Origin of the sequence: Rhizobium sp. Root491 (assembly GCF_001427205.1) — a bacterium.
Lineage (GTDB): Bacteria > Pseudomonadota > Alphaproteobacteria > Rhizobiales > Rhizobiaceae > Agrobacterium > Agrobacterium tumefaciens.
The window spans coordinates 1,125,209-1,180,589 of the sequence record NZ_LMFF01000001.1 but is presented as its reverse complement, the minus strand read 5'-3'; the positions used below and the strand labels follow the sequence as shown (position 1 = coordinate 1,180,589).

Below are 55,381 nucleotides of genomic sequence, written 5' to 3'. Positions count from 1 at the left end.
AGATATTGTGCTGGGCAAGAAACTCATTGAGCAACTCGTTGCCGCCCGCCTGATTGAACCATGCATTCGTCTGGCGTGCATTGAGACCGAAGGGAACCGAGGTCCCGAGCGCGAAGGTCGGGTCCTTGCCGACATAGTAGTATGAGCAGGTATGCGCCATTTCGACGGTTCCGGCCGTCACCGCATCCGCTGCCTGCAGCGCCGGCACGATTTCACCACCGGCGAAATGCTGGATGACGAAGTTGCCGCCGGATGCTTCCTTGACATGATCGGCGACGATCTGGCCGGCACCGAATAGAATGTCGAGGCCCTTGGTGAATGACGACGTCATGCGCCAGGTGATTTTGGGGTTTTCCTGCGCAATGGCCGGAGCGGCCAGCACGGTTGCGGTAACACCGGCACCAACAGCGCCCGCCTTGCGAATAAATGATCTGCGATCCATGTCGATAAGCCCTGATATGTCTGCATATTACAGGCGAACCGTACGGTACGCCTCCCAGTGGCTACTAAACATTTATCCTCGCGGCCATCAAGGGGAATATTTGAACTTGCCGGGCCTGCTATCATCGCCCGGATGGAGCTATGGATGCATGCGTTTTAACGCCGGATCATCCATTGCAGGATTATAAAACAGCGAAAGCGTCAGGCTTTTTGCGATACGTTCCGCAGTTTCCATGAACCAGCTATGGGCTTGTGGGCTCGGCGCGATATCGTCAAGGGTGGCCGAAAAAAGCGCCAGCCACTGCGGGAACAGTTCCGCCGACATGCCTTTTACGCCAAGATGCGCCTGCACCGGCTTGCCGCCGTAGCCGCCATCCTTGAAGGCGACGGCGGCCCAGAACTGTTTCATCCTGGCCATATGCTCCGGCCAGCGCCCGGAAAGCCGCGCATCGAAGACAGGGCCCAGCGTGGGATGTTCTAGAACGCGGCCGTAAAATGTCTCGACCAGCAGGTCGACGAAACCGGCGTCGATGCCGATAGCCGCCATGGCCTTTTCCGCCCTGTTCTGAATTTCCGCGTTGTGGGCGGCCTTTGCCGCGGTCTGGTCCTGCATTGTGCTTCCTTTGCGGCAGAACCTACGTGGCTCTTCGACACTCCGCAATGCGACCCTTTGGCATATTAGAATAATTCTAAAAGGCTTGATTGTGATGTGATCAGGATGTATTTAGAATTATTCTAAAGAGGTTCCAGCCATGTTCCGCAGTCTTTTTTCCCTGTCCAAACGCCCGTTCTCCTCGCTTGGCGAACAGGAAATCCTCGCACTTGCTATCTCGTCCGAAGAAGACGATTCCCGCATCTACCGCTCCTATGCCGATCATCTGCGCGCGCAATATCCGCAATCCGCAAAAATCTTCGATGATATGGCCGAGGTGGAGCAGCAGCATCGAAACGTGCTGATCGACATGCACCGCAGGCGATTTGGGGAAACGATCCCCCTGATCCGCCGTGAGCATGTGCGTGGCTTTTACGAGCGCACGCCGGACTGGCTGGTGAAGAACCTGTCGCTCGACAAAATTCGTGCGCAGGCGGAATTGATGGAGGCCCAGGCGATCCGTTTTTACGATGAGGCTGTCAAGCGCACCAGCGATGCCTCGACCCGCAAGCTGCTCGGCGATCTGGCCGAGGCGGAGCGTGGTCACGAAGACATCGCGCAGATGCTGGAAGAGAAACATCTCGACGAAAACGGCAAGACAGAAGAGGCGGAAACCGCAAAGCGGCAATTTCTTCTGACCTTCGTGCAGCCGGGTCTTGCGGGACTGATGGATGGTTCCGTATCGACGCTGGCGCCGATCTTCGCAGCCGCCTTCGCCACGCAGGATACGTGGCAAACCTTCCTGATCGGCCTTTCGGCCTCCGTTGGCGCGGGTATTTCCATGGGCTTCACCGAGGCGGCCCATGATGATGGCAAGCTTTCCGGTCGTGGCTCTCCGGTAAAGCGCGGTCTCGCCTCAGGCATCATGACGGCCGTTGGTGGCCTTGGCCATGCGCTGCCCTATCTCATTCCGCATTTCTGGACAGCAACGGCCATCGCCGCGGTCGTCGTCTTCGTGGAACTCTGGGCCATCGCCTTTATTCAGAACCGCTTCATGGAAACGCCGTTCCTGCGGGCAGTGTTTCAGGTAGTGCTCGGCGGTTCGCTGGTGCTGGCCGCCGGTATCATCATCGGCAACGCCTAGTGAATAAGAAAGCCCGCAGCGTTTGCTGCGGGCTTTCTGCATTGAACCTATAATATCTGTCGATCAGCGCAATGCGCCGACCAGAACGTCGCGCCCATCCTCGATGGAAACCCAGCGGCCCGAATTGAAGGACGCCTGCCGCTTCAGATAAGTGTAGTTCGTGTCGGTCCAGAGCTTCACGTCGTCGGTGAGATTGTCGAGAATGTAATCGCCATCGGTGGTGCGGAGCGTCAGCACGGCGTGACCCTCGCCATCAGGCTTGCGCACGACAGTAATCAGCAGGTCAGCAACGGAAAACCCACGCTCGATCAGCTTCTTGCGCTTCAGCAGCACGAAGTCCTCACAATCGCCAGCGGTCGTGGGATATTCCCAGACTTCTTCCTTGCCGTAGATTTCCATGTCGGTCATGGCGACGATCGAGGTGTTGACGGATGTGTTGATCTCGCGAACCACACCCCAGCCATACTCGGTGACGCGTGGTGGCGGCGTCAGCTTGCTTCGAATGTTGCACTCGCTCGCGTATTTCTGACAGAACTCATAATGGCCGATCGGCTGGGATGTGATCCCGCCCGTCACCATGGAAGGGCTTCCCTTGGTTTCCGCCACGGCGGAGGCAGCAGTCAATAGCCCGGCGGCAACTGCAAACAGCAGCGCACGCGCCAGCGGTGCGTTCATCATGAAACCCGTCCCTTAATTCTTAATGAAAAGTTAAGAGGGTTGGGGGGCAGGAGTCAATCACTAGCCATCGGCGGCGCGCAAGACTCGTTAAATATGGTTAAGATCGTTGCGCAAATGCCTATGTTGCAAGGGCTTTGACGGCAGCCAGCATCCTGTCGATATCCTGCGGCCGGGACAGCCGGTGGTCGCCATCCCGGATCAGCGTCAAGACGACGTCGTCGGCAGGAAGATGTTCGAGGAGCTTCAGCGCATGCTGATAGGGAACATCGGGATCGCGCATTCCCTGCAGGATGTGAACCGGGCAGCCCGTGGTAATGATGCCGGTGAGGACGCGGTTCTGCTGCCCGTCTTCCATCAGCGCGCGCGTAAAGATGTTCGGCTCGGGGCTGTATTCCGAATGTTCCTCGAAATAACCCTTGTCTTCAAGCGACCGTTTTTCCGCATCCGTGAGGCTCGGCTCTATCAGGTCCGCCGTGAAATCGGGGGCTGGCGCAATGAGGACCAGACCAGCGACGGACGGCGTGCCGCCAGCCTTGCGCAGTTCCTCGACCATGCGCAGCGCGATCCATCCACCCATCGACGAACCGATAAGGACGACGCGCGATGGCGCCTTTTCGCGCACGACGGCAAGTGCCTCTTCCAGCCATCTTGAAATCGTGCCCTTTTTGAAGTCACCGCCGGAAGCGCCGTGCCCGGAATAATCGAGCCGCAGGCACGCAATGCCGTTTTCCGCCGCAAAGCGGTCGAGTTCCACCGCCTTGGTTCCCGTCATGTCGGAACGGTAACCGCCGAGCCAGACGAGCGTGGATGCATCTTCTCGTGAAGTTGCCGGGCGATGAAGGACGGCGATGTCGCGGGCGTCGTCGCCCATGCCTACACGCAGGAATTCAGCGGCTTGTTCTGTCATGTATATGCAATTCTCCTGAATTTCGCGCAACAAAGGCGGCGTATTTGCAAAAACCGTGACAACAGGTGATCTTTTCGGGCAGATATGCTATTGACTTCGCCACGGCAATAACGACATTTCCGCCGCTTGTACCAAACAAGCTGTTTTTTGCCGATGTGATCCAGAAACAGATCAGGAGAATACGACCATTCGCAGACCTTTCAAAGCCGATGCCCCCGTCAAGGAGGGCCCGCGCTCCAACCGGGAAATCCGGGTTCCCAGAGTTCAGCTTATTGATGAAGAGGGCCAGAACCTCGGTAGCATGCCGACGGACCAGGCTTTGAAAATGGCGGAGGATGCCGGTCTCGATCTCGTTGAGATTTCGCCGAACGCTGAACCGCCGGTATGCAAGATCCTCGATCTCGGCAAGCTTAAATACTCGACCCAGAAAAAAGCCGCTGAAGCGCGCAAGAAACAGAAGATCGTCGAGGTCAAGGAAATCAAGATGCGCCCCAACATCGACACGCATGACTATGACGTGAAGATGAAGGCGATGAACCGTTTCTTTGACGAAGGTGACAAGGTGAAGGTGACGCTGAAGTTCCGCGGCCGCGAAATGGCCCACCAGGAACTCGGCATGAAGCTTCTCCTCCAGGTGAAGGAAGATACCCAGGCGATTGCCAAGGTTGAAGCCGAGCCGAAGCTGGAAGGCCGTCAGATGATGATGGTTCTCGCGCCGAAATAACTCTTTCGCGCACGCCGCCCGGGCGGCATGAAGCACCACCGCAAGGGGAAGTTTGTATTCCCCGTTGCGCTTTTAACCGACTGCGGTTATAAGCGCGCGTCCGAACGGTCCGGCAGGGCATGCCGAGGCCGTTCCTGAATAGCTTGAAATAGGCCTCGTCTGCCTGTTTCGATACAAAAACACGGAGTAGCAAAATGCCCAAGATGAAGACGAAGTCCGCTGCAAAAAAGCGGTTCAAGATCACTGCCACCGGCAAGGTTGTTGCAGCCGCCGCCGGTAAGCGCCACGGCATGATCAAGCGTACCAACAAGTTCATTCGCGACGCGCGTGGAACCATGGTTCTCGCCGAAGCTGACGGCAAAAAAGTCGTCAAGAACTACCTGCCGAACGGTCTCTGAGACTTTTCCGCACTTTTGGACACTTTAAGGAGATCATGACATGGCACGCGTAAAACGTGGCGTAACTTCCCGCGCCAAGCACACCAAGACACTCAAGGCAGCCAAGGGCTTCTACGGCCGCCGCAAGAACACCATCCGCGCAGCAAAGGCTGCTGTGGATCGTTCCAAGCAGTACGCTTACCGCGACCGCAAGGTCAACAAGCGCAACTTCCGCGCTCTGTGGATCCAGCGTATCAACGCTGCTGTTCGCGAATTCGGCCTGACCTACGGCCGCTTCATCGACGGCCTGAACAAGGCTGGCATCGAAGTTGACCGCAAGGTTCTGTCCGACATGGCTATCCATGAGCCGGCAGCATTCGGCGTGCTCGTCGAGACCGCGAAGAAGGCTCTTGAGTACCTCAAGGAAGCTGGTACGACCAACGAGTTTGAAACCGCTGTAAAGTAATTACGGCGCGGACAATCTGTTGTTCATTTGAAACCCGCGCCGGTCCTCCGGCGCGGGTTTTTCGTTTTCAGTTTCTGATACAGCTCTATCGGCGTTTTTTAATTTAGAAATTTAGAAGAGTTGGAGTATTCACGCCGTTTGAAGCGAAATCCTTGGTGGACGGAAATGCTGGTCAATAAAATTGAGGTTGTGGAAGCAGAAGGCTTTCGCGTTCATCTCGACGATGACGACATCGCAACCCTGATGCGCGTCCTCCTGAAAAGTGACCGGCGCATTCAAAAGGTCGAGCTCTCGCAATTGACGGTGTGGATCAAACGGCAGGGCACGGAACGTGTGACCTGGTGGATGAAAATGCAGAAGCTGCTGTCAAAACTTCTGCCTTATGCTTTTCTTCGCCCTTCTGAACCGCTGGACGGCGCCGGCCTCATGCAGCGAGAGCTGGAAACGTTGCAGCAGTTCCAGCAAGGCGGTTTCCCGGTTCCGCCGCTGATCTACTCGTCGCGCACAGCAATGGTGTTGGGAGATGTCGGTCCGACGCTCATGGAGCGGATGGATGCGTTAAAGGCGTCCGATCCGGTGCAACATGACGCCTTGCTTGTGAAATCCGCAGAAGCGCTTGGCGAGCTGCATGCGGCGAGCCTCTGCCACGGCCGCCCGCATGTGCGTGACTTCTTTTTAAAAGACGACCGTATCGGTTTCATGGATTTCGAGGAGCGCCCGCAGGAGGTCATGCCGCTGGAGACGGCGCAGGCGCGCGATATCTGGCTGCTGTTTTTGCAGGTCGCGACCCGCGCCTGCGATGCGCCGAAAACCTGCGACGCCGCCTTTGCCCGCTGGCGTGAAAACGCCCCGCCGCGGGCGCTTGAAGAATTGTGCCGTCTGATCGGCATTCTGGGGCGATTTTTACCGCTTGCCCGGTTGATCGGGCGCGTGCGGATGGGTAGTGATCTGCGACGCTTTATCATGGCGACCGACTATCTGATGAATGCTGTGAACCCCGAAGCCGCTGTTAAAAATACCGGCAAGGCAGGAAAAGATGACTGAACTTGATACCTTGAAATCGCAACTGATGTCGGAGATCGCCGCCGCCGCCGATGAGCCGGCCATCGAAGCCGTGCGCGTCTCCGCGCTTGGCAAGAAGGGCTCGGTTTCGGAGCTTCTGAAGACGCTGGGGTCGATGACGCCGGAAGAGCGCCAGACCCGGGGCGCTGCCATCAACCAGCTCAAGACTGAAATCACCGACCTGATTGGTGAACGCAAGAGTGGCCTGAAAGATGCCGCGATTGCCGCCCGCCTGAAGGCGGAAACACTTGATGTCAGCCTGCCGGTCCGCCAGTCTCCGACCGAGCGCGGCCGCATTCATCCGATCAGCCAGATCGTCGATGAAATCACCGCGATCTTTGCGGATATGGGCTTCTCGATCGCCGAAGGTCCGGATATCGAAACGGACTATTACAACTTCACGGCGCTGAATTTCCCCGAAGGCCATCCGGCCCGCGAAATGCATGACACCTTCTTCTTCCAGCCGGATGAAAACGGCGAGCGCAAGGTGCTGCGCACGCACACCTCGCCGGTGCAGATCCGCACCATGGAAAGCCAGAAGCCGCCGATCCGCATCGTCATTCCGGGCAAGACCTATCGTCAGGATTCCGATGCCACCCATTCGCCGATGTTCCATCAGGTCGAAGGTCTGGTGATCGACAAGAAGGCCCATGTTGGCAATCTGCGCTGGGTACTTGAAGAGTTCTGCAAGACCTTCTTTGAGGTGGATAGCGTTGTCATGCGCTTCCGCCCGTCGTTCTTCCCCTTCACGGAGCCGAGCTTCGAGGTGGATATTCAGTGCGACCGCTCCGGCCCGATCGTCAAGTTCGGCGAAGGCAACGACTGGATGGAAATCCTTGGCTGCGGCATGGTGCACCCGAATGTGCTGCGCGCCGGCGGTCTGGACCCGGATGAATATCAGGGCTTTGCCTGGGGCATGGGCCTCGACCGCATCGCCATGCTGAAATACGGCATGCCGGACCTGCGTGATTTCTTCAACGCCGATGTCCGCTGGATGAACCACTACGGCTTCCGCCCGCTCGACATACCGACGCTGTTCGGCGGTTTGAGCGTTTAATCCGGTTAGCCAAGGAGCAAAGACATGAAATTCACTCTTTCCTGGCTGAAAGAGCATCTCGAAACGGATGCGACGCTGGACGAGATTTGCGAACGGTTGACGGCAATCGGGCTTGAGGTCGAGGACGTCGACGACAAGGCGGCCTATAAGCCTTTCGTCATTGCCAAGGTCGTCTCCGCCGAAAAACATCCCGAGGCCGACCGCCTCAAGGTGTTGATGGTGGATGCCGGTGACGGCAAGCCGGTGCAGATCGTCTGCGGCGCACCGAATGCGCGCGCCGGCCTCGTCGGTGCGCTGGCGCGTCCTGGCGTTTACGTTCCGGGCATCGATGTCACGCTTGCCGTCGGCAAGATACGCGGTGTCGAAAGCCACGGCATGATGTGCTCCGAAAAAGAGCTGAACATTTCCGACGATCACGACGGCATCATCGATCTGCCGGAAGACGCGCCGGTCGGCACTTCTTTCGCGACCTATGCCGGACTTGACGATCCGGTCATCGAGATCAATCTGACGCCAAACCGCCCGGATTGCACCTCGATCTATGGCATCGCCCGCGATCTCGCCGCTTCCGGTCTCGGCAAGCTCAAGACCAAGCCAGCGCCGTCCTTCAAGGTCGAAGGCTCAACCCCGCTCGACGTGAAGCTGGAGCTGGATGACGCGGCGCTCTGCCCCGGCTTTTCGCTGCGCATCGTGCGCGGTGTTAAGAACGGCCCGAGCCCGAAGTGGATGCAGCAGCGTCTGATGGCGATCGGCCTGCGTCCCATCAATGCGCTCGTGGACATCACCAACTACATGACCTTCGATCAGGGCCGGCCGATGCACGTCTTCGATGCCGCCAAGGTCAAAGGCGATCTGACGGTCCGCCGTGCGAAGGAGGGTGAGACGATCCTCGCGCTTGATCAGCGCGAATACAAGCTCGGCCCGAACAATGTCGTCATCGCCGACGAAAAGGGCCTCGAGTCCATCGGCGGCGTCATGGGCGGTGAACACTCCGGCTGTGATGAAAACACCGTTGACGTGTTGATCGAGTCCGCTCTCTGGGATCCGATCAACATCGCCAAGACCGGCCGTTCGCTCGGCATCATCACCGATGCCCGTTATCGCTTCGAGCGCGGCGTCGATCCGGAATATATGGTTCCGGGTCTGGAACGCACCACCGAACTGGTTCTGGAACTCTGCGGCGGCGTTGCCGGCGAAGCCAAGGTCGTCGGTTACAAGGGGCATCAGCCCAAGGTCGTTGATTTTCCGCTCTCGGAAGTGAAGCGTCTGACCGGCCTAGAAGTTTCGGCGGAAGAAAGCCTGGCCATTCTAAAGGGTCTCGGTTTCGGCATCGAGGGAACGGGCGAGAGTGTTTCCGTCACCGTGCCGTCCTGGCGCCCGGATGTCGACGGCAAGGCCGATCTGGTGGAAGAGGTCATGCGCATTCATGGCGTCGACAACATCAAGCCGGAACCGCTGGAGAGCTTCGGTGCCGTCAACGGCCGCATCTTGACGACGCTGCAGGTGCGCACCCGCACCGCGCGCCGTGCGCTTGCCAGCCGTGGCATGCTGGAGGCCGTCACGTGGTCCTTCATCCCGGAAGCTCACGCGAAGCTTTTCGGTGGCGGTTCGCCCGCTCTGAAACTGGCCAACCCCATCGCGGCCGATATGTCGGATATGCGTCCTTCGCTTCTGCCGGGCCTTCTGACCGCAGCACAGCGAAATGCCGACAAGGGCCATGGCGATGTGGCAATCTTCGAGGTCTCCGGCACCTATGAGGGTGACACGCCAGACACCCAGCGCCGTGTTGCCGGCGGTGTACGCCGTGGCACGGCCTCGCTCGCAGGCAGCGGCCGCATGTGGTCCAATGCCACAAAGGGCGGCGGCAAGCCGGTGGATGTCTATGACGCCAAGGCCGATGCGCTTTCGGTGCTCGAAGCCTGTGGCCTGCCGATGGCCAATGTGCAGATCGAGGCCGGCGCTCCCGGCTGGTATCACCCTGGCCGCTCCGGCACCATCAAGATGGGTCCGAAGGTCGTGCTCGGCTATTTCGGTGAATTCCACCCGAAGACTCTGTCAGAGCTGGATGTTTCTGGTGTCTATAGCGGTTTCGAGATCTATCTCGACGCCATGCCGGAGCCGAAGAAGAAGGCGACCCGCACAAAGCCGGCCCTTGAGCTTTCGCCCTTCCAGGCGGTCAAGCGCGACTTCGCCTTCGTGGTCGACAAGTCGGTCGAGGCAGGTGCCATCATCAAGGCTGCAACAAGCGCTGATCGCAAGCTGATCACCGGCGTCAATGTCTTTGACGTCTTCGAAGGTGCATCGCTTGGCGAAAGCCGAAAGTCCATCGCCATTGAAGTTCAGATCCAGCCGGTCGACAAGACGCTGACGGACGAGGATTTCGAGGCGCTCACCGCAAAGATCGTCGGTAACGTCGAGAAATCGACGGGCGGCGTGCTGAGAGCGTAAAGCTCTGTTTCCATGAATTGAAAAAGCCGAGGCAGTCGCCTCGGCTTTTTTGTTTTTAGCGGTTCGCCATCTGGGACATACGCTCGGGATATCGTTGGCCGGCAACCTTTGCTGGAGAAAGCAACGCGCCAAGGCTGGCGACTTCTTCTGCCGTCAGCGATACATCCGCTGCCGCCACGTTTTTCTCAAGATTGGCGATTTTTGTCGTACCGGGGATCGGAACGATAAAGTCACCCTGCGCCAGAACCCAGGCCAGCGCCAGTTGCCCGGCGGTAACACCCTTTTCGGCAGCCATATCTTCCAGAAGCTTGATGAGCGCCAGATTGGCATCGAAGTTTTCACTTTGGAAGCGCGGCAGGCCGCGGCGGAAATCGTCGGATGCAAGTCCGTCGAGCGACTTCAGCGCGCCCGTCAGGGCACCACGCCCGAGCGGGCTGAAGGGGACGAAACCGATGCCAAGTTCGCGGCAGGTTTCCAGCACGCCGTTTTCCTCCACATCGCGGGTCCATAACGAATATTCGCTCTGTATGGCAGCGATCGGGTGAGTGGAATGCGCCTTGCGAAGTGTTTCGGCACTCGCTTCTGAAAGGCCTAGATGTTTCACCTTGCCTTGCCGGACCAGTTCCGCCATGGCGCCGACCGTATCTTCGATTGGGACATCCGGATCGACGCGATGCTGATAGAACAAGTCGATGGTGTCGACGCCTAGGCGTTTGAGAGAGGCTTCGGCGACGGCGCGCACATTTTCCGGGCGGCTGTCGGTGCCCACCATCATCTGGCCTGCGGGTTTGCTGGCGTCGATTTTGAAACCGAACTTGGTAGCTATGACCACCTTGTCGCGATAGGGCTTCAAACCCTTGCCGACGAGGATTTCGTTGTTGTAGGGCCCATAGACCTCTGCCGTGTCAAAAAAAGTGACACCGAGTTCGACGGCGCGGTGCAGCGTCGCTATTGCACTATTTTCGTCGCCGGTCGGGCTATAGGCATGGGTCATGCCCATGCAGCCGAGGCCAAGCGCCGAAACGGAAAGGTTGTTTCCGAGAGTTCTTTTTTTCATCTGTTCGTCCTTCCATGAGGAACCGCCCGTTGTCAGGGCGTGGTGAGAAGATAGCGCCCTAAGACGGCAAAAATAATCGCTGCAAATCGTTGCGGGTTGTTCTATTATTTAGAACAATGAACCGTGTGCAACTCTCTCAACTCGCTGTCCTCGCTGCCGTTGCCGAAGGCCGCAGCTTTCGTAAAGCTGCCGCCGAACTTGCCATTGCGCCTTCCGCCGTCAGCCATGCAGTATCGTCGCTCGAAGCGAGCCTTGGCCTGCGCCTGCTGCATCGTACCACCCGCAGCGTTTCGCCGACAGAGGAGGGCAGGCGGCTTCTCGAGACGCTTGGGCCGGCCCTTGCTGAAATTGATGCTGTCATCGATACGCTTGCCGAGCATGGCGGAAGGCCGGCCGGACCGTTGCGGATAACCCTGCCAAGACTTGCGGCGGAGGACCTGATCATGCCCCGGCTTGGCGAGTTCCTGCGGCTATATCCAGATATCTCGCTGGAGATTTCGACCGATGACCGCTTCGAGGATATTGTCGCGAAAGGTTTCGATGCCGGCCTGCGGCTCGGCGAGAATCTTGAAGCGGATATGATTGCCGTGAAGGCGAGCGGCCCATGGCGTGGCGCGATTGTCGGCGCGCCCACCTATTTCGAAGAAAATCTGCCGCCCCGTGAGCCGAGGGATTTGATGCGGCATCGCTGTATTCTCCGTCGCTTCTCCAGTGGTCTGCTCTACCGCTGGGAGCTGGAAAAGGACGGCAGACCTTTGGTGGTCGATGTGCAGGGGCCGCTCATCCTGTCGGACCAGAGCCTTATTCGCCGGGCGGCGATTGACGGCGCGGGTCTGGCTTTCGTTTTTGAACAGCGCGTAGAAGACGACATCAAGGAAGGCAGGCTGGTCCGGGTGCTGGAGGACTGGTGCGCGCCCTTTGATGGTTTTTATATCTATTACCCCTCGCGCCGGCAGATGCGCCCGGCGCTAAGGGCTTTCGTGGATTTCTTCCGCTTCAGAGGGTGATCAGAACTTGATGCGATAGCGGATATGGCCGTCGCTTTTGACGTAGCTGTCGTAAAGCTTCTGGGCACGGTGATTGTGCTCGTCCGTGTTCCAGTAAAGCCGGGACCAGCCCTTTTCCTTGCATATGGCAATGAGGTCATCCATCAGCGCCCGGCCTGTTCCCTTGCCACGGATCGCACCGTCAACGAACAGGTCTTCCAGATAGCAGTCGGGCGTTTTCACCCAGGTGGAATCATGGAAGTGATGGATGGCGAAACCGGCCATCCTGTCGCCCAGAAGAGCCGCGCGCATGGAAACGCGTGATGCCGGATCGACGATACGCGCCCATGTATGGTCCGTAACTTCCTCGGCAAGGTGTACGTTATAGAAGGCGAGATAGTCGTTCCACAGGCGCAGCCATTCTGCCCGGTCTTCCGGCTCCGCGTCGCGAATTACAAGATCCATGTCACGCGCCCGCCTTGTCGAGCAGCGTCATCATCTCATCCGTCAGCTTGAGATTGACGGCGCGTTTGAAGCTTTCGAGTTGCGACAGGCTGGTGGCGCTGGCAATCGGTGCCGTCACGGCCTTCTTCCGCAATAGCCACGCCAGCGCGATATCGGCAAGCCTGGCTCCGGTTTCCACGGCAACCGCATCCATGGCGCCCAGAACGGCAAGGCCACGGGCGTTGACATATTCACCCACCCGGTAGCTGCGGGCGACGCCTTCGGTATCCGCCTTGGCGCGATATTTCCCGGTGAGGAACCCGGCCGCGAGGCTATAATAATTGATGACGCCAATTTCCTGGGCGACGCAAAGATCGGCAAGCGGGCCTTCGAAATCCGCACGGTTGTAGAGATTATATTCCGGCTGCAGCACATCGTAACGGGGCAGATCGTTCTTCGCGGCCGTGTCCAGCGCCTCCTGAAGCTGGCTCACCGAATAGTTGGAGCAGCCGATGGCGCGTATCTTTCCCTGTTCCTTCAGCTTTGCAAAGGCTGCAAGCGTTTCCTCCAGCGGCACATCCGCGTCCGGCTTATGGGCGAGGTAGAGATCGATATAGTCGGTTTGCAGCCGCTTCAGCGAGGCGTCGACAGCCTCCGCGATCCATTTGGCGCTGAGGCCTGTCTTCTGACCGCGATTGTCGAAACCGACCTTGGTAACGATCACCGCGTCCTCACGCTTGACACTCGACTGTTTCAGCCATTTTCCGATGATGGCTTCCGACTCGCCGCCCTCATGCCCGTCCACCCAGGCGGAATAGACGTCTGCCGTGTCGATGGCGTTGAACCCGGCGTCGAAAAATGCATCGAGCAGGGCAAAGGAAGTCTTCTCGTCCGCTGTCCAGCCGAACACGTTGCCGCCGAAGACGATCGGGGCGATGGAGAGGCCGGTGCGGCCAAGGCTTCGTTTTTCCACGGGGAATGCTCCTGTTGCTGTCTTTGGCGGCAAGGTTATCAACTGCTTGCCGGCATAACCATTCAATTCCTTTGATGGCATTCATCAGGCAACGGGCAAAAGCGGGTGAGATCAGGCCTGAAAGCCGCGATAATGGCTGGGCGGGAGGTGATTGTGCTGTTGCCACACGCGCCGCAAATGCCGGGCGGAGGCAAAGCCCGCCCGCTCCGCGATTGTCTCCATATCCAGACGGCTGTTTGCAAGGATGTCGCGGGCGAGATTGACCCGCATCAGGTTGACGTAGTCGATGACGCTGATGCCGGTATGCTCGCGAAACAGGCGGGACAGGTGCCTCTCGCTGAGTGCGGCAATATCGGCCAGCCGTTCCAGCGACCAGTCCTGAGCCGGTTCAGTCATCACCCGGTCCTGCACCCGGTGAATGGCGGGGTGAATGTGGTTGCGGCCGGTGAGCCAGGGGGAGATTTGCGGATCATTGCCGCTGCGCCTGAGATAAACGACCATGTTTTTGGCAATGCGCGCCGCGACCGCAGGCGATGTCAGTCGGGAAACGACATGCAGCATGAGGTCGGTGCCGGTGGAAATACCGGCGCTGGAGAAGCGGTTGCCATCCTCCACGAAAAGACGGTTTTCGGCCACCTGCGACAGCGGTGCGGTGCGGCGCAGCGCTTCGACGCAATCCGCATGTGTCGTACAGCTCCGCCCGTCGAAAAGTCCTGCTTCGCCCGCCAGCAGTGCGCCGGAGCAAATGGAAATGAGTGTGGTGTCCGCGCGCACTGCGCGGCGCAACCATGCCACCAGCGCCTGCCGCTCCCGTCGCATCTCCGGCGCGTTGTCGAATCGGGAGATGCTGCCGGAAATCAGCAGGAAGGCATTGTCCGGCAGGCTCTCGGGCAAGGCCTCCAGCCCGCAAAGCCCAAGGCCGATGGAGGATTGCTGCTGGTCATGTTCCGCGATGTAACGGCAGTCGAAATGGACGTCCCGCTGTTCCGCGTTGGCATAACGGATCACCTCCAGCGGGCCGGCAATATCGAGCAACAGCGCGTGTGGCGGCACAAGCGTATAAAAGGGAATGGTCCGCGTGCCGCCATTGTCCATCAGGCGGCCTTTCGTACCGTTTCGAGAACGTCGCCGACGGTTGCGATGCGCGCAAAGCGACCGGCCAGCACCAGCTCGGTTCGGGTGCGAATATCATCAGGGCTGAACACGGTGCCCGAGGCGTGCGTCATTGGAAAGGTCAGCGTCGCCTCGGTGACGTAATCGACTGTGTAACCGAGGTCCGATGCATGCCGTGTGGTCGTTTCGCAGCACTGTTCGGTGCGGATGCCGGATACGATCAGCCGGTTGATACCCTTTTGCGTCAGCCAGATATCGAGGCCGGTGCCGGCGAAAGCAGAGTGGCGGTTCTTGCGAAAGGTGACGTCAGGGGTAATGCGCACACCTTCCAGCGCGCGAATATAGCCGCTCTCTTCTGCAAAGGCCCGGTCGCCATCGACATGAAAGATTTGCACGACGGGAATGCCCGACGCCTTGGCGCCGTCGATCAGTGCCTGCTGTTTTTCCAGATAGGCGGGAAGTTCGCTTTCCTCGAAATAGGGGGTGTGCCGGAAGGATTCCTGAACGTCGATGACAAGGAGTGCTGTGTGAGAAGAGGACATTTCATGATTCTCCATTGGGTTCATGCATAGCATAATTCACCTTTGAAAGGCTGGATAAAAGCATGGAAACCGACAAAGGAAGGACGAATCCGGCCATAGCGTTTGCAGTTACGTTTCGTGCGACTTGCCAGGCGTCGCGACAATGGTAAGTTTCCCGGAATTACAGAGTGGGAGAATGAGATGCTGCGCTTCGGAATAATTTCAACGGCGAAAATCGCTCAGGATCACGTCATTCCGGCGATACAGGATGCGCGGAACTGTGTGGTCAGCGCCATCGCCAGCCGCGATCATGCCAAGGCGCGCGCGGTTGCAGATCGTTTTTCCGTCCCGCATGCCTTCGGCTCCTATGAGGAAATGCTTGCGTCCGATGTCATCGATGCCGTCTATATTCCGCTTCCCACCTCGCAACATGTGGAATGGACCATAAAAGCTGCCAATGCCGGCAAACACGTGCTGTGTGAAAAGCCGATCGCACTCAAGGCTGAAGAGATCGACGCCATCATCGCGGCGCGGGATGACAATGGCGTTGTCGTGTCGGAGGCTTTCATGGTCACCTATTCTCCTGTTTGGGCCAAGGTGAAGGAATTGCTGGCATCAGGTGCAATCGGAACGCTGAAGCATGTGCAGGGCGCTTTCAGCTACTTCAACCGCGATCCCGGCAATATGCGCAATATTCCCGAACTGGGCGGCGGGGCCTTGCCGGATATCGGCGTCTACCCGACCATCGTCACCCGTTTTGCCACGGGTGCCGAGCCGAAGCGCGTACAGGCGAGCGTCGAGCGTGATAAGGAATTCGGCACCGATATCTATTCCAGCGTCAGGGCCGATTTCGGCGGCTTCGAACTGAGCTTTTATCTCGCAACCCAGCTTGCCGCCCGCCAGCTGATGGTTTTCCACGGCACGGACGGGTACATCGAGATCAAGTCTCCCTTCAATGCAAATCGCTGGGGTGCGGAGGAAATCGAGTTGACCAACCAGGGCCATAACCAGTCGCAAGTCTTCCGGTTTCAGGATAGTCGCCAGTACAAGCTGGAGGCGGAGGCCTTTGCCCGCGCGGTGAAAGGTGAGGGCGAGGTCGTCACCCTGGAAAGCTCGAGGAAGAACCAGCTTTTCATCGATGCCATCTATCGTGCGGCGGAAAAGGACGGTTGGGAGACGGTTTAATCCTGATCCGCACGCTGCTTTTGAAGCCGCCTATAGCCGTAAAGCGCCAGCACCAGTGCCGCGAGTGCGGAAAAGGCGAGCGGGACCAGCGGCTGCACCAGTGGATTGCGCCATTGCAGCAGGGCGAACATCCCGACGCCAACCATGCGGGAGATAAGCGTAACGGCGTTCAACAGAAAGCCGTTCAGCTCATTGGGGTCATCGCCATTCGAATGGTTTAGCCTCCAACTCGTCGCAAGCCCTGCCAAAGCGCCCGGAAGACGGGCGGCAAGCGGGTCGATGCCGATATAAAAAATCAGCAGAAAAGAGATGGAAAGGTCTACAGCCAGTCCGTAAACCTCGGTCAGGGCGAAGTGGCGAAGCCGCAAGGCCGTGTGCTTTAAAGCGTCGGCTGGGTGGAGCGCGGACGTTGCAGCACGAGAAGGCCGATGACCACACTCACAACGCCGAAATTATAACCGGCAAGCGCTAGGAGCAGCGACATCAGCGGCACGGCGGTTGCAGAAATCGCCATCGCGACACCATAGGCGCCGATAACCATCAAGCAGATGAAAATGATGCTGAATACCGAACGCAACGCAACTGCGGTTACGCCGAGCAATGTGGCGGTAAGAAAAATCATGAATGCCGCCTCCTCTTTGGTTGCCGGGTCTGGGATAAGACGTAGCGTCCTCTTCCCTAACGAACCCTTGTTTTCTCCTCCCTCACCCATTTTCCTAACTCGTTAGTTGAGGATATGGTTTCACCGCCGTTAAAATAGACCCGGCCAGTACCGGCATTTCCGAATCGACGGGTTTTGGTTACAAACGGGCATGAGCGATATTTTCTCCAATGCCGCATTGAGCAATCTTGCCGAGTTCTCGGTTTCCGAACTGTCGGGTTCCATCAAGCGAACGGTGGAGACGGCTTTCGATCAGGTGAGGGTGCGCGGCGAGATTTCCGGCTACCGGGGTCCGCATTCTTCGGGTCACGCCTATTTCTCCCTGAAGGACGATCGCGCCCGCATCGATGCGGTTATCTGGAAGGGTACTTTCTCGCGGCTGAAGTTCCGCCCGGAAGAGGGCATGGAGGTCATCGCCACCGGCAAGGTCACCACCTTTCCCGGCTCCTCGAAATATCAGATCGTCATAGAAAGCCTGGAGCCGGCCGGCGCGGGCGCGCTGATGGCTTTGCTGGAGGACCGCCGCCGGCGTCTGGCGGCGGAGGGGCTGTTCGATGCGGAACGCAAACGCCGCCTGCCTTTCATGCCGCGTGTCATCGGCGTTGTCACATCGCCCACGGGCGCAGTCATTCGCGATATCCTCCACCGCATTTCGGATCGTTTTCCGGTCCATGTCGTCGTCTGGCCGGTCAAGGTGCAGGGGGAAGGTTCGGGTGAGGAAGTGGCGAACGCCATTCGCGGTTTCAATGCGCTTCAGCCCGGCGGTGAGATTGCACGCCCCGACGTGCTGATCGTCGCCCGTGGTGGCGGCAGTCTGGAAGATCTCTGGAGCTTCAACGACGAAATCGTCGTGCGCGCCGCTGCCGAGAGCGAAATCCCGCTGATTTCCGCTGTGGGGCATGAGACGGATACGACCCTGATCGACTACGCCGCCGACGTGCGCGCACCGACACCGACGGGTGCCGCCGAAATGGCTGTGCCGGTGCGTGCGGAACTGGAGGCGCAGCTCTCCGGCCTTGCAGCGCGCCTTTCCGGCTCGGTATCACGCCAAATGGACAATCGCCGACAGGGCGTGCGTGCTCTGGTGCGTGCGCTGCCATCGCTTGACCAGCTTCTGGCTCTGCCGCGCCGTCGTTTCGACGAGGCCGCAAGCGGTTTGGGTCGCGGGCTTGAAATGACGACGCTGAACAAGCGCCGCGCGTTCGAACGCTCTGCTTCGGGTCTGAGGCCGGAAATCCTGCTGAATGGCCTGCGGCAGCATCGCCAGCGTGTTACGGAACGCATGCAGAGGGCCGAGGCGCTTGTGGAGCGCCGCCTGTTGCAGGCGCAGTCGAGAATTTCCTCGACCGATTCCGCGCTGCGTTCGCTGCCCGCCCGCTTGCTCGGCCAGTTGGAGCGGCAGAAGGAACGGGTCGTCACCGCAACGCGACGTGCCGATACCGCCGTGCTTCACCGCATGGCGCAGAACCGCTCGGGCCTTGCTGCCCATGACCGCATCCTGCAGTCGCTGTCCTACAAGAATGTGTTGAACCGCGGTTATGCTGTCATCCGCGACGAGGAGAACCGGCCCCTGACCCGGGCTGCTGCCATCGCGTCCGGCGCTGTGGTGTCGATGGAGTTCGCCGACGGTCGCGTGGCCGCCCTGACGACAGGCGAGGCTACTCCATCATCTGACGTTCCCACGCCTGCCGCTCCCAAAAAGAAGCCGGTGAAACCGGCCTCTTCCGACCCGGGAAATCAGGGCAGTCTGTTCTGATCAGATCGATGCTGCATCTGAAAAACGACGGCTGACGGTGAAGGTCTTTTCAATATCGGGATGCAGCTCCATGCCAAGGCCGGCACCCGGCGGCACGGTGATCATGCCGTTTTTAACTTCCGGCAATGCGGTAACGAGATCGCGGTACCAGGTTTTGTAGAAGGCGCGCACGCTTTCCTGAACCAGCGCATTCGGTGTGTTGAGAGACAGATGCGTGGAGGCGCAGAGTACCACCGGGCCGGTGCAATCATGCGGCGCAACGGGCAGATGCCAGGCTTCGGCCATGGAAGCGATCTTGCGCGCTTCGGAAAGTCCACCACACCAGCTGATGTCAAGCATCACCACGCCGGCAGCGCCAGTTTCCAGAAGATCTCGGAAAGCCCAGCGCGAGCCGAGCGTCTCCGATGCGGAAATCGGCGCGGGTGAAACGGCGGCATAACGCGTCAGGCTGGAAAGGCTGTCCATCTTGATCGGATCTTCGTGCCAGAAGGTCTGGTAAGGGGTGAGCGCCTTGGCGATCTGCATGGCGGGCAGAAGTTGCCACATGGAGTGAAACTCCACCATAATATCCATCTTGTCGCCGACTGCCTTGCGAATTTTCTCGAACGGCTCGAGCGCGCTTTTCAGGTCAGGCATCGAGATATATTGGCCGCGCGTCTTTTCCGCCGCCGCATCGAAAGGCCAGATCTTCATGGCCGTGATGCCGTCTTCCAGCAGCGAATGGGCAAGCTCGTCCGCCCGGTGCAGGAAGCCGTTCAGATCGTCATAATCCTTGCCGCCGGACAGGCCGTAATTGGCCGTCTGCTGGCCGGTCGCCTTCTTGATATATTCCGTGCCCGCGCAGGTATTGTAGGTGCGGATTTCCCTGCGGCTGAAGCCGCCAAGCAATTGCGCAATAGGCTGGTTGGTGGCCTTGCCGAAAATATCCCAAAGCGCGATATCGAAGGCCGAATTACCGCGTACTTCCGCACCCGATGAACGGAAGCCGAGATAACCGACGAGGTCCTGTGCCAGAAGGTCGATCTGCAGCGGATCGCGGCCGATCACGCGGGGTGCGATATATTCGTGCACATAGGTTTCAACCGTCTCGGCGCCGTAGAAGGTTTCACCAAGTCCGGTAATGCCCTCATCCGTGTGGACCAGGACCCAGAGCAGGTTTGCCCGTTCCGCCACGCGGACGGTTTCGAGTTTCGTAATTTTCATGAAGTGTCTCCTCCAGAGGCAGGCAGTTTTCGGTCTGGAACTGCGTTTGAAAAATCAGGCGATGCCGGCGGCCAGAAGCGCATGCACGCTTTCATCGAAATGCCGCGCCATAAGTGTCGAGGCCGTTTGCGGGTCGCCCGCGGCAATGGCCTGTCCGATGGCGATATGAAGTTCAGTCGCGGCATGACGCTGCGCGTCGGATTTGCGGCTCTTCCAGCCGATCGGCCATGTCTGGCGCGTCACATTCTGAAAGGCGCCGAGAATGAGTTCGAAAACCGGGTTCTTGGAGGCTCTGGCAACGGCAAGGTGAAAGGCAAGGTCGTGTTCCATGACCCTGTCACTATAGCCAAAGTCCCGCTCCATATTGTTGGCGTGGTCGAGAATGGTGAGCGCCTCCGCATCCGTTCGCCGCAACGCCGCCAACGTCACGGTTCTGACTTCGATGGTGCGGCGCACGTCGTAAATCTGCTGGATGTTGATCTGCTCGGTGTGAATGCCATGTTCGAACATCAGCGACATCGCGCCATGATCCAGCGTCGCCACCGTGGCGCGCTTGCCGACGCTGACATCGATCAGCCGCATGGCCGACAAGGACCGGAAAGCCTCGCGAACCACGGTGCGCGAGACACCGAGCTGCTGCGAGAGCGAAAGCTCGCTGGGCAGCTTCGCTCCGGGGGCAAGTTCGTTTTCGCGAATGTGGCGCGTGATTGCGCCAATCGCGCTGCTGACGAGATCGGTTTCCTGCGAAATGGGCTTATACAATCGTTCCTCCAACCTGTAGGACAGGTTAACGGAAAATTGCTTATAGGATTTTTATCGCCGAAACAAGCGCCATCTCCTGCGCGATTGCTGGTTCCTGTCCGCTTTTTAGGGAACCTAAGCTTCAAACCCCTGTAGAAATCGCTTCACAAGCTTGTTCAGCGCCGTGCGCTCTTCTTCGCTGAGCTGTGCGACCAGCCGTTGCTGGTTCTCGACATGGGCGCTGACCGCGTCCTCGACAATGGCAAATCCCCGCTCCGTCAATGATATCAATACGCTGCGACGATCCTGCGGGTTGTGGATGCGCTCCACCAGACCCGCTTTTTCCAGCTGGTCGATCCGGTTGGTCATCGTGCCGGAGCTTACCATTGTCATGGCCAGCAGATCACCGGGCGAAAGCCGGTAGGGCGCGCCCGCGCGCCGTAATGTCGCCAGCACATCAAAAGCGGAAGAGGAGAGGCCGTGTTTCAGCAGCACCGCCTCCACCTCGCGACCGAGATGCGTGGTTAGCCGTTTCAAGCGCCCAAGCAGCCCCATTGGCTCGACATCGAGATCGGGCCTCTCCTTGCGCCATTGCGCCAGAATGTGATCGACGTGATCAATCGGTTCTTTGTTCATCACCAAGGCATAACAACTGATATCTTGACGTCAAGATAAAATTGGCTAAGTTGTATTTATCTTGATATAGAGATTCTTGAAATGAAGAAAAATACGACATATGCCGCCGATGTGCTGGTGACGGCACTTGCCCCCGCCATCTGGGGAACGACCTACTTCGTCACCACCGAATTCCTGCCGCATGGATATCCATTCCATGTTGCGATGCTGCGCGCCTTGCCGGCCGGCATATTGCTGTTGCTTCTCGTCAGAAAACTACCGGAGGGCATCTGGTGGCCACGCAGCCTTATTCTAGGTGCGCTGAATTTCTCGTTTTTCTGGGCGATGCTTTTCGTTTCGGCTTACCGGCTGCCGGGTGGTGTAGCCGCGACTGTGGGTGCGATCCAACCCCTGATCGTCATCGGCCTTTCGCGGGTGTTTCTCGCCGCGCCGGTCCGGCCGCTGGCCATTGTCGCTGGTCTTCTGGGGATTGTCGGCGTCGCACTTCTGGTTTTGGCGCCGGGTGCTGCCGCGCTGGATGCCGTCGGCGTGGCTGCGGGTCTTGCAGGCGCCGTATCCATGGCCTTTGGAACCGTGCTCACCCGCAAATGGCGACCGCCGGTGTCGAACCTCACCTTTACGGCCTGGCAATTGACGGCTGGAGGCATTCTGCTTCTGCCGATCGCATATTTCCTGGAACCGGCCCTGCCTGCACCTACCGCGGCCAATATTCTCGGCATGGCCTATCTCGGCATTATTGGTGCCGCCTTGACCTATTTTCTGTGGTTCCGCGGTCTCGCCCGCATCGAACCCTCGGCTGCAGCCTCGCTCGGTTTCCTAAGCCCCGTCGTTGCGACCCTGCTCGGCTGGCTGGCGCTCGGCCAAAGCCTCACGCCAGCGCAAATCGTCGGCTTCGTTGCAGTGCTTTTCAGCATCTGGCTCAGTCAGCGGAGCCAGCTGCCGAAATAGCTCAGGCCCATTCGCCCTTGCGCATCACCGGAACTGTGGAGCCATCCGGCTTCACGCCATCGATATCCACCTTATCGGAACCGATCATCCAGTCGATGTGGATCAGGCTGGAATTGCCGCCTTGCGCCTTGATCTGATCCTGCGACAACGAAGCACCATCAACGAAGCATTTCGAATAGCATTGGCCGAGCGCAATGTGGCAGGAGGCGTTTTCGTCGAACAGCGTGTTGTAGAACAGGATGCCACTTGCCGAAATCGGCGAGGAATGCGGCACCAGTGCCACTTCACCCAGACGCCGCGCACCCTCGTCGGTATCGAGCACCTTGTTCAGCACGGCTTCGCCCTTCGAAGCCTTGGCTTCCACGATGCGGCCGCCTTCGAACTTCACCTGGATATCGTCGATCAGCGTTCCCTGATGTGAAAGCGGCTTGGTGCTGGACACGTAACCATCCACCCGCAGCGCATGCGGTGTGGTGAACACTTCTTCCGTCGGAATGTTCGGGTTGCAGGTGACACCGTTCTTGGCGGTTGAGGCCCCCCCATGCCATTCGTGGCCGTCCGCCAGGCCGATTTTCACGTCCGTGCCGGGACCGGTGAAATGCAGCGACGAGAAACGTTCACCGTTCAGCCATGCCGAACGCTTGGCGAGATTGGCGTTATGCTCCGCCCATGCCGCGACCGGATCGGCGAGATCTACCCGCGAAGCGGCGAAGATGGCGTCCGCGAGCTTGCGAACCGCTTCGTCTTCCGTCACACCGGGAAAGACCTGTTTTGCCCAGGACGGGTTTGGATAGGAGATGATGTTCCAGTTGATATCGAAGTTGGAAATCTTCTCAAGCGCCGGCTTATAGGCCGTGGAATTGGCCTTGTTGGCGCGCGCCACCTTGGCGGGATCCTGTTCGGCCAGCAGCATGGGGTTGTCGCCGGCAATCGCAAGCCGCGCCGCGCCATTGGCATAGGCCTTGGCCATGCCGTCATAGAGCCAGCCGGAAGCCCGGTCGAAATTGGCGTCGCTGGCGTGGCGGTAGCGGGAAAGCGTGGTTTCCTCGTCGGAGTAGAAGGTGGTGACCAGCCCGCCGCCGGCAAGATAGGCGTGTTTGGTCAAAAACCGCACCAGCGGCAACGCGGCCAGCGGAGCGGTGATCACCAGATCCTGATCCTTCTGCAATTGCAGGCCGACCTTGACGGCGACTTCAGCCAGTTTCTCGAGTTTGACGGGATCGATGGGGGAAACAGTCATGATCTGCCTTCGTATATTTCAATCGGAGGCGCCGACCATAGCCCATTCGCTTCGAAAGCCAAATGCTTTCAAAGCTGTGTCGAGACGTCAATCGGCCACCAAAGGTGCGACAACGGCTTTCAGCGCCGCCTGCGCGTCGCCGGGGGAAAGCCTTACCTGCAAACCGCGCTGGCCACCATTCATGTAGACATAGGAATGGGTCATGGCCCCAGTCTCTATGGCGGTCGGAACCTGTTTTTTCTGTCCAAAAGGGCTGATGCCGCCCACATGATAACCGGTTGCCCGCTCCGCATCGGCGGGCTTCATCATGCTGGCAGATTTCCCCCCGAAGGCGGCGGCGAGCTTCTTCATGCTCACTTCCCGGTCGGACGGGACGACGACGCAGACCGGCTTGCCATCCAGCTCGGCCATCAGTGTTTTCAGAACCAGATGTGGCGGTTCGCCGATAGCTTCGGCCGCCTGCAGGCCGATCCGGTCGGCATTCGGGTCGTAGTCATAGGTAACTGTGGTGAAGTTCACATCGGCCTTGGTCAGCATCTGGGTAGCGCGGGTTGTCTTGGACATGGTGGCCTGCGCTCACGCAAAGAGGGACTGATAGGTTTCCGGCTTGAAGCCGACGGTTATCGTCTCCTTTGCCTCCAGCACCGGTCGCTTGATCATGGAGGGCTGCTCCAGCATCAGGCCAATGGCCTTTTCGCGGGTAAGATCGGCTTTCTGGCTATCGTCCAGTTTTTTGAAGGTAGTGCCGGCCCGGTTCAGAACCGTTTCCCAGCCCGCGGCATCGCACCATGTTTCGAGATGGGCCTGGTCGATGCCAGCCGTCTTGTAGTCATGGAAAGAATAGTCGACACCGTTGGCCTCCAGCCAGCTTCTGGCCTTTTTCATCGTGTCGCAGTTCTTGATGCCGTAAATGGTGACCGTCATGTTGCCTGCCTCTTTGTCTTGAACTTCCGGCATAACAAATAATGCGCCGTATTCAACCCGCAGCCTGAAGCACGGAATTCTAGCCATGCAAAAATGCAGTGTCTGACATCCAAACGAGCGCGAGCAAAGCTGCATGGCTTCCCTGCTACATCATGAGTTGTAGCAGAGGCCAAAAATGCCCATTATCTGGGCATCAAAGATGGAGAGAAAAATGCGTCAGGTTGCAAAGACATCGCGTAACTTCTTTGGCGAAACTTTCGCCGTTCTCGGTGCCGCACTTTCGGTTTCGGCCGCTGTTCGCGCGCATCGCAAGCCGGCCCGCGCCGACCTCGAAGCGCTTGGCATCGACGGCAAGGCTTTCGACAAGGTTCAGCTCTAAGCTGATTATCGTTTGCAGCGAGGCGACATCGCCTCGCTCGTGCGTATATGTTGGCGGGCCTTAGCGTTCCGCCTGCTTTCGGTTCGGCCGTTTTCTCGGACCGATCAGTTTATCCGGTAAATGCAGCTGGCTTTCGAGCGGCTCATAACGATCTGCTTTTGCGGAAAGTGCGAAGCGTCCAAGGGACTCATGTCGCGTTTCGCCATTATGGCTGAAAACAAGCTCGAAATTACCCGCAAGCCAGCTATAGGGTTTTCCGGCCGGCATCGGCTCTATCTTCCCGCAGCCATAAATCATCGTGATATGCGGCGTGTAAGATGGTGCCGCGATATAGGGAAGGTTTGCCTGTCGAAGCGCGCGTTGCAGCAGCTTCACCAGAGCGTTGATCTCCGGCAGATCACCACCGTTTCGCAGCACCAGACTATTGCGATTGCCGAAAAGCGCGCTTGCGTCCAGGGTGACCGGAACAGGCCGCGCGTTTACCGCACCCATTGCCGCCTTCAGCCTGCTTGTCAGTCCGTGAGGGATTGTCTCGAAACATCCCAAACACAGCAGGGTTATGTGCAGAAGCTCGGCGGGATATGCCTCGCGGGTTGTCCGACCCTTGGCATGATGCGATGCATCGATAAAAATTCTTTCCGCCAATTGCCGTGGTGGCTTCAGCAGTAGCAGGAGCTTGTTTCGAAAGCGCGGATTGATGCGCCGTATTTTCTGCGGCTCCAGCCCATCAAAACAAAGCTGCCTTAAGGCTCTTTCGTCCGCCAACTCGCACTCCATGACGATGCTCCACAGCCTTATACCAAGGCCGGAAACCTATCATTGCGCGGTGATAAAATAAAGAACAAAAGAGGAACAAAAGGCGGAATTGCTCCGCCTTCGTTTTATTCCCACTCGATCGTGCCGGGCGGCTTGCTCGTCACGTCATAGACGACACGGTTGATGCCCCGGACTTCGTTGATGATGCGGGTCGCGGCGCGGCCGAGGAAATTCATGTCGTAGGGGTAGAAATCCGCCGTCATGCCATCCACGGAGGTCACAGCGCGGAGCGCACAGACGAAGTCATAGGTGCGGTAGTCACCCATGACGCCCACGGTCTGCACCGGCAGGAGCACTGCGAAGGCCTGCCAGATGGTGTCGTAAAGACCCGCCTTGCGGATTTCGTCGAGATAGATCGCATCTGCCTTGCGCAGAATATCGAGCTTCTCGCGGGTGACCGCACCGGGGCAACGGATCGCCAGACCCGGGCCGGGGAAGGGATGGCGCCCGATGAAGCTTTCCGGCAGGCCAAGTTCACGGCCAAGCGCACGCACCTCGTCCTTGAAGAGCTCGCGCAGCGGCTCCACCAGCTGCATGTTCATGCGCTCGGGAAGGCCACCGACATTGTGGTGGCTCTTGATGGTGACGGAAGGACCGCCGGAGAAGGAAACGCTCTCGATGACGTCAGGGTAAAGCGTGCCCTGCGCGAGGAAATTCGGAGCACCCTTGCCGTCTGCTGCGATCTTGGCAGCTTCCGCCTCGAAGACCTCAATGAACAAACGGCCGATAGTCTTGCGCTTCACTTCCGGGTCGGAGACGCCAGAAAGCTGGCCCAGGAACATGTCTGCGGCATCCACATGTACCAGCGGAATATTGTAATGGTCGCGGAACATGCCGACGACCTGCTCGCTTTCGCCAAGCCGCATCAGACCGTGGTCGACGTAAACGCAGGTCAGCTGGTCACCGATCGCCTCATGGATGAGGATCGCCGCAACCGAGGAATCGACGCCGCCGGAGAGTGCGCAGAGCACGCGCCCGGTGCCGACCTGATCGCGGATCTTGCGGATCATCTCGGCGCGATAGGCTGCCATCGTCCAATCGGATTTGAGACCGACGATCTTGTGCACGAAGTTGGAGAGCAGCTTGCCGCCATCTGGCGTATGCACCACTTCCGGGTGGAACATGGTGGTGTAATAGTGGCGTGTCTCGTCGGCAGCTATGGCGAAGGGTGCGTTCTCGGAGGTTGCGATAACCTCGAAACCCTCCGGCAGTTTCGTCACGCGGTCGCCGTGGCTCATCCAGACGGGATAGCTCTTGCCCTGTTCCCAGAAACCGTCGAACAGAGGGCTTGCCTTTTTGATGTCGATATCGGCGCGCCCGAATTCCGCCGCGTGACCGCCCTCGACAACACCGCCAAGCTGGGTGCAGAGCGTCTGCTGGCCGTAGCAGATGCCGAGGATCGGAACCTTGCTGTCGAACACCGCCTGCGGCGCACGCGGGCTGCCTTCCGCCGTGACAGATGCGGGGCCGCCGGAGAAGATCACGCCCTTGGGCTGGAGCTTCTCAAACGCCTCTGCGGCATTCTGAAACGGGTGGATTTCGCAATAGACCCCGGCTTCGCGGATGCGGCGCGCAATCAGCTGCGTCACCTGGCTGCCGAAATCGATGATGAGAATGCTGTCGGGATGGGCTATCTGGGTCATGGCGAGCCTTTAAAGAAAATGGCGGCTTTAGGCAACCCGGAAGCGGGCGTCTAACAGCGGAAATTTACTAAAATCGCGAGGTTCAAAGGGTGATCGCACCATCTTCGATAGCGCGGCAAAGCCTGTCGACGGCGTCTGCGAGCTTTTCATCGATGATATGCAGATATTCCGTCCAGTCGTCCACATGGTTCACATCTTCCCTGCCGTCGGAAATACCGCGCAGGCCGATGAGCGGCACGCCGAAGCGCTGGCAGGCCCGGAGCACGGCATAGGTTTCCATTTCCACCATATCGGCATCGATCGACCCATAGGCGGCACCAGAGACGACGTTGGCGCCCGTGGAAAGCCGCGCCTCGGCAATATCGGGTATGCGCAGGGGCAAGGCCACCTCGGCCGGCAGATCGAGAAACGGCGTGCGGCCCTTTTCAAAACCGAAGGCGGAGGCATCCATGTCGCGATAGGCAACAGAAATCGCCTGATAGATGCCAGTCTGGTCGAGCGTCCGCGAGCCGGCGGAGCCGAGCGAAACGACAAGGTCAGGCAGATGGTCCGCCGCATCGAGACCGGCAAGAATTGCCGTGACCGAAATCGCTGCCTCGACCGGGCCGACGCCGGTCATCAAGGGCGCGATGCGCGCCTGCAGGTGTGGACCGTATTCGGCGGAAGCCGCCATGACGAAAAGAATGGATTTGTCTGCAACATGCAAAAGCCGGTAGCTCATCCGGAAATATCCTCGCGGCCCTTTACCACCATCATCGTGCCCGTCATGGAGGCGATCAGCTTCGCCGGCCCGTCGGAAAGGGCGTAAGCGCGGCCATCGGCAACGATCAGGTTGTTGCCCGGCTTGATGATTTCGCCACGAAACAGGAACCGCTCGCCGCGCCCGGGTGACATGAGGTTGACCTTGAACTCGATTGTCAGCAGCGAGGCTTCCGGCTCTATGATCGTATAGGCGGCATAGGTGCAGGCGGTATCCAGGCCGGCGGCAATGACACCGGCATGCAATATGCCGTGCTGCTGTGTCAGCTTTTCATGAAACGGCAGCTCGATTTCCACCAGACGGTGTTCGATGCGGCTTATCTGCGCACCGATTGCCTGCACCACACCCTGCCGCGCAAAGCTTCTTTCTATCCGCTGACGAAAATCGCCGGGATCCGTGATCTCCATTGGCTTACCTGCCTGCTTTTGTCCTCACCGCAAACTGACATGGCGTGTGGCGGCGGGCAAGGCAAGTGCCGCAGGAGCAATTAGTTCAGCACGGCGATGCTTGCATTCAGCAGCGTGGCAAAGGCGACCCAAAGGGCGTAGGGCACGAAAAGCCACATGGAGATGCGGTCGCGACTATAGGTGAGCGCAATGAAAGCCAGAATGCAGATCAGCATAGGCACGATGATGACGAGCGCGCCTGTCGGGCTTTGCATGCCGAAAAAGATTGGCGACCACAGGAAATTCAGCACCAGCTGCGTGAACCAGAGACGCATGCGCGTGCCCGCCGGTCTCACGATCCATGTTCGCGCGCCTGTAATGCCGATCATCACGTAGAGCGTTGTCCAAACCGGGCCGAATATCCAGTTGGGCGGGTTGAAGGGCGGCTTCTGAAGCGACTGGTACCATTCGCCCGGCACGTTGTTGATGCCGATGAGCGCACCCAGCGCAACAACCACAACCACGAAAATGATATACACGGACAGGTTTTTCATGACGCCTCAAATGCTTTTTGGTCTTTTTTGTTCCGGTGCATTTTCAGTATTTTAGCCTGAAATACGCACGATATGCTGGTCCCACGCCACGTCGCTGCGAATAGCCTCGAAAAATCCGTCATAGGAAGAAACCGCAATGCCCTTTATGGCGGGGGCAACGCCCGCAGCCTCCCGCACGGTCGTCTCGGATACAACACGCCCGGTTTTCGCATCCAGCGTCACGGCCGCGTTGCCATTGGGTGAGGTCAGGCCCACCAGGCCATCGCGCCGGTTGACGGCGATGGCACCGACATAATTGGCAAGGCGCACCGTCGTTTGCTCTGGTAGATCGACGAAGGCAAGGTCCTCGCCCTTCGAGAAATGGCCAACAAGCGGCGGAAGATCGTTGCGCGGTCCCTCATATTGGCAGGCGAACCAGACACGCCCGTCATCGCCGAGATCGACATGGCGGGTGGAAAGCTGTCGTAACTGATCTGGCATCGTATGTTTCTGGATCAACTGGCCGCTGGCGGCGTCCAGAAGCACGAGCGACGGCTGCATGCTGTCGACATTGAGTTTGGTTCGGCCGAAATCCGGGTGGGTCTCGATGCCGCCATTGGCGATCACGATCAGCCTGCCATCGTCGCTCACGGTCATGTCATGGGTGCCAATGCCGTGGGCGTCGTATTCACCGATGCGGGCAAATCCGTTGCGGGCATCGTAAAGCCCGATAACACCGCGATTGCCATCGAAGTCGTTTTCGCTGGCGTAGAGGACCGCACCGTCGGGAGAAAATTGTCCGTGGCCGTAGAAGTGGCGGTTTTCCGGCGTGTGCATCACGACAGGCTCGCGGCGTCGCGCGGGGTCAAAGGCCATGAAGAAGGTGCCGGGCCGGCGCGCAAAGGCCACTGTCATGCCGGTCGCATGGCTCGTTGCCATTCCGTGGGCGCGGGCTGGGAGCGCAACACGGTCGATGATCTCGCCGCGTTCGCTCACAGTCGCAATGCCGTAGGAACCGTCATGGGCGCGAAAAGCGGAAGCGAAGACAGCGTCCGCGCGTTCAAGCGCATGCAGCGAGCCGGGAGCGAGCGTCGCAAGGAACGGAATGCCCGCTGCCTTGATAAAGCTGCGCCTGTCTATGAGCGTCGGCTTTTTGCCTGATATCACCGCCTCAGTCTCCGTCGGCGAAGGAAAAGCCGGAGCTGAGACCGATTGCGCCGCCATACTGGTCGTTGAGGCGGTAGATCAGGTCTTTGCCGTTCAGCAGCAGGTAATCCACCTTGGCGCGTTGCTGGTCGTCATCAAGCGCCTTTTCCACGTTGGTATCAATCGTTCCCGCAATGCGGATCATCGATTTGGCGATGAAATCGATGGAGTTGACGATGGAGCGCTGGTCGGGTGGCACGAGTTCGACCATATCGGCCGTGTGCAGGAGGGTCTGAACGGCCTTGATGTTTGCGGCAATGCTTTTCCACGTCAGGCCGGACCGCCAGTAGATCGCCGTGCGGGGAAACTTCGCCTTGTCCGGCCCCTTGTAGAACGTCTCTATGCGCTGGTCGCGGATTGCTTCGGCGCCGTGCACGAGAATGCCAAGCAGGGCAACCAGCGCCTCACGCTCATCGCGAAAAACGGGATTATTCGCGCCGGGCTGCGTCCAGTTTTTCTGCGCTCCATCAGGTGCGTTCCAGCTGTCGGAAAGCTCCGCCGCCACATTGGCAACGTTGCCGGCAATCGCCGCGCCATAACGGCAACGGAAATCGCCCTTCTTGTCGAACAGGTCACCCGCTCCGGCGCCATAGAGCACGAATTCCAGCGCGCCGAGGCCCTGCGCTGCGACACTCTTGCCCTTCAGGCTCTCGGCGCTGGTGACGCTTTCGTCCTTTTCCGCAAGGTAACGCTGTACCTGTTTCAGGCCAAGACCCTTCTTGTCTGGGTAATAGAGCACACGTTCGAAGCGGTTGTGCTCGATCACCGGACCGACCCGAACGATCTCGATGGTTGACCAACTGGAGACCGTATCGGCAAAGGCCGCTTTGGCCGCTTCATCCGTCGTCTTGGAAGGGGCGGCGCAGAACGCCTTCATGCTGCCTTCCAGCTTCTCTGCCGATTGCCGGAAGTGGTCATAGCCGGGACGGATGAAACCGTTCACCGCTTTTTCCATCACGCCCCGGACCTGTACGGCGTCGAGCGGTGGCGGCGGCATCAGCTCCACATCCTGCGCCATTGCGGGCCGCATACCCAAAAGCAGCAGCACGGAGATGAGACCGGGTATTTTTCGCATGGCATTTTTCATCAAAGGGACTCCAGAAAAGCCAGCAAAGCCTGCCGGTCGGATTTTTGCAAGGCGGCAAAGGCATCGCGCGCTTTTTGCGCTTCGCCGCCGTGCCATAATATCGCTTCTGTCAGGCTGCGCGCCCGCCCGTCATGCAGGTAAAAGCCGTTGCCATTCACGCTTCGCGTCAGACCGATACCCCAGAGCGGCTGGGTTCGCCATTCCTGCCCGCTTGCTTCGCCCACCTGCTGGCCGTCGGCAAGCTCCTCTCCCATGTCGTGCAGCAGAAAATCCGAGTAGGGCCAGATCAGCTGGAAAGACTGCATGGGGTCGGCAGTGTCACGGCGGGTGACGAATTTCGGTGTATGGCAGGATGTGCAGCCAGATGCGTAAAAAAGCTGCTTTCCCCGCAACACGGTGGGATCACCCACATCGCGGCGCTGCGGCACTGCAAGGTTTTCGGTGTAAAAGGTCACGAGATCGAGAATGGGGTCTGGCGCCTCCACTGGCCCAAGCCGTGGCTGCACGCCGGTCGGCATGGCAAGACAGTCTTTTTGAACGTCGGTGCAATCACCATAGGCGTTTTGTGCATCCGGCGTGGAAATACCGATATCGTGGGAGAAAGCGCTAGCGCTCTGGTCGCGGACGCTGGCGTTCTGGGCTTTCCAGCCAAATCGGCCGAGCTTCACTTCGCCGGTCCGGTGATCCCGTACAAAAGCAGGGCGCCCGGAAATGCCGTCGCCATTTTTGTCATCCGGATCGGCGCCGGCCAGAATATCGGCCTCGGCAATGGCCTCGATCAGCCCAAGCCCAAGGGTTGGCATGGCAATCCGCGCCGACAAAGTCGTATCGACGCCCAGGGGGCCATAGTGCAGGCCTGCCACGGCATAGTCTGGCTTGCGAAGCATCACCACCTCGCCGTCGGCCAGCCGCACGGGCTTTTCGATATAGGTGACGACAGGTTTGCCCTCTGCAGCGAGGCCGGGAATGGCAACGTTCTGAAGCTGCCGGCCATAGGTCTCGTCGGGAAAATTCAACACCTCGTGGCGCGCAATCGCTGCCCGTTCCGCCTCGTTGCGGGCAGGCCGGGCCAGCCGCAGAAACAGGGAGACGGCATCTTCGCCGGCAAGTGGCGGTCGGCCTCTGCCGTCCTTCACATGGCAGGCCTGGCAGGATCGGGCGTTATAGAGCGGCCCCAACCCGTCTGAGGCTTGCGTGGAGGAGGGGGAAGACACCCAGAGCTTCTGGAACAGCGCATTGCCGAGCTTGAAATCCTGTTTTCTCTCAAACGGCATTGTTGCGGATGGATGCGAAAACGCGCCGCTATCGGCTTTATGGGTGCTGGTCGTTGCCCCGCCGGACATGGCCTCGAAGGGCTCCGGCATGGTAAAATCCATCGTCGGCGCGGTGACAGCCTGAACGCGGCTTTGATCTTTTTCCGTCAGGTCGTCACGAAGCGGCGCGGCAAGCACCATCGATGCCACAAGGCAGGCTGCCCCGGCGAAGAAGAACGGCTTGCGGATCCGCGGCAGCGATGACTTCATGGAAAGCATGGGAATGGCGGGCCGCAGCGATCTGCGGCCCGCATTGGCTCTTATTTGAAGACGGCGTTCGGATTATCGAGGCTGGCGGAACCTTCAAGTTCGATCTTGCCGAGATCGAGTGCCGCAATCACGCGTTCGACGGTTTTCGTCTGGTCGAGAAGGCCGTCGATGGCAGCCTGAACCACGGCGTTGCCTTCCTTGTTGCCTTCGCCGATCATCTGGTCGTAGGCCTCGACCGTCTGGGCACGCTTTTCCATGGCATGCATGGCGTCGAGCGTCTTGTTCAGCTTCGCCGTCATCTCGTCGTTCAGCGCCTTGTCCTTGGCGCCGACCAGCTCCGACAGCGAGGCGCCGGTCATCTTCGTTCCATCCACACGGGTATATTCGCCGGTATAGGCAGATGCGATGCCGATGGCGTCGTTAAGATGCGAATTATAGGTATTGTCGGAGAAGCAATCATGCTCCTCTTCCGGATCGTGCAGCAGAAGGCCGAGCTTCATGCGCTCCCCTGCCAGCTCGCCATAGGAAAGAGAGCCCATGCCGGTGAGAATGGCGGTCAGGCCGGCTTTCGGGTCGGCTTCCACTGTCTTGGTGGCTTCGCCTTCCGGCGCCCAGGCGTCCACCATTTCCTGAAGATCCTTGATCAGCAGGGTGGAGGCGGACTTCAGGTAATCGGCGCGGCGGTCGCAATTGCCGTTCGTGCAATTCTTCTTGTCGTAGTCGGTATAGGGGCGGTTGCCCGCACCCGGTCCGGTGCCGTTCAGGTCCTGGCCCCAGAGCAGGAATTCGATGGCGTGGTAACCGGTCGTCACATTGGCTTCGACATCGCCCGCCTCGTGCAGGCTTTCGATCAGTTCGGGGGTGATCTTCGAGGTATCGACATCTTCGCCGCTGATCTTGATCTTCGGATTGGCGATGATGTTTGCGACGTAAAGCTCGTTCTCGTCGCTCTCGGTGCCGTAGGAACCGTCGACATAGTCGATCAGGCCTTCATCCAGCGGCCAGGCGTTTACCTTGCCTTCCCAGGCGTCGACCACAGGGTTGCCGAACCGGTAGACTTCCGATTGCTGGTAGGGAACGCGCGCCTTGATCCACGCTTCACGTGCAGCTTTCAGCGTTCCTTCGCTCGGTGTTGCGATCAGCGCATCGATTGCCTTGTCCAGCGCCTTCGCCGTGGTCAGCGAATCCTCGTATTTCGCATGCGCGACGTCGGCGTAATGCTTGACGACAGCGGCGGCGTCGGTCGCAGCGCTGGCGGGAAGCGCGGTGAAGGTCGCGGATGCGGCCAGAAGCGCGAAAGACGCGCTGAGAATGGTTTTGCGGATCATGATCCCTCTCCTTGGGCAGGCGTGAAATAACCTCACGCTGCGGCAAGCGAGTTCTGACCCAATCGCAAACTTGTGTCAAATATTCTAGTTTAGAATGCTTTGAAACAAGCTACTCGGTGTTTTTCGAAGTAAAATCAGCGCGTGCAAAACCTGTTTCACGCTTTGCGTTTCATTACGCAGAAGAAGAAACCATCCGTATCTGTAGTTGCAGGCGTCAGCGTCACTGTCTTGCCGTCAGAGGAATGCGGTTTGTTTGCATTGCCGCCAAAAGTCGTCTGCCAGCGTTCCAGTGCCGAACCGATATAGAATTGCGGATTTTCTTCGCAGAAGCGCGTGACCTGCTGCTCGTTTTCCTCGGGCAGAACCGAGCAGGTGACATAAAGCAGCTCGCCGCCGGGGCGTACAAAACCCTTGGCCTGCGAAAGGGCCTCGCCCTGCTGCTGTACCCGTTCTTCCAGATTGCGTGTGGTCAGCCGCCATTTGGTGTCAGGCCGCCGGCGCCATGTTCCGGTGCCAGTGCAGGGGGCGTCCACCAGAACGCGATCGAATTTTTCATGAAACGGGACAAGTCCGGCTGCGCGGTCATGAACCTGCACATTGCGCGTGCCGGCTCGTTTCAGCCGCTCGATAATCGGCGCGAGCCGCTTGCGATCCGCGTCGAAGGCGTGAACCTGACCCTTGTTGTTCATGCTGGCGGCCATGGCCAGCGTCTTGCCGCCGCCACCGGCGCAATAATCGAGTATCTGTTCGCCTTCATGCGCGCCGGCAAGATCGGCAACGATCTGCGATCCCTCGTCCTGAACTTCGAACCAGCCCTTCTGGAAGGACAGTTCGGCGGTCACATTCGGCAGGCGGGAAGGGCCTTCGCCGGCGGGGATGCGGACACCCTGACGGGCGATATGCGTTGCTTCCGCACCGCTCTCTTCCAGCGCCTTCAGCACCTTGTCGCGAGTGGCCTTCAGCGTGTTGGCCCGCAGATCAAGTGTCGGGCGCTGGTTCAGCGCCTGCGCCTCGGCAAGCCAGCCCTCTCCGAACGCCGTCTCGAAGGATGCTTGAACCCATTCGGGAATGTCGCCCTGAATATGGGCTGGTGCATCGGCGAGAGAACGGGAGAGAAAGGCTTTCTGCTTTTCTTCATCAGGCGCGGCAGGGGCAAATTTGTCGCCGTCGAATTCCGCCGCAAGTTCCGAAAAGCTCTTGCCCCATTGGCGCAGCAGAACTGCATAACCAAGCGAGGCGGCGCTGTCGTCATCCATCAGCCAGGCGTGTGACAGTTTCATGCGCAGCGCGTCATAGACGATGTTGCCGATCGCGGCCCTGTCACCCGAACCTGCGAAACGATGGGCAAGTCCCCAGTCCTTCAGAGCATCGGCAACGGGACGCCTGCGTCCCTCAATATCCGCCAATACTTCGATTGCTCCGGCCAAACGCCCGCCCAAACGCATTGTCTACCTCATTTTGCTGATTAGCCCGGTTGGTAGACGCGAATGGCGGCAAGGGCAAGGCTCAATCGGCGCTGACGACCTCGTAGCAGACCTTGGCGGTGCCGGAACTGATCATGCCGATGTTTTTCGCAGCGGCCTTGGAAAGATCGAGAACGCGACCCTTGATGAACGGACCGCGGTCATTGATGCGCACCACAACGGCCTTGCCGTTACGGGCATTGGTAACCTTGACCTTGGTGCCGAACCGCAGCGAGCGGTGAGCGGCGGTCATGTTGGCGGCGTTCATACGCTCGCCCGAAGCAGTCTTGGAGCTCAACGCATACCACGATGCCCCTCCACAACCATTTGCCGCATTCGCCTGAAGAGGCGCAATGATGGAACAGGCGGCTATAGTTGCGACGGTGAAAGTTATACGACGGATATTCAACAAACTGTGCTTCCCTGAAAATCGGCCCCGCGCCGATTGATTGTGCCCTTGCTAAACGGCCATTGTCTGGCCTGAACGCGTTTGAATGCGAGATTGTAGGGCGAGGGAAAAATGGCGAAAAAAAGCTGATCTCAAATCACGAAGTGTTACAGACTGTAACATTCGTGATCGTTAGCCGGAAAGGTGTCGTCGGTGCCTTATTGTTGAAAAGTGGAAAAAATGACGCAGAATCAATGCTCAATGGAAATGCTGTTACAAGTCACGCCTTCGTGAATCCAGTTCACGAAATGTGAGTGAAATATTTTTCTAATGGCTACGATTTTAGCGATTTTTGCATGGTTAATAAAAGCCTAATTGACTGAAAAACCACCAAAACCATCCTCAAAAACGGGTTTGGAAGGATTTTTCATCGCTTTTAACTGGGGGATTTTTAGCCCCGCCAGAGGCCGCTTTCCCACAATTGTGTCAGGGAGATTTTGTACTCCGGGAAGCTGAAATCGAAACCGAGGCCACGTATCCTGACGTTGGAAACACGCTTGTTCTCGCCGTAGAAGGAGCGTGCCATCGGCGTCAGATCGGCGGTCTCGAATGCCTGTTCGGGAGGCGGCTCGAGGCCCATCAACGTGGCGGCGAAGCTCACCACATCCTGCGGCGGGGCGGGTTCGTCATCCGTCACATTGAAGACGCCGCGTTCATTTCTCCGCGCCAGAAAGGCGTGGGCCGCACCAATATCTTCAACGCGGATGCGGTTGAACACCTGGTCTTTCTTCACCAGCCTGCGCGCCGTTCCCTTTTCGAAATTCATGAAACTATTGCGTCCGGGGCCATAAATTCCGGAAAGGCGCAAGATGGCAAGCGGCACCCCCGCTTTTTCAGCAGCCGCAGCCCAGGCGGTTTCGGCAGCAACGCGTTCCACGGACCGGGCCGACACCGGGCGACACGGGGTTTCCTCATCCACCCATGCGCCGTCATGGTCGCCATAGACGCCAACGGTGGAAAGATAAGCGATCCATTCAAGCTTGGGCAGAAGCCGTTTCAGGTCGTCGCCCAAAAGCGCAAGCAGTGGATCTCCATCCTTGCCCGGCGCGATGGACTGCACGAGATGCGTGACATTGGCCATTGTGGCGATGAGATCGTCACTAAGATGGGCACCGTCGAACAGGAAGGGTGTCATGCCAGTTGCAGCAAGGCTTGCGAACTTGTCCGTGCTGCGCGTGGTGCCCGATATCGTTGCAGCTTCGGTTTTCAGCGCGTTTGCAATGGCCTTGCCCGAATATCCTGCGCCGAAAATCATCACATGCATGGGTCACGCCTCTGCCAGTTGCCATTCCATTTCCGCCTCTGGATCAGGCTCCGGGGCGCGGCCGGCAGAGTATGCACGGAATTCCTCGCTGTCCATAAGCTGCGACAAAGCCCATGCGGCCATGCCGCGCACCTCCGGTGCCGGGTCTTTTTCGGCGAGAGACTTGCATTGCTGCACGAATTGCCGGTCGCGCGAGTTTCCAGCCGCTATCAGCACGTTGCGGATGAAGCGGTTACGCCCGATGCGCTTGACCGGTGAGCCGCTGAAGAAGCTGCGGAAGGCAGCGTCGTCCAGCGTCAGCAGGAAGGCGATGGAAGGTTCCTTCAAATCCTCGCGCGCCTGCAGCTTCATCTCGGAGGCGCTGGCCGCGAATTTGTTCCAGGGACAGGCGGCAAGGCAATCGTCGCAGCCATAGATGCGGTTGCCTATCATCGGCCGGAACTCGTGCGGGATGACGCCTTTGTGCTCAATGGTGAGGTAGGAGATGCAGCGGCGGGCGTCCAGCTGGTAGGGGGCGGGGAAGGCTGCCGTCGGACAGGCATCGAGACATGCGCGACAGGAGCCGCAATGGTCCTTCTCGGCCTCATCAAGACAAAGCTCGGCGGTGGTGAACATGCTGCCGAGAAACAGCCAGGAACCATGGGTGCGGCTGACCAGATTGGTATGTTTGCCCTGCCAGCCGAGACCCGCGGCTGCGGCAAGTGGTTTTTCCATCACCGGCGCAGTGTCAACGAAGACCTTCACGTCCTCGCCGGCGCGCGCGGCAAAACGGGTGGCGATTTCTTTCAGTCGCCCTTTTATGACGTCGTGATAGTCGCGGTTGCGGGCATAGACCGAAATGGCTGCCTTGTCGGCTTTGGACAGAACGCCGCGAGGATCTTCCTCAGGCCCGTAATTCAGCCCGAACATGACAATGGAGCGCACGTCACCCCACAGCGTTTTCGGCTCGGCGCGACGGGCTTCGGTCTCCTCCATCCACGCCATCGTGCCATGATAGCCCTTATCGAGAAACTGCCTCAACCGTCCCGGTGCCAGCGGAATGCTGTCCGGCGCGGTGATACGACAGAGATCGAAGCCGAGCGAAAGCGCCTCCTGACGAACGAAGTCCGTCAGTTTGCGAGCGCGTATCCGCTGCTTGTCGCTGGCAACGTCGATGGTCGTTTCTCCTGCGGGTTACTCTGCGACATATATATGCGTAGCTACACGCCGCAGCAAATAACCGGGAGGCCGGAACTTAGAAATCCAGATCGGCGTAGTGGGAGGAGGGGGCAAGGCGCGGAATGCGCTCGCTGAGGAAAGGCCGGAAGGACGGGCGCGATTTCAGCCGCTGATACCACTCCTTGGCAATTGGCGCTTCAAGCCAGTTGATTTCGCCGAGATAATCCAGCACCGAAACAGAAGCAGCCGCGGCCAGATCGGCATAACTCAATCGGTCGCCGGCGAGCCACGTCCGCGAACCCGCCAGCCATTCCAGATATTTGATGTGCTGACGAACATTGTTACGCGCGGTGCGCAGAAGCTTGGAATCCGGGGGGCCACCACCCTGCGCCGCCGTCATCTGCAATTTATAGACCCGCTCCCGCACCAGCGGTCGGGTCACATCGTTTTCCATCTTCTGCAGGAACCACTCGGTCAAGCGGCGGATTTCCGCCCGCTGAAACGGGTCTTCCGCCAGCAATCGCCGGTCACGCTTCAAAACCCCGTGCGTTTCGTCGAGAAACTCGGCGAGCACGTAGGGACCGCTGAGAGAGCGCATATTGTCATCGAGATAGACCGGCAGGGTGCCCGCCGGATTCAGCGCCAGAAACTCCCGCCTTCTTTCCCACGGCTGCTCCTCCACGAGATCGGTCTGGAACCCGTATTCCGAAAGGATCAGACGAACGAACCGGGATGCGGTCGACATGGGAGAGTGATAGAGAGTTGGCATCGGTACTCAATTTTTACGATTGGTTGTCATGATCGACAATTGCCGGAAAACTTTTTCAGTTTCGCTTCATCAAGACGCTATAAGAGCTTGGCTACTTTAAAACAAGTTTAACGCAATTGCTTTCCATTCCCGCTTCCCCCTGAAAAAAGGATACCTCATGGGTGACCAATCGATCATCAGCGCGCTTTTGCTGGGCATTATCGAGGGTCTTACGGAGTTCATTCCCGTTTCCTCAACGGCGCATGTGCTGCTGGCCGGGCATTTTCTCGGCTTCAAATCGCCGGGCAACACCTTTGCCGTTCTCATTCAGCTCGGCGCGATCATTGCTATCCTTCTTGTTTATTTTCAGAAGCTTGTGTCGATCGCCATGGCGATGCCAACAAGTGCCAAGGCGCGCCGCTTCGTGCTGGCTGTCGCTGTCGCCTTCCTGCCGGCGGCGGTGATCGGCGCTCTGGCGCATGACTTCATCAAGACGGTGCTGTTCGAAACACCCATCCTCATCTGTATCGTACTGGTTATCGGCGGCGTCATATTGCTGGCCGTCGACCGGATGCCGCTGAAGCCCAGATATACCGACATCATGGATTATCCGCCGTCGCTTGCCTTCAAGATCGGTCTGTTCCAGTGCCTTGCGATGGTTCCGGGCACCTCCCGGTCCGGCGCCACCATTGTCGGCGCGCTGTTGATGGGCACGGACAAGCGCTCCGCCGCCGAATTCTCGTTTTTCCTGGCGATGCCGACCATGCTCGGCGCGTTTGTGCTCGATCTCTACAAGAACCGCGATGCGCTGAGCTTCGATGACAGTGCGCTGATTGCCGTAGGCTTCATCGCCGCTTTCGTCTCCGGCCTGTTCGTCGTGCGCTCGCTGCTGGACTTCGTCTCGCGACGCGGTTTTGCACCCTTTGCCTGGTGGCGCATCGTCATCGGCTCGCTGGGTCTGGCAGCACTTCTGCTCTACCGTTGAGCCGAGCTTTAAAATAGCCGTTCGTTTCCAATGCACGGACAAAATAAAAAGCGCCCCGGAGAATCCGGAGGCGCTTTTTATTTGAGACTTGTGAAAGCTGATCAGTTCGTGCTGATCGAAGCCGTTGCGCAAGGGTCAACACCGTAGGCGGGAGCGCAACCGCTCTTACCCGCTGCAACCGTGCCCGGCGCCATGAAAGAACCCGCCAGAACCACCAAAGCCGCACACGCAAAAAAGAGTGCGATAGATCTGCCCATTTTATTATTGCCTTTCAGACGTTCGTTCGCGCGGATTACGCCGCCGTGTGTGAAGTGAGGGTTCTGGATATGTTAGGAATGTGGCCATTATCAATAAAGCGGCTTGCTGAATACCGGGTTAATGCGAAGTCTTTTCCACAGTTGCGCTTGTGCCACGCTTGGCTGTGGAGGCCACTTTGCCGTTAACTTTTACCCGGCTGTTCAAAACAGCTTCAGTCGATGGTGCACCTCCCCTGCAGTTGAGGGGGAAATGCGCCAATAGCGGTTTGGTTGCGATTGAATTGCGCAAAAACAAAAAGCGGGAATGGTTCCCGCTTTCGTTCAGATCGTTAATGCGCGACGGTAGGTTTATGCTGCTTTTCCGGCGTTCGAGAACTGTCCGTGCGGGCGATAGTGCACCATGTAGGACGGCAGGACGGAAGCAACGCGAACGGGCGTAATGCCGATGCCTTCCAGGGTCAGGCCGTTCTTTTCCGCGTCAGCGGAAACGACATTATCCTTTTTCAGCATGGTCACCTGATCGACAGTCAGCGGCGGCGTAATCAGCGGCACCAGCGAAGCGATTTTGCCGATCATTGAGGCGACGCCAAAAGGCAGGTTGACGAAAGGACGCTGACGGTAGGTTGCGGCAAGAACCGCCTCAAGACAGTCGCGGAACGTCATGACGTCCTGGCCACCCAGTTCATAGATGGCGCCGGGCTTCAGCTTGCCATCCACGCTGCGGGCAACGGCCTCCGCTACATCTTCGACATAGACCGGCTGAAACTTGGTTTTTCCGCCGCCGATCAGCGGCAGGAACGGCAGGCTGCGGGCCATCTTGGCGAATTTATTGAAGAAGTCGTCTTCCGGTCCAAAGATGATCGAAGGGCGCAGGATCACGGCGCCGGGCAGAACGGAATGGATTGCTGCCTCGGCGCGGCCCTTTGTGCGGCCGTAGCCGGTCGACGAATTGGCATCGGCACCGATGGCGGAAATGTGCGTCAGCGTTGCACCGGCGTTGCGGGCTGCCTCGGCAATGGCTTTCGCGCCGAATTCCTGCACGGCGTCAAAGGTGTTGCGGCCGCTTTCGGCCAGAATGCCAACGCAATTGACCACGTGGTCGGCGTCTTCGATGGCTTTGACGATGGAGTCGCGATACCGCAGGTTCGCCTGGGCAAACGAGATCTGGCCGACATTGCCGAGCGGCTGCAGGAAACCAGCAAGATCGGGACGGCGCACGGCCACGCGGATGCGATAACCGCGCTTGGCGAGCATCCGCACGACATGCCGCCCGACGAAACCCGAACCGCCGAAAACGGTGACGAGGGGTGGAAGGTTGGCCAAGGTCATGGGAGGCTCCTCAGAAGCTGTCGATAAAGCGTTTTTCAGTCTCTTAGCCCAAAGCCGTGCGCGCGTGAAGAGACGTTGTCACAAGGCCCGGGACTAGTTTTGGAAATGCGGTTGAAGACCGTCAAATTCCTTCGACGATCATCATCTCCGCGTCGGCGACTTCCTGACGGATTTTGGCCGCCGCCTGGTATTCGGGCGAGTTGTAGCAATCGATCGCGTGCTGCACAGAGGGGAATTCGATGATGACGTTGCGTGCGCGTGCCTTGCCCTCAAGTTCGGTCAACGCACCGCCGCGGGCGAGAAAGTTGGCGCCGAACCGCTCGAAAGCGGGCTTCGCAGTCGACACGTAGTCCTTGTAGCGTTCGTTGTCGCGTACATCGACGCGCGCGATCCAGTAACCCTTTGCCATTTCGTCTCCTCCGATGGTCCTTATTGATTTGCCGGAAAGCTGGCGCGCAGCATGTCGTCAAGAATGGCGCGGGCTGCTGCTTTCGGATCTTCTGATCTGACGATGGGGCGGCCGACAACCAGATGGCCCGAACCGGCCTTGATGGCGTCAAAAGGCGTCATCACGCGCTTCTGGTCTCCAGCCTCGGCACCAGCCGGGCGAATACCAGGGGTGACGACGGCAAGGTCGGGGCCCAAGATTTCACGCACCGCCGTCGATTCCTCTGCCGAACAGACGATGCCGCCCATGCCCGCCTCGCGCGCCTGTTCCGCACGGCGCAGCACCAGCGAACGGGCATCCGATGCATAGCCGGCTTCCGCAAGATCGGCATCATCCATCGATGTTAGCACGGTGACACCAAGCAAGCAGAGGCCAGAGCCTTCGGCTGCCTTGACTGCGGCGCGCATGGCTTTCGGGTAGGCATGCAGGGTCAGCATCGACATGCCCATGCGGGCGATGTTTTCGACGCCGGAGGCGACGGTGTTGTCGATGTCGAGCAGTTTCATGTCGAGAAAGACTTTCTTGCCGCTCTGGGCAAGGTCGCGGGCGAATTCGAGACCACCGGCAAATACCAGCTGATAGCCGATCTTGTAGAACAGAACCTCATCGCCGATCTTCGACACGATGTCTTCAGCTTGTTGCACAGTCGGAACATCGAGCCCGACGATCAGTTTTTCGCGCGCGGTCATTGTCTTATCCCTGCCATGTTTCCATTGCCGTCCAGTCGCATGTGGGGCGCTGAGCTGCAAGTGAAAATTCGGCGATTGGGAACCGGAAAAGATTGCCGCCGCCGGGTGGCTGGTCCTTGCTGCGACTGATGCCGACGCCTTCGATATGGCATTTCAAAAGCGTGCCGACGCCGCCATGGCCGACAAAGGCAATCGGCTGTTGCGGGTCGTGCCGGTCTAGAACGGCCCTGACGGCGTTAACAATTCGCGCCTGCGCATCGATTGCCCGTTCCCAGCCGTGAAAGCTTTCTCGCGGATGGGCAAAAAACCAGTCGGCAGCCTTTTCGAATTCCGGCGGCGTCAGGAAGCCTGTGGCCGACCGGTCATTCTCATGCATCGCCCCGATGATTTCAATATCCGCGCCGGATGTTTCAGCAAGGATTCGGGCGGTTTCGATGGCTTTGGTTTCCGCGCTCGACACGATCCGGCGCAATGCGCGTGCCCATGGCAGGCGGCTTGCCTCAAACGCCCGCTGTGCACCCACGTCCGAAAGTCCCCATTCCGGAACCGGAACCGCCGGATCGATCCGGACCTGGGGATGGGTAATGTAAAGGGCATGCATGGGAACGGTCCTCAATGGCGATGGAAAGGGAAAATCAGGCCCCTAACCATCTGTCACGACCGGGAAATGACGGCCTTTGCCCACTCTGCCGTGTGATCAGGCCCGGGTATAGGTCCACAATTGCGCCGGAGGAATGTTGCGCACGATGAAATCGAAATGGCGGATGTGGTAGAGATGCGGCTGCGCAACGATCGGGGAAATCGGACCGTAGGATATCTGTATGACGGGGCGACCGTGCGGCACGCGTTTCAGCAATTCGTCGAGAAGCTTGATGCGGGCGGCCATCGGAAAATTCAGCATCGGTACGGCGGAAATGACGCTGTCGAACATCTGGCCCTGGTGCTCGCCAAGTGTCGCATTCAGATCGAAGGCATCGCCATTGATGAAGTTGACGCCTGGATAGCTTCTGAGAAGCTGATTGTAGAAATCGGTCGAATATTCGATGGCCGTCAGGCGCTCCGGCTTGATGCCGCGTGCCAGAATGGCCTTGGTGATGACACCGGTACCGGGGCCGAGTTCGAGAACGGGCAGGTCGGAATGCGGGTCGATGACACTCGCCATTTTTCTTGCCGTGATGGAGGATGTCGGGACGATGGCTCCGACCTTTTTCGGCTGGCTGACCATGCCTTTGAAAAAGCGGATTTCTTCCTCAAATTTTCTTTCAAAGCGTTGCTTCAGGTTGAGTGCCATAATTCCCCTCGGATGTATTTTGGTCATTGTCAAAAAAATGTTACGCACTGTTTATCTCATTTGGCGCTAAAACAAGGCAAAATGTCGTAATTGGAAAAATTCGTTTAGCGTTAGAAATCTGTCTGCGCCGAATCAAAAAACGCCGGTGGAGCGATCCACCGGCGTTTTTTGATTGATTTGAAGACAAAAAGTCCACTTTAAACGCGCATTGGCATCAGAACATAAAGCGCATCGTCGCCGGCGGTGTCGCGAACGAGCGTTGGCGAGCCCGCATCCGCCAGAAGGAAAATCGCGTCTTCACCGGAAAGCTGCGAGGTGATGTCGAGGAGATATTTGGCATTGAACCCGATTTCCATCGAATCATTGTCGTAACCGACAGCCACTTCTTCCGTCGCACTGCCTGAATCCGGATTGTTGACGGTCAGCGTCAGCTGGCCGTTGGTCAACGCCAGCTTCACGGCGCGGCCACGCTCGGAAGAGATGGTCGACACGCGATCGACCGCACGGGCGAAGGTCTGGCAATCGACGCGCATTTCCTTGTCGTTGCCGGTGGGGATGACGCGCTGGTAATCCGGGAAGGTGCCGTCGATCAGCTTCGAGGTCAAAACGACCGAGCCGATGGTCAGGCGGATTTTCGCGTCCGATACCTCTACGGTGACATCAAGTTCGGGATTGTCCATCAGCTTCTGCAATTCGCCGACGGTCTTGCGCGGAATGATGATGCCCGGCATGCCTTCGGAGCCGGAAGGCGCATCCACATCGGCGCGCGCAAGGCGGTGACCGTCCGTCGCGACTGCGCGCAGCTTGAGGTCGCCGTTGCTTTCGATGGTGTGGAAGAAGATGCCGTTCAGATAATAGCGTGTCTCTTCGGTCGAAATCGCAAATTGCGTCCGGTCGATCAGCATCTTCAGGTCGGTCGCCTTCAGTTTGAAGGTGTGGCTGAAGGTACCGGCGGTCAGATCCGGGAAATCGGTTTCCGGAAGGCATTGCAGCGAGAATTTCGAACGGCCGGAAGCAACCGTCATTGTGGAGCCATCCGGATTGGTGGCCAGAAGCACTTCGGAACCATCCGGCAGCTTGCGCACGATTTCATAAAGCAGATGCGCCGGCACGGTGGTCGCGCCCGCCTGCTCCACCATGGCCGGCGTCGCTTCGGTGATTTCGAGGTCGAGGTCGGTCGCCTTCATATCCAGATTGGCGCCGGATGCGCGCAGCAGAACGTTGGACAGGATCGGGATCGTGTTACGACGCTCGACGACCCTGTGGACGTGGTTCAGCGATTTAAGAAGGTTCGACCGCTCAAGAGTAATACGCATGGACGCTACCGCTTTCAACCGTTGCGACCCGGCCACCGCCGGATCGGTAAGAAGAGTCTTGACCGGCCGGAACGCCGGATAATGTGGACGGGCAAAATGGCAGAGTTATTGCAGAAAATGCAAGAGCCGAGTGCATCTGCCGCCGGTCATTTTGCTGCTATACAGCATGATCCACAGCCTGTGACCGCCCGTGGACCTTGTTCGCCGGTTTTCTATTGCCCATAAAGGGGTAAAACTGGAGCGACCGGCCGGGAATGATCGGCCAGAATGATTGGAAGCCGTGTGACGGAAGAAATATCGAACAGCGACGCCGGACAGGCGACCAAGAGCTTCAGGATCGGCACGGCCACTATTCCGGCGCGGCCGTTGGAGCCGGCGCTCTATCTCGTGGCCACTCCCATCGGCAATCTCGGAGACATCACCATCCGGGCGCTGGAAACGCTGGCATCTGCCGATGTTCTCGCGTGCGAGGATACCCGCGTCACCCGCATTTTGCTTGAGCGTTACGGTATCCGCACACGTCCGCTCTCCTATCACGAGCATAATGCGCAGGAAGCGGGACCAAAACTGATCGCCGCTTTGGAGGCCGGAAAATCCGTGGCGCTGGTGTCGGATGCCGGAACGCCACTCGTCTCCGATCCCGGTTATCGCCTTGGTCAGCTCGCGCTGGAGGCCGGTCATCGCGTCGTGCCGGTGCCGGGAGCATCTGCGCCGCTTGCTGCCCTTGTCGGTTCTGGCATGCCGAGTGACGCCTTTCTGTTCGCGGGCTTTCTGCCGGTAAAGGATCGCGGCAAGCGCGACCGTTTTGCCGAACTTGCGAAAATTCCGGCCACCCTCATGTTTTTTGAATCGCCACGCCGCATTGGCACCTCCGTAAAGGTGGCATCGGAAGTCCTTGGCCGCGATCGCCGTGCTGTGGTGTGCCGTGAGCTGACCAAGACTTTCGAGGAGTTCCGGCGTGGCACGCTGGGCGAGCTTGCGGAATATTACGACGAGGACCGTGTGGTGAAGGGCGAGATCGTGCTCCTGATAGAACCGCCCTCTTATGACGAAATTCCCGACATCGAGGATGTCGAGAGACTTCTGAAGGATCTCGTCACAACCATGCCTGCCGCGAGGGCCGCAGCCGAGGCGGCAAAGCTGACGGGCCTGCCGCGCAAGGAGCTTTATCAACGGCTGCTGGATATGAAGGATGCGGATGGCCGCTGACGGGCAAACGAACAAAAGACGAAAGGCCGAGCGACGCGGCCACGCTGCGGAATACTGGGCAGCACTCTATCTGCTGTTTCGAGGATACCGCATCCTCGCCATTCGTTATCGAACCCGGCTGGGAGAAATCGATCTCATTGCCCGCAAAAAGGATGTCGTCGCCATCGTCGAGGTCAAGGCGCGGCCTTCCGGTGCCGGGGCTGTCGATGCGGTCGGCTTCCGTTCGCAACAGCGCATTCGGGCGGCTGCCGATATTTGGCTCTCCCGACGCAAGGATGCCGCGCGGTTTTCGTTGCGTTTCGATATCGTCGCAGTCCTGCCACGACGCCTGCCGCAGCATTTCATCGACGCATTTTGAGGGGGGGGCAATGTCCACTGAGCGGGAAAAAATGGCTGCGGGCGAATGGTACTGTTGCATGGATGCCGAACTGGATGTGCTGCGCGCCCGCGCCCGCCGTGCCGTTCACCAGCACAACACCGCGCCGCCGGATGAGCGCAAGGCCATGTCGCCTTTGCTGCGGGCGCTCTTTGCCTCCGTTGCGGAAGGAGCCTTTATCGAAGCACCGTTTCATTGCGCTTACGGCTTCAACATTACGTTGGGTGCGAACGTCTATCTCAATACCGGCTGCGTCATTCTTGATTCTGCGCCCGTGCGGATTGGCGATGGCGCGATGTTGGGGCCGGCCGTGCAGATCTATTGCGCCGAACATCACCTGGACCCGGTTCCGCGTTCGCAAGGCATTGAAATCGCAAAGCCGGTCACGATCGGTCGCGATGTCTGGATCGGCGGCGGCGCGATCCTTCTGGCCGGCATCACCATTGGCGATGGCGCGATCGTCGGGGCCGGTTCGGTGGTGACGCGGGATGTCTTGGCCGGGACGACGGTGGTCGGAAATCCGGCTCGCCCGATAAAGCGCAAGGACGCTTGAGACATCCGTTTCTGGAAGAATGGAGTCCCTATCGCAGGGACTGTAATAAATCTGACATAAAACCGTTAAAGAGGCGTCATGGAACGTCTCTATTCGCATCCTCATCCCAATAAATGGTGGAGAGGATTTAGTAATGTTGAAGAAGATTTCCATGGCCGCAGTGGCGGTCAGCATTTCGGCAACGTCTTCCATGGCTGCGACCAACATCACCTGGTGGCACGGCATGGGCGGCCGTAACGGCGAAGTCATCAACGAAGTTTCGCAGAAGTTCAACGAAGCCCAGAAGGAATGCGCTCTGACGCCGGTTTCCAAGGGCTCATACGAAGAAGCGCTTGCAAGCGGCATCGCTGCTTTCCGTTCGGGCGAACAGCCGAACATTCTTCAGGTTTTCGATGCTGGCGCTGCCACCATCATCAACGCCAAGGGCGCTGTCATTCCTGCGGAAGACCTCATCAACAAGGCCGGTTACAAGTTCGACCGCGAAGCCTTCATCAACGGCGTCCGCTATTTCTACGCTGCCGCTGACGGCAAGTTCGTCGGCATGCCTTTCAACACTTCCGCGCCGATCATGTATGTCAACGACGAAGCCCTGAAGAAGGCCGGCGTCGAAGCTCCGAAGACCTGGGAAGATTTTGAAAAGGTCGCACCGAAGCTGAAGGAAGCCGGTTACATCCCGCTCGTCCAGTCGCAGCTCACCTGGCAGTTCACGGAGAACTTCTTCTCCCGCAACAACATCCAGTTCGCAACCAACAACAATGGTTACGACAGCGTCACTGACACCAAGCTCAAGGTCACCGACCCGAACCTCGTCATGATGTTCGACAAGCTGAAGGACTGGAAAGACAAGGGTCTGTTCGCCTACTACGGCGCCGGCTGGAACGACAACCAGAAGCCCTTCGAAGAAGGCAAGGTTGCCCTCTGGATCGGTTCCTCGGGTTCGTTCGGTGGCCTGCAGAAGACGGCGTCCATGCCGTTCTCGGCAACCTTCCTTCCCTACTGGGGCTCCATCAAGGGCGCTGGCACCAACTCCTTCATCGGCGGCGCTGCCCTCTTTGCAATGTCGGGCAAGTCTGAAGCCGAAAACAAGTGCGTGGCTGACTTCTTCCAGTTCCTGACTTCGCCGGAAATCCAGGTCTTCTACCACAAGGCAACCGGTTACGTCGCTATCACCACGGCTGCTTACGAAAAGGCCAAGGCTGAAGGCTTCTACAAGGAAAAGCCTGCCGCCGAAGTCGGTATCCAGCAGCTGTCGCTGCCTTCAGGCGAATGGTCCAAGGGCTACCGCCTCGGTTTCTACCCGCAGATCCGCTCCATCATGGAACGCGAATACAACCGCATCTTCTCCGGCGAAGTAACGCCGAAGGACGCCTTTGACATCATCGAAAAGGAAGGCAACGATCTTCTCGCCCGTTTCGCTAAAACGGCTGGCTGATCGCCCTTTTTGAAACAACGATAGTTGTCGAGCCTCCTTTCCGCCGGAAAGGAGGCTCGCTCTTGGATTAAGGAGGCGCAAGCGTGGCCTATACATCGTCTCAACCGCGTCTGGCCCGGTTTCTATCCGGCCGGTCTGCAAAAACCGGAAAAACGGCGAAGGCCGCAGAAGCCAGCATGAAGCGCGTGCAGTTCTCCTCGTCCTACGTGCCCTATCTGTTTCTGGCGCCGCAACTGGCGGTGATTTTCATCTTCTTCTACTGGCCCTCCGTCCAGGCCGTGCAATCGTCGTTCTTTATCGAAGACCCTTTCGGGTTCGGTGCAACGTTCGTGGGATTCGCCAATTATTCCGATGCCATCTTCAATCCGGAATATCTAAACATCGCCAAATTCACGGTTGTCTTCACCGTGCTGGTCACTTTCTTTTCGCTGGCGCTCGGTCTTTTGCTTGCGGTCAAGGCCGATGCGGTCGTTCGCGGCAGTTCCGCCTACAAGACGTTGCTGATCTCCGTTTACGCCATCGCGCCGCCGGTTGCGGGTCTCATCGGCATGATGTTTTTCGACCAGCATATCGGGCCTTTCGTCAAGATGGCCGCGTTTTTGGGCTGGGATATGAAGGTTGGCCTCAACTACTTCGATACAGCCTTCGCCATGATTGCCGTCGCGGTCTGGAAGCAGATCCCTTATAATTTCATCTTCTTCCTGTCCGGATTGCAGGGCGTATCCGTCGCCGTGCGCGAGGCTGCCGCCATCGATTGCCGATCGAGCGTGCGCCGGTTCTGGACGGTCATCATGCCGCTTCTGGCACCGACTGCATTCTTCCTGCTGATCATCAACATCACCTATTCGCTGTTCGATACGTTCGGCATTATCGACGTGATGGTGAAGGACAAGGCCGCCAACAATCCGATTACGCTAGTCTACAAGGTCTTTCTCGACGGTTTCCGCGGCAATGACATCGGCGGTTCATCTGCTCAGTCCGTCATCCTGATGCTGGTCGTCTTCGTTCTGACCATCATCCAGTTCCGCTTCATCGAAAAACGCATCCATTACAATTGAGGGAAAAGACAATGTACAAGACAAAACCCCTCGACCATCTGGTGCTGATCATTGGCGCACTGTTCCTGATATTGCCTGTCGTCGTGGCATTCATGACGTCCACCCATACGGCGGCGGAGATCCACCGCAGCGGCCTGACACTCATTCCGGGCGACAATTTCGTCGGAACCTATGAAAAGGTCCTGACGCAGAAGGGCGGCTTCACCGGGCAGATCACCGGTCTCAACATGGTGCTCAACTCGCTGATCCTCGGCATCGGTTTTGCCGTCGGCAAGATCGTCCTGTCGATGATGGCAGCCTATGCGATCGTCTATTTCCGGTTCCGGTTTGCAACGCTTGCCTTCTGGATCATCTTCACCACCCTGCTTCTGCCGCTCGAAGTACGCATCATGCCGTCCTATGAGGTGATGAGCAAACTCGGCCTCTTGAACTCCTATACCGGTCTGATTGTGCCGCTTCTGGCGTCTGCGACGGGCACCTTCTATTTCCGGCAGTTCTTCAAATCCATTCCTGAAGAATTGCTGGAAGCCGCTCGCATCGACGGTGCGGGCCCGGTCAAGTTCTTCATTGATGTGATCATCCCGCTTTCCCGTACCATGATGGCGGCGATCTTCATCATCATGTTCGTTTACGGCTGGAACCAGTACCTCTGGCCCATGCTGATGACCACGGACGAGAGTTTCTTCACCCTGATGCGCGGCATCAAGTCGATCCTGCAAGTCTGGGTCGGTTCGCAAATCCCCGATTACAACGAAGCTTTCGCGCTTGCCGTTCTGGCCATGCTGCCGCCTGTGATGATCGTCGTGATCTTCCAGCGCTGGTTCATCAAGGGCCTGACGGAAAGCGACAAATAAGGAAACCGAAAATGGCCGCGATAGAAATCAGTCAGGTCTGCAAGGATTATCATGGCGGCGTGCGTGCCGTGCATCACGTCGATATCGACATCAGGGACGGCGAGTTCATTGTTCTCGTCGGTCCCTCCGGCTGCGGCAAGTCCACGCTCCTGCGTATGGTGGCCGGACTTGAGGATATTTCCGAAGGCACGGTGAAGATCGGTGACCGGGTGGTCAACCAGGTAGATCCGGCTGACCGGGATATCGCCATGGTGTTCCAGAACTATGCGCTCTATCCGCATATGTCGGTGCGCCAGAACCTGGAATACGGGTTGAAGAACCGCAGGACGCCGAAGGCGGAGATCGATGCGCGCGTGGCCGAGGCCGCCCGCATGCTCCAGCTCGAACCCTATCTGGAGCGCAAGCCGCGCGCCCTTTCTGGCGGCCAGCGTCAGCGAGTCGCCATGGGCCGCGCCATCGTGCGCAAACCGGCCGCCTTCCTGTTTGATGAGCCCCTGTCCAACCTTGATGCCAAACTGCGCGTTTCCATGCGCGGCGAGATCAAGCGCCTGCAAAAGCGCCTCGGCACCACTTCGATCTACGTCACGCACGATCAGCTGGAAGCCATGACGCTGGCAGATCGTCTGGTGGTGCTGAACGGCGGCCGCATCGAACAGATCGGCGCACCGCTTGAGGTCTATCACGCCCCCGCTTCCACCTTTGTCGCAAGCTTCATCGGTTCTCCCGCCATGAACCTGCTGAACGGCGAGTTGCATGGGGATAGCCTTGCGGTCGGGCCGTCGCTGATCGCGCTCAACGGTTTCGCCCCCATCTCCGGCCCGGTTACTGTGGGCATGCGGGCGGAAGATTTCCGCCTGGCGGCGGCAGGTGAGCTCGGTTTTTCGCTACGCGTCGAGTATATCGAGGAACTCGGCTCGCAGCGTCTTATCCACGGCATGATCGGCGACCAGAACCTGACTGTGGCGTTTTCGCCGGAGGTCGAGATTCCGGCTACCTTGTCGGTCGCCATATCTCCGGACAAGCTGCACTTCTTCTCCAGCCAGACCGGTAAGCGCATAGCGGGCAAGGCGGAACAGGCTGTGGCGCAGCCCGTGCAGTTGGCAACGGCCTGAGTGGACGATAAGAAATCGGCGCGATGACTAAAATTGCGCCGATTGTCAAAACCGCTTCGTTACGATCCCGATGATAGAAGATCTCCAATATTTCACGGGGGTTTTCTAATATGCCTTTGAAGATGATGTTCGCGGCGGCTGCCACCATGGCCATCCGCACGGTGCCGATATTGTCCGCCTCTTTGCGCCGGGCAAAAGACGAGAGCGTGGTTAGCGCGTCCTGCACCGATTTGCGGCTGCAGCCGGCCCCCATCAACCCCGACTGGATAATTTCCGGTGATCCTCAGGCGCGTGCGGCGGATCATTCCAGAAGCGGAGACCGCGCCTCCAGCACAGCCATGTGGGATTGTACGGCGGGCGAGTTCCGATGGTTCTTCGGTTGGGACGAGACCGTCTATATCCTTGAGGGTGAGGTGCATGTGACGGCGGAAGACGGCACAGTCAGTATCCTGCGGGTGGGTGACGTCGCTTATTTCCGCGCGGGAACATGGGCCACCTGGCGCGTGGATGAGTATGTCCGCAAGGTTGCCTTCATGCGCCGCCCTTTCCCCACGGCGCTGGCTCTGGCCTACCGGGTCAAGAACAAGCTGTTTGCCGGTCGTTCCTACAAGCTGGCGGCCTGAACTGGTAAAACACTCCGGCAGGTGGGGCTCTGCGCAGCGCCACCTGCGGAATTGTGAAGGTTCAATAAAACTCACAAAAAGCACCCCTCGCAGCAGTTGCGTTTGAATGGTCGCTGCCCTACATCTTCAGGGTTTTCTGAAGCATTTCCGGGTCTCTTCCGGTCCTGCGGGGAATCGCGAACAGACGAGGCAATGGGCACGGCGGAACCGCGAAGCGTCCGCATGCTGCAAGAGGAAGATGCGCATGGCGAAGATCAAGAACGTCGCGATCCAGATGGATCATGTCTCCGGCATCAATATCGCCGGCGACTCCACCTTCGCCATGAGCCTTGAGGCGCAGGCACGTGGATACCGGCTGTTTCACTATACCCCCGAACGCCTCTCCATGCGCGATGGCAAGATCTACGCGACCGTCGAACAGATGGAACTGCGCGATATCAAGGGCGACCATTTTTCGCTCTCGGAGCCGGAGCGGGTCGATCTCTCGACCATGGATGTCATTCATCTGCGCCAGGATCCGCCATTCGACATGGCCTACATCACCTCGACCCATTTGCTCGAGCGCATTCATCCCAAAACGCTTGTTGTCAACGATCCCGCCTGGGTCCGCAACTCGCCGGAAAAGATTTTCGTCACCGAATTTGCCGATCTGATGCCGAAGACGCTGATCACCAAGGATGTCTCTGAAATCGCCCGCTTCCGCAATGAAATGGGCGATATCATCCTCAAGCCGCTTTATGGCAATGGTGGTGCAGGCGTCTTCCATTCCGCGCGGGACGACCGCAATTTCTCATCGCTGCTGGAAATGTTCGGCCAGATGTTCCGCGAACCCTATATCGCCCAGGAATACTTGCCGGATGTTCGCAAGGGCGACAAGCGTATCCTTCTGGTGGATGGCGAGCCCGTGGGCGCGATCAATCGCGTGCCGGCGGAAAATGATGCCCGCTCCAACATGCATGCCGGCGGCCGCCCGGAGCCAACGGAACTCACCGCGCGTGAGAAGGAAATCTGCCGCCGTATCGGCCCCGCCCTGCGCGAGCGCGGTTTCCTGTTCGTTGGCATCGATGTGATCGGCGATTACCTCACGGAAATCAACGTCACCTCACCGACAGGCATTCGTGAAGTGCAGAAATTCGGCGGTGCCGATGTGGCAAGCCTGTTGTGGGATGCGATCGAGAAAAAGCGCGAAGCACAGGATTTCTGAGGCAATTTCCTCGCCACCTGCGTTTGTTCCGCGTGCACAACTCTATACAACTGAAATACACCGTTCGCGCGAAATTGTTCGCTTAATGTTCTTGTTTTATTCTTTGCTCTGTGGCAGGTTACTTGAGAGTGGCCGCCATCGGGGCATAATGCTTTGATGTTGTGGCCGGTTTGCGGGGGCAGGCCATGGTGGCACGGGTCAATACGGTTGCATTTCAGGGAATAGAGGGTGTGCCGGTCGAGGTGCAGGTGATGGTCGCACCCGGAAAGGTCGGCATCCAGATTGTCGGCCTGCCAGACAAGGCGGTGGCGGAAAGCCGGGAGCGGGTGCAGGCCGCGCTCCACGCCTCCGGTCTGGCGCTGCCGGCAAAAAAAGTCACGGTCAATCTGGCGCCTGCGGATTTGCCCAAGGAAGGATCGCATTTCGATCTTCCGATCGCTTTGGGTCTCATGGCCGCGTTGGGAGCGATCCCGGCGGAAGCGCTCGGGCAATATGTAGTTCTCGGCGAACTCAATCTCGATGGCACCATCGGCACGGTTTCGGGCGCTCTGCCCGCGGCCATCGGTGCCAATGCGCTCGGGAAGGGTTTGATTTGCCCGGCTGATAGCGGGCCGGAAGCAGCCTGGGCCGGGGCTGGCATCGATATTCTCGCCCCACGCAGCCTTATTGCGCTTGCCAACCATTTTCGCGGCACCCAGCTTCTCTCCCGCCCGATGCCCGCGATCCGCGCCAATCCGGTCAATTTGCCGGATCTGGCCGATATCAAGGGGCAGGAGACGGCCCGGCGCGCGTTGGAAGTGGCAGCGGCCGGTGGCCATAATCTCCTGATGGTTGGCCCGCCCGGCTCCGGCAAATCCATGCTCGCCGCGCGCTTGCCCTCAATTCTGCCACCGCTCGAGGCTGCGGAATTGCTGGAAGTGTCCATGGTCCATTCCATCGCCGGCCAATTATCCGGCGGCAAGCTGTCGGACCGCAGACCGTTTCGCACGCCACACCATTCCGCCACCATGGCCGCGCTGATCGGCGGAGGGCTGCGTGCCAAGCCGGGTGAGGCTTCACTTGCCCACCACGGCGTTCTTTTCCTCGATGAGTTCCCGGAGTTTGCGCCACAGGTGCTGGATGCGCTGCGCCAGCCGCTGGAAACGGGCGAATGCATCGTTGCCCGTGCCAATCACCGCGTCACCTATCCGGCGGAAATCCAGCTTGTCGCTGCGATGAACCCCTGCCGGTGCGGCAGAGCGGGGGAGCCGGGTTTCACTTGCGCCAGAGGGCCACGTTGCATGACAGATTATCAGGCCCGCATTTCCGGCCCGCTGATGGATCGCATCGATATCCGCATCGACGTTCCCGCCGTCTCCGCCACTGACCTCATCCGTCCCATGACTGCCGAACCGAGTTCGGTGGTGGCCGCCCGTGTCGCTCGCGCCCGCCTTGCGCAGCAGGAGCGTTATGCGGCGGCGGGCTCTTCAGGCATTCGCACCAACGCTCGCTGCACGACAACGCTGATCGAAAAATATGCGGAGCCCGATGCTTCCGGGCTGCAATTGCTGCGCGATGCTGCCGAACAATTGAAGTTCTCCGCACGCGGTTATCATCGCATTCTCAAGGTCGCCCGCACA

The 55,381-nt window shown here is 58.7% G+C and carries 60 protein-coding genes (2 of these 60 cut by a window edge); 23 read left to right on the top strand and 37 right to left on the bottom strand.

The genetic code is table 11. The annotated features are described in order from the left end of the window. Both ASD46_RS05860 and ASD46_RS05855 read right to left on the bottom strand, forming a co-directional pair. On the bottom strand, positions 1-442 hold the beginning of the coding sequence (locus ASD46_RS05860; RefSeq protein ID WP_013635316.1) for a TRAP transporter substrate-binding protein. The gene continues 662 nt to the left of window position 1, outside the view; 442 of the gene's 1,104 nt are visible here — the first part of the coding sequence; its start codon is at positions 440-442; the stop codon falls past the left edge of the window. A gap of 138 nt (positions 443-580) precedes the next feature. Further along, positions 581-1,054 (bottom strand): group III truncated hemoglobin, encoded by a 474-nt coding sequence (locus ASD46_RS05855; RefSeq protein ID WP_025592168.1) that lies wholly within the window; start codon positions 1,052-1,054, stop codon positions 581-583. A gap of 139 nt (positions 1,055-1,193) precedes the next feature. On the opposite strand from ASD46_RS05855, the gene mbfA reads away from it, so the two are divergent. Beyond that, positions 1,194-2,177: an iron exporter MbfA gene (mbfA, locus tag ASD46_RS05850; RefSeq protein ID WP_003514615.1), complete on the top strand. Its 984-nt coding sequence runs from the start codon at positions 1,194-1,196 to the stop codon at positions 2,175-2,177. 63 nt (positions 2,178-2,240) lie between these two features. On the opposite strand, the gene ASD46_RS05845 is transcribed toward mbfA, so the two are convergent. Together ASD46_RS05845 and ASD46_RS05840 are read right to left on the bottom strand one after the other, a co-directional pair. Beyond that, positions 2,241-2,855, bottom strand: a complete 615-nt coding sequence (locus tag ASD46_RS05845; protein WP_003514617.1) for a transglutaminase-like cysteine peptidase — start codon at positions 2,853-2,855, stop codon at positions 2,241-2,243. Between the two features lie 118 nt (positions 2,856-2,973). Beyond that, a complete protein-coding gene (locus ASD46_RS05840; protein ID WP_025592170.1) occupies positions 2,974-3,762 on the bottom strand; it encodes an alpha/beta hydrolase in 789 nt (262 codons plus the stop codon). A 187-nt stretch (positions 3,763-3,949) separates the two neighbouring features. Here ASD46_RS05840 and infC point away from each other — a divergent pair, with 187 nt between their 5' ends. The 6 genes from infC to pheT all read left to right on the top strand — a co-directional run bounded on the left by infC (position 3,950) and on the right by pheT (position 9,896). Beyond that, positions 3,950-4,486 (top strand): translation initiation factor IF-3, encoded by a 537-nt coding sequence (gene infC / locus ASD46_RS05835; protein WP_060641871.1) that lies wholly within the window; start codon positions 3,950-3,952, stop codon positions 4,484-4,486. A 194-nt stretch (positions 4,487-4,680) separates the two neighbouring features. After that, positions 4,681-4,884 carry a 50S ribosomal protein L35 gene (gene rpmI, locus ASD46_RS05830; protein WP_003493355.1) on the top strand — a complete coding sequence of 68 codons (204 nt, stop codon included), beginning with the start codon at positions 4,681-4,683 and terminating at the stop codon, positions 4,882-4,884. 40 nt (positions 4,885-4,924) lie between these two features. Then, the gene (gene rplT, locus ASD46_RS05825; protein ID WP_003514622.1) at positions 4,925-5,329 is read left to right on the top strand and encodes a 50S ribosomal protein L20; all 405 of its coding nucleotides are present in this window, start codon (positions 4,925-4,927) and stop codon (positions 5,327-5,329) included. Between the two features lie 165 nt (positions 5,330-5,494). After that, positions 5,495-6,373 carry a serine/threonine protein phosphatase gene (locus tag ASD46_RS05820; protein WP_025592178.1) on the top strand — a complete coding sequence of 293 codons (879 nt, stop codon included), beginning with the start codon at positions 5,495-5,497 and terminating at the stop codon, positions 6,371-6,373. Then, positions 6,366-7,448, top strand: a complete 1,083-nt coding sequence (pheS, locus tag ASD46_RS05815) for a phenylalanine--tRNA ligase subunit alpha (protein ID WP_025592180.1) — start codon at positions 6,366-6,368, stop codon at positions 7,446-7,448. The genes ASD46_RS05820 and pheS overlap by 8 nt, the downstream gene beginning before the upstream one ends. A 24-nt stretch (positions 7,449-7,472) precedes the next feature. Beyond that, positions 7,473-9,896 carry a phenylalanine--tRNA ligase subunit beta gene (gene pheT / locus ASD46_RS05810; protein ID WP_025592181.1) on the top strand — a complete coding sequence of 808 codons (2,424 nt, stop codon included), beginning with the start codon at positions 7,473-7,475 and terminating at the stop codon, positions 9,894-9,896. A 55-nt stretch (positions 9,897-9,951) separates the two neighbouring features. On the opposite strand, the gene ASD46_RS05805 is transcribed toward pheT, so the two are convergent. Continuing rightward, a complete protein-coding gene (locus tag ASD46_RS05805; RefSeq protein WP_025592182.1) occupies positions 9,952-10,953 on the bottom strand; it encodes an aldo/keto reductase in 1,002 nt (333 codons plus the stop codon). 116 nt (positions 10,954-11,069) lie between these two features. Here ASD46_RS05805 and ASD46_RS05800 point away from each other — a divergent pair, with 116 nt between their 5' ends. Further along, entirely contained in the window at positions 11,070-11,960 is an 891-nt protein-coding gene (locus ASD46_RS05800; RefSeq protein WP_025592183.1) for a LysR family transcriptional regulator, read from the top strand. Here the strand turns inward: ASD46_RS05800 and ASD46_RS05795 are convergent, their stop codons facing one another. From ASD46_RS05795 to ASD46_RS05780, 4 genes are all read right to left on the bottom strand, one after another. Then, entirely contained in the window at positions 11,961-12,404 is a 444-nt protein-coding gene (locus tag ASD46_RS05795) for a GNAT family N-acetyltransferase (RefSeq protein WP_025592185.1), read from the bottom strand. Between the two features lies 1 nt (position 12,405). Further along, a complete protein-coding gene (locus ASD46_RS05790) occupies positions 12,406-13,356 on the bottom strand; it encodes an aldo/keto reductase (protein ID WP_025592187.1) in 951 nt (316 codons plus the stop codon). 111 nt (positions 13,357-13,467) lie between these two features. Then, on the bottom strand, positions 13,468-14,451 hold the full coding sequence (locus ASD46_RS05785) for a GlxA family transcriptional regulator (RefSeq protein WP_060641870.1): 984 nt from the start codon (positions 14,449-14,451) through the stop codon (positions 13,468-13,470). Then, the gene (locus ASD46_RS05780) at positions 14,451-15,011 is read right to left on the bottom strand and encodes an isochorismatase family protein (protein WP_025592191.1); all 561 of its coding nucleotides are present in this window, start codon (positions 15,009-15,011) and stop codon (positions 14,451-14,453) included. The genes ASD46_RS05785 and ASD46_RS05780 overlap by 1 nt, the downstream gene beginning before the upstream one ends. A gap of 180 nt (positions 15,012-15,191) precedes the next feature. Here ASD46_RS05780 and ASD46_RS05775 point away from each other — a divergent pair, with 180 nt between their 5' ends. Then, a complete protein-coding gene (locus ASD46_RS05775) occupies positions 15,192-16,175 on the top strand; it encodes a Gfo/Idh/MocA family protein (protein WP_003514640.1) in 984 nt (327 codons plus the stop codon). On the opposite strand, the gene ASD46_RS05770 is transcribed toward ASD46_RS05775, so the two are convergent. Together ASD46_RS05770 and ASD46_RS05765 are read right to left on the bottom strand one after the other, a co-directional pair. Beyond that, positions 16,172-16,543 (bottom strand): hypothetical protein, encoded by a 372-nt coding sequence (locus ASD46_RS05770; protein ID WP_025592193.1) that lies wholly within the window; start codon positions 16,541-16,543, stop codon positions 16,172-16,174. The genes ASD46_RS05775 and ASD46_RS05770 overlap by 4 nt on opposite strands. Positions 16,544-16,554: 11 nt before the next feature. After that, complete coding sequence (locus tag ASD46_RS05765; protein WP_003514644.1) at positions 16,555-16,797, bottom strand: hypothetical protein; 243 nt, start codon at positions 16,795-16,797, stop codon at positions 16,555-16,557. Positions 16,798-16,987: 190 nt separating this feature from the next. Here ASD46_RS05765 and xseA point away from each other — a divergent pair, with 190 nt between their 5' ends. After that, positions 16,988-18,592 (top strand): exodeoxyribonuclease VII large subunit, encoded by a 1,605-nt coding sequence (gene xseA, locus ASD46_RS05760; protein ID WP_025592194.1) that lies wholly within the window; start codon positions 16,988-16,990, stop codon positions 18,590-18,592. Here xseA and ASD46_RS05755 read toward each other — a convergent pair whose 3' ends face one another. From ASD46_RS05755 to ASD46_RS05745, 3 genes are all read right to left on the bottom strand, one after another. Continuing rightward, a complete protein-coding gene (locus ASD46_RS05755) occupies positions 18,593-19,795 on the bottom strand; it encodes a mandelate racemase/muconate lactonizing enzyme family protein (protein WP_035197709.1) in 1,203 nt (400 codons plus the stop codon). It abuts the gene before it with no gap. 54 nt (positions 19,796-19,849) lie between these two features. Continuing rightward, the gene (locus ASD46_RS05750) at positions 19,850-20,557 is read right to left on the bottom strand and encodes a FadR/GntR family transcriptional regulator (RefSeq protein WP_025592198.1); all 708 of its coding nucleotides are present in this window, start codon (positions 20,555-20,557) and stop codon (positions 19,850-19,852) included. A 114-nt stretch (positions 20,558-20,671) separates the two neighbouring features. Continuing rightward, positions 20,672-21,172, bottom strand: coding sequence for a MarR family winged helix-turn-helix transcriptional regulator (locus tag ASD46_RS05745; protein ID WP_025592200.1), 501 nt, complete (start codon positions 21,170-21,172; stop codon positions 20,672-20,674). Positions 21,173-21,253: 81 nt separating this feature from the next. Here ASD46_RS05745 and ASD46_RS05740 point away from each other — a divergent pair, with 81 nt between their 5' ends. Continuing rightward, complete coding sequence (locus ASD46_RS05740; protein ID WP_025592201.1) at positions 21,254-22,120, top strand: EamA family transporter; 867 nt, start codon at positions 21,254-21,256, stop codon at positions 22,118-22,120. Between the two features lies 1 nt (position 22,121). On the opposite strand, the gene ASD46_RS05735 is transcribed toward ASD46_RS05740, so the two are convergent. The 3 genes from ASD46_RS05735 to ASD46_RS05725 form a co-directional block, all read right to left on the bottom strand. Then, a complete protein-coding gene (locus ASD46_RS05735; RefSeq protein ID WP_003514657.1) occupies positions 22,122-23,360 on the bottom strand; it encodes an aminopeptidase in 1,239 nt (412 codons plus the stop codon). Positions 23,361-23,447: 87 nt separating this feature from the next. Beyond that, positions 23,448-23,924 (bottom strand): Cys-tRNA(Pro) deacylase, encoded by a 477-nt coding sequence (ybaK, locus tag ASD46_RS05730; RefSeq protein WP_025592203.1) that lies wholly within the window; start codon positions 23,922-23,924, stop codon positions 23,448-23,450. Positions 23,925-23,936: 12 nt separating this feature from the next. Next, positions 23,937-24,284, bottom strand: a complete 348-nt coding sequence (locus tag ASD46_RS05725) for an ArsC family reductase (RefSeq protein ID WP_025592205.1) — start codon at positions 24,282-24,284, stop codon at positions 23,937-23,939. Between the two features lie 211 nt (positions 24,285-24,495). On the opposite strand from ASD46_RS05725, the gene ASD46_RS27430 reads away from it, so the two are divergent. Further along, positions 24,496-24,663: a hypothetical protein gene (locus ASD46_RS27430; protein WP_003503889.1), complete on the top strand. Its 168-nt coding sequence runs from the start codon at positions 24,496-24,498 to the stop codon at positions 24,661-24,663. A 60-nt stretch (positions 24,664-24,723) separates the two neighbouring features. Here the strand turns inward: ASD46_RS27430 and ASD46_RS05720 are convergent, their stop codons facing one another. From ASD46_RS05720 to ASD46_RS05655, 14 genes are all read right to left on the bottom strand, one after another. Then, positions 24,724-25,440 (bottom strand): 2'-5' RNA ligase family protein, encoded by a 717-nt coding sequence (locus ASD46_RS05720; RefSeq protein WP_035197711.1) that lies wholly within the window; start codon positions 25,438-25,440, stop codon positions 24,724-24,726. Positions 25,441-25,544: 104 nt separating this feature from the next. Further along, positions 25,545-27,122, bottom strand: a complete 1,578-nt coding sequence (gene guaA / locus ASD46_RS05715; protein WP_003514664.1) for a glutamine-hydrolyzing GMP synthase — start codon at positions 27,120-27,122, stop codon at positions 25,545-25,547. Between the two features lie 82 nt (positions 27,123-27,204). Continuing rightward, a complete protein-coding gene (locus ASD46_RS05710) occupies positions 27,205-27,843 on the bottom strand; it encodes a 5'-methylthioadenosine/S-adenosylhomocysteine nucleosidase (protein WP_013635336.1) in 639 nt (212 codons plus the stop codon). After that, entirely contained in the window at positions 27,840-28,289 is a 450-nt protein-coding gene (locus ASD46_RS05705; RefSeq protein ID WP_025592209.1) for a PaaI family thioesterase, read from the bottom strand. The genes ASD46_RS05710 and ASD46_RS05705 overlap by 4 nt, the downstream gene beginning before the upstream one ends. Positions 28,290-28,369: 80 nt before the next feature. After that, positions 28,370-28,822 (bottom strand): TspO/MBR family protein, encoded by a 453-nt coding sequence (locus ASD46_RS05700; protein ID WP_013635337.1) that lies wholly within the window; start codon positions 28,820-28,822, stop codon positions 28,370-28,372. A gap of 51 nt (positions 28,823-28,873) precedes the next feature. Continuing rightward, positions 28,874-29,968, bottom strand: a complete 1,095-nt coding sequence (locus tag ASD46_RS05695) for a DUF1513 domain-containing protein (RefSeq protein ID WP_025592211.1) — start codon at positions 29,966-29,968, stop codon at positions 28,874-28,876. Between the two features lie 4 nt (positions 29,969-29,972). After that, a complete protein-coding gene (locus ASD46_RS05690; RefSeq protein WP_025592212.1) occupies positions 29,973-31,094 on the bottom strand; it encodes an imelysin family protein in 1,122 nt (373 codons plus the stop codon). After that, on the bottom strand, positions 31,094-32,626 hold the full coding sequence (locus ASD46_RS05685) for a di-heme oxidoredictase family protein (protein WP_035197714.1): 1,533 nt from the start codon (positions 32,624-32,626) through the stop codon (positions 31,094-31,096). Before ASD46_RS05685 ends, ASD46_RS05690 begins: the two co-directional genes overlap by 1 nt. A gap of 41 nt (positions 32,627-32,667) precedes the next feature. Continuing rightward, positions 32,668-33,945 carry an imelysin family protein gene (locus ASD46_RS05680; protein ID WP_025592217.1) on the bottom strand — a complete coding sequence of 426 codons (1,278 nt, stop codon included), beginning with the start codon at positions 33,943-33,945 and terminating at the stop codon, positions 32,668-32,670. Between the two features lie 155 nt (positions 33,946-34,100). Further along, the gene (locus tag ASD46_RS05675) at positions 34,101-35,390 is read right to left on the bottom strand and encodes an RsmB/NOP family class I SAM-dependent RNA methyltransferase (protein WP_025592218.1); all 1,290 of its coding nucleotides are present in this window, start codon (positions 35,388-35,390) and stop codon (positions 34,101-34,103) included. Between the two features lie 61 nt (positions 35,391-35,451). Beyond that, positions 35,452-35,820: a septal ring lytic transglycosylase RlpA family protein gene (locus tag ASD46_RS05670; protein WP_013635343.1), complete on the bottom strand. Its 369-nt coding sequence runs from the start codon at positions 35,818-35,820 to the stop codon at positions 35,452-35,454. 427 nt (positions 35,821-36,247) lie between these two features. Further along, positions 36,248-37,120 (bottom strand): SDR family oxidoreductase, encoded by an 873-nt coding sequence (locus ASD46_RS05665; RefSeq protein WP_025592219.1) that lies wholly within the window; start codon positions 37,118-37,120, stop codon positions 36,248-36,250. A 3-nt stretch (positions 37,121-37,123) separates the two neighbouring features. Continuing rightward, on the bottom strand, positions 37,124-38,275 hold the full coding sequence (gene queG, locus ASD46_RS05660) for a tRNA epoxyqueuosine(34) reductase QueG (protein ID WP_029658724.1): 1,152 nt from the start codon (positions 38,273-38,275) through the stop codon (positions 37,124-37,126). Positions 38,276-38,354: 79 nt separating this feature from the next. Further along, the gene (locus ASD46_RS05655; RefSeq protein ID WP_003514689.1) at positions 38,355-39,047 is read right to left on the bottom strand and encodes a glutathione S-transferase family protein; all 693 of its coding nucleotides are present in this window, start codon (positions 39,045-39,047) and stop codon (positions 38,355-38,357) included. A 157-nt stretch (positions 39,048-39,204) separates the two neighbouring features. Between ASD46_RS05655 and ASD46_RS05650 the strand changes: the two genes are divergently transcribed. Next, the gene (locus ASD46_RS05650; protein WP_019564454.1) at positions 39,205-40,011 is read left to right on the top strand and encodes an undecaprenyl-diphosphate phosphatase; all 807 of its coding nucleotides are present in this window, start codon (positions 39,205-39,207) and stop codon (positions 40,009-40,011) included. A 605-nt stretch (positions 40,012-40,616) separates the two neighbouring features. Here ASD46_RS05650 and ASD46_RS05645 read toward each other — a convergent pair. The 6 genes from ASD46_RS05645 to dnaN all read right to left on the bottom strand — a co-directional run bounded on the left by ASD46_RS05645 (position 40,617) and on the right by dnaN (position 45,341). Further along, on the bottom strand, positions 40,617-41,597 hold the full coding sequence (locus ASD46_RS05645; RefSeq protein ID WP_003514695.1) for a complex I NDUFA9 subunit family protein: 981 nt from the start codon (positions 41,595-41,597) through the stop codon (positions 40,617-40,619). Between the two features lie 121 nt (positions 41,598-41,718). After that, positions 41,719-42,006, bottom strand: coding sequence for a DUF1330 domain-containing protein (locus ASD46_RS05640; protein WP_003514697.1), 288 nt, complete (start codon positions 42,004-42,006; stop codon positions 41,719-41,721). A gap of 20 nt (positions 42,007-42,026) precedes the next feature. Then, the gene (pyrF, locus tag ASD46_RS05635; protein WP_025592226.1) at positions 42,027-42,734 is read right to left on the bottom strand and encodes an orotidine-5'-phosphate decarboxylase; all 708 of its coding nucleotides are present in this window, start codon (positions 42,732-42,734) and stop codon (positions 42,027-42,029) included. Between the two features lie 4 nt (positions 42,735-42,738). Beyond that, a complete protein-coding gene (locus ASD46_RS05630; protein ID WP_003514701.1) occupies positions 42,739-43,335 on the bottom strand; it encodes a histidine phosphatase family protein in 597 nt (198 codons plus the stop codon). A 96-nt stretch (positions 43,336-43,431) separates the two neighbouring features. Further along, positions 43,432-44,025 carry a phospholipid N-methyltransferase PmtA gene (pmtA, locus tag ASD46_RS05625; protein WP_003514702.1) on the bottom strand — a complete coding sequence of 198 codons (594 nt, stop codon included), beginning with the start codon at positions 44,023-44,025 and terminating at the stop codon, positions 43,432-43,434. A gap of 197 nt (positions 44,026-44,222) precedes the next feature. After that, complete coding sequence (dnaN, locus tag ASD46_RS05620; RefSeq protein ID WP_003514704.1) at positions 44,223-45,341, bottom strand: DNA polymerase III subunit beta; 1,119 nt, start codon at positions 45,339-45,341, stop codon at positions 44,223-44,225. Between the two features lie 267 nt (positions 45,342-45,608). On the opposite strand from dnaN, the gene rsmI reads away from it, so the two are divergent. The 10 genes from rsmI to ASD46_RS05570 form a co-directional block, all read left to right on the top strand. Then, positions 45,609-46,550 carry a 16S rRNA (cytidine(1402)-2'-O)-methyltransferase gene (gene rsmI, locus ASD46_RS05615; RefSeq protein WP_003514706.1) on the top strand — a complete coding sequence of 314 codons (942 nt, stop codon included), beginning with the start codon at positions 45,609-45,611 and terminating at the stop codon, positions 46,548-46,550. Continuing rightward, positions 46,540-46,908: a YraN family protein gene (locus tag ASD46_RS05610; protein WP_003514708.1), complete on the top strand. Its 369-nt coding sequence runs from the start codon at positions 46,540-46,542 to the stop codon at positions 46,906-46,908. The genes rsmI and ASD46_RS05610 overlap by 11 nt, the downstream gene beginning before the upstream one ends. Positions 46,909-46,918: 10 nt before the next feature. Continuing rightward, positions 46,919-47,479 (top strand): sugar O-acetyltransferase, encoded by a 561-nt coding sequence (locus ASD46_RS05605; protein ID WP_025592229.1) that lies wholly within the window; start codon positions 46,919-46,921, stop codon positions 47,477-47,479. Positions 47,480-47,612: 133 nt separating this feature from the next. After that, positions 47,613-48,911 (top strand): extracellular solute-binding protein, encoded by a 1,299-nt coding sequence (locus ASD46_RS05600; RefSeq protein WP_003514712.1) that lies wholly within the window; start codon positions 47,613-47,615, stop codon positions 48,909-48,911. Positions 48,912-48,994: 83 nt separating this feature from the next. Then, complete coding sequence (locus ASD46_RS05595; protein ID WP_025592231.1) at positions 48,995-49,969, top strand: ABC transporter permease subunit; 975 nt, start codon at positions 48,995-48,997, stop codon at positions 49,967-49,969. 11 nt (positions 49,970-49,980) lie between these two features. Beyond that, positions 49,981-50,823, top strand: coding sequence for a sn-glycerol-3-phosphate ABC transporter permease UgpE (gene ugpE / locus ASD46_RS05590; RefSeq protein WP_025592232.1), 843 nt, complete (start codon positions 49,981-49,983; stop codon positions 50,821-50,823). 11 nt (positions 50,824-50,834) lie between these two features. Then, positions 50,835-51,935, top strand: a complete 1,101-nt coding sequence (locus ASD46_RS05585; protein ID WP_025592234.1) for a sn-glycerol-3-phosphate import ATP-binding protein UgpC — start codon at positions 50,835-50,837, stop codon at positions 51,933-51,935. 110 nt (positions 51,936-52,045) lie between these two features. Continuing rightward, on the top strand, positions 52,046-52,558 hold the full coding sequence (locus ASD46_RS05580; protein WP_060641869.1) for a cupin domain-containing protein: 513 nt from the start codon (positions 52,046-52,048) through the stop codon (positions 52,556-52,558). Positions 52,559-52,802: 244 nt separating this feature from the next. Beyond that, on the top strand, positions 52,803-53,762 hold the full coding sequence (gene gshB / locus ASD46_RS05575) for a glutathione synthase (RefSeq protein ID WP_003514721.1): 960 nt from the start codon (positions 52,803-52,805) through the stop codon (positions 53,760-53,762). A 185-nt stretch (positions 53,763-53,947) separates the two neighbouring features. Then, a protein-coding gene (locus ASD46_RS05570) for a YifB family Mg chelatase-like AAA ATPase (protein ID WP_003514723.1) crosses the window boundary here: on the top strand, positions 53,948-55,381 show its 5' portion. 99 nt of this gene lie beyond the right edge of the window; 1,434 of the gene's 1,533 nt are visible here — the first part of the coding sequence; the start codon lies at positions 53,948-53,950; the stop codon falls past the right edge of the window.

Coding starts and splice junctions, on each gene's coding strand:
- ASD46_RS05720 (WP_035197711.1), bottom strand. CDS start 25,440: ATGGAGTGCGAGTTGGCGGACGAAAGAGCCTTAAGGCAGCTTTGTTTT.
- guaA (WP_003514664.1), bottom strand. CDS start 27,122: ATGACCCAGATAGCCCATCCCGACAGCATTCTCATCATCGATTTCGGC.
- ASD46_RS05640 (WP_003514697.1), bottom strand. CDS start 42,006: ATGGCAAAGGGTTACTGGATCGCGCGCGTCGATGTACGCGACAACGAA.
- ASD46_RS05800 (WP_025592183.1), top strand. CDS start 11,070: ATGAACCGTGTGCAACTCTCTCAACTCGCTGTCCTCGCTGCCGTTGCC.
- ASD46_RS05655 (WP_003514689.1), bottom strand. CDS start 39,047: ATGCCAACTCTCTATCACTCTCCCATGTCGACCGCATCCCGGTTCGTT.
- ASD46_RS05645 (WP_003514695.1), bottom strand. CDS start 41,597: ATGACCTTGGCCAACCTTCCACCCCTCGTCACCGTTTTCGGCGGTTCG.
- rplT (WP_003514622.1), top strand. CDS start 4,925: ATGGCACGCGTAAAACGTGGCGTAACTTCCCGCGCCAAGCACACCAAG.
- ASD46_RS05650 (WP_019564454.1), top strand. CDS start 39,205: ATGGGTGACCAATCGATCATCAGCGCGCTTTTGCTGGGCATTATCGAG.
- ASD46_RS05740 (WP_025592201.1), top strand. CDS start 21,254: ATGAAGAAAAATACGACATATGCCGCCGATGTGCTGGTGACGGCACTT.
- ASD46_RS05700 (WP_013635337.1), bottom strand. CDS start 28,822: ATGAAAAACCTGTCCGTGTATATCATTTTCGTGGTTGTGGTTGTTGCG.
- ASD46_RS05725 (WP_025592205.1), bottom strand. CDS start 24,284: ATGACGGTCACCATTTACGGCATCAAGAACTGCGACACGATGAAAAAG.
- ybaK (WP_025592203.1), bottom strand. CDS start 23,924: ATGTCCAAGACAACCCGCGCTACCCAGATGCTGACCAAGGCCGATGTG.
- ASD46_RS27430 (WP_003503889.1), top strand. CDS start 24,496: ATGCGTCAGGTTGCAAAGACATCGCGTAACTTCTTTGGCGAAACTTTC.
- dnaN (WP_003514704.1), bottom strand. CDS start 45,341: ATGCGTATTACTCTTGAGCGGTCGAACCTTCTTAAATCGCTGAACCAC.
- ASD46_RS05745 (WP_025592200.1), bottom strand. CDS start 21,172: ATGAACAAAGAACCGATTGATCACGTCGATCACATTCTGGCGCAATGG.
- ASD46_RS05820 (WP_025592178.1), top strand. CDS start 5,495: ATGCTGGTCAATAAAATTGAGGTTGTGGAAGCAGAAGGCTTTCGCGTT.
- pheS (WP_025592180.1), top strand. CDS start 6,366: ATGACTGAACTTGATACCTTGAAATCGCAACTGATGTCGGAGATCGCC.
- ASD46_RS05600 (WP_003514712.1), top strand. CDS start 47,613: ATGTTGAAGAAGATTTCCATGGCCGCAGTGGCGGTCAGCATTTCGGCA.
- ASD46_RS05805 (WP_025592182.1), bottom strand. CDS start 10,953: ATGAAAAAAAGAACTCTCGGAAACAACCTTTCCGTTTCGGCGCTTGGC.
- ASD46_RS05690 (WP_025592212.1), bottom strand. CDS start 31,094: ATGAAAAATGCCATGCGAAAAATACCCGGTCTCATCTCCGTGCTGCTG.
- ugpE (WP_025592232.1), top strand. CDS start 49,981: ATGTACAAGACAAAACCCCTCGACCATCTGGTGCTGATCATTGGCGCA.
- pmtA (WP_003514702.1), bottom strand. CDS start 44,025: ATGGCACTCAACCTGAAGCAACGCTTTGAAAGAAAATTTGAGGAAGAA.
- ASD46_RS05680 (WP_025592217.1), bottom strand. CDS start 33,945: ATGATCCGCAAAACCATTCTCAGCGCGTCTTTCGCGCTTCTGGCCGCA.
- ASD46_RS05580 (WP_060641869.1), top strand. CDS start 52,046: ATGCCTTTGAAGATGATGTTCGCGGCGGCTGCCACCATGGCCATCCGC.
- pheT (WP_025592181.1), top strand. CDS start 7,473: ATGAAATTCACTCTTTCCTGGCTGAAAGAGCATCTCGAAACGGATGCG.
- gshB (WP_003514721.1), top strand. CDS start 52,803: ATGGCGAAGATCAAGAACGTCGCGATCCAGATGGATCATGTCTCCGGC.
- ASD46_RS05685 (WP_035197714.1), bottom strand. CDS start 32,626: ATGCTTTCCATGAAGTCATCGCTGCCGCGGATCCGCAAGCCGTTCTTC.
- ASD46_RS05630 (WP_003514701.1), bottom strand. CDS start 43,335: ATGCATGCCCTTTACATTACCCATCCCCAGGTCCGGATCGATCCGGCG.
- ASD46_RS05675 (WP_025592218.1), bottom strand. CDS start 35,390: ATGCGTTTGGGCGGGCGTTTGGCCGGAGCAATCGAAGTATTGGCGGAT.
- ASD46_RS05765 (WP_003514644.1), bottom strand. CDS start 16,797: ATGATTTTTCTTACCGCCACATTGCTCGGCGTAACCGCAGTTGCGTTG.
- ASD46_RS05845 (WP_003514617.1), bottom strand. CDS start 2,855: ATGATGAACGCACCGCTGGCGCGTGCGCTGCTGTTTGCAGTTGCCGCC.
- ASD46_RS05780 (WP_025592191.1), bottom strand. CDS start 15,011: ATGTCCTCTTCTCACACAGCACTCCTTGTCATCGACGTTCAGGAATCC.
- rsmI (WP_003514706.1), top strand. CDS start 45,609: ATGATTGGAAGCCGTGTGACGGAAGAAATATCGAACAGCGACGCCGGA.
- ASD46_RS05605 (WP_025592229.1), top strand. CDS start 46,919: ATGTCCACTGAGCGGGAAAAAATGGCTGCGGGCGAATGGTACTGTTGC.
- rpmI (WP_003493355.1), top strand. CDS start 4,681: ATGCCCAAGATGAAGACGAAGTCCGCTGCAAAAAAGCGGTTCAAGATC.
- ASD46_RS05795 (WP_025592185.1), bottom strand. CDS start 12,404: ATGGATCTTGTAATTCGCGACGCGGAGCCGGAAGACCGGGCAGAATGG.
- ASD46_RS05710 (WP_013635336.1), bottom strand. CDS start 27,843: ATGAGCTACCGGCTTTTGCATGTTGCAGACAAATCCATTCTTTTCGTC.
- ASD46_RS05785 (WP_060641870.1), bottom strand. CDS start 14,451: ATGGACAATGGCGGCACGCGGACCATTCCCTTTTATACGCTTGTGCCG.
- ASD46_RS05610 (WP_003514708.1), top strand. CDS start 46,540: ATGGCCGCTGACGGGCAAACGAACAAAAGACGAAAGGCCGAGCGACGC.
- pyrF (WP_025592226.1), bottom strand. CDS start 42,734: ATGACCGCGCGCGAAAAACTGATCGTCGGGCTCGATGTTCCGACTGTG.
- mbfA (WP_003514615.1), top strand. CDS start 1,194: ATGTTCCGCAGTCTTTTTTCCCTGTCCAAACGCCCGTTCTCCTCGCTT.
- xseA (WP_025592194.1), top strand. CDS start 16,988: ATGAGCGATATTTTCTCCAATGCCGCATTGAGCAATCTTGCCGAGTTC.
- ASD46_RS05840 (WP_025592170.1), bottom strand. CDS start 3,762: ATGACAGAACAAGCCGCTGAATTCCTGCGTGTAGGCATGGGCGACGAC.
- ASD46_RS05735 (WP_003514657.1), bottom strand. CDS start 23,360: ATGACTGTTTCCCCCATCGATCCCGTCAAACTCGAGAAACTGGCTGAA.
- ASD46_RS05755 (WP_035197709.1), bottom strand. CDS start 19,795: ATGAAAATTACGAAACTCGAAACCGTCCGCGTGGCGGAACGGGCAAAC.
- ASD46_RS05775 (WP_003514640.1), top strand. CDS start 15,192: ATGCTGCGCTTCGGAATAATTTCAACGGCGAAAATCGCTCAGGATCAC.
- ASD46_RS05665 (WP_025592219.1), bottom strand. CDS start 37,120: ATGCATGTGATGATTTTCGGCGCAGGATATTCGGGCAAGGCCATTGCA.
- ASD46_RS05705 (WP_025592209.1), bottom strand. CDS start 28,289: ATGGAGATCACGGATCCCGGCGATTTTCGTCAGCGGATAGAAAGAAGC.
- ASD46_RS05585 (WP_025592234.1), top strand. CDS start 50,835: ATGGCCGCGATAGAAATCAGTCAGGTCTGCAAGGATTATCATGGCGGC.
- ASD46_RS05855 (WP_025592168.1), bottom strand. CDS start 1,054: ATGCAGGACCAGACCGCGGCAAAGGCCGCCCACAACGCGGAAATTCAG.